Source organism: Sciscionella sediminilitoris, assembly GCF_000737195.2.
In the GTDB taxonomy this organism is placed as follows: domain Bacteria; phylum Actinomycetota; class Actinomycetes; order Mycobacteriales; family Pseudonocardiaceae; genus Sciscionella; species Sciscionella sediminilitoris.
This window is the reverse complement of sequence record NZ_JALM01000036.1, coordinates 184824-242494: the sequence shown is the minus strand read 5'-3', so window position 1 is coordinate 242494 and position 57671 is coordinate 184824. Positions and strand designations below refer to the sequence as shown.

Here is a 57671-nt window from a genome sequence, read left to right as displayed (position 1 = left end):
GTGCATGCCGAGTTCCAGCTCCTCGAAACACCAGGAGTAACCGTCCCGCACGATCGAGTCGAGCTCGGTGCTCAGTTCCGCGCTGTCGGTGATCGTCTTCGGCGTGAACTCCTCGAGCCTGCGCCGCAACAGGGCACGTCTGCGCGCCAACGGAAGATGGGCCAGCAGTACCTTTCCGCTCGACGTCGCGTGCAGCGCGGTCCGCTGACCGATCCAGTTCTGCGTGGCGATCGCGGATGTGGAACGCGACTGCGCGATGTTCACCGCGACCCCGTCGTCGTTCAGGATCGCCACGTTCACCGTTTCACCGAGCTCCTCGGCGAGCTGCTCGCAGACCGGTTGACTCAACGAGGCGATATCCGTCCGGTTGCTCGCAGCTCCCGCGAGCCGGACGATCCCGATACCAATGGCGTACTTCCCACGCGAGCCGAGCTGTTCGACCAGCCCGCGCGCCTGCAATACCGAAACCAGCCGGGATGCCGTGGACTTGTGCACATCGAGCTCACCCGCGATCTCGGTGATACCCGCTTCTCCTTGTTTCGCAAGGAACTCAAGCACAGTGATGGCACGGTCAACCGACTGCACCGCTGTCGAGCTTCCCCGCCTGTCCGTTGGGTTGCTCATAACGCAACGGTATCGCATCCCGCACGTCGCGCAGTCGGCCTGGGGGTATCAACTAGGCATCGGTGCGCTAAAAACGCGTCAGGGGACCCGGCGTGCCACGCACGCGGGTCCCCTGACATACCTGCTTAGAGCGCTTTCAGCTCCTCGATTACCTCGTTGACCGAGGATTTCGCGTCGCCGAAAAGCATCGCCGTCTTCGGATTGTGGTAGAGCTCATTCTCGATGCCCGCAAATCCCGCGCTCATCGAGCGTTTCAACACGATCACCGACCTGGACTCGTCCACGTTCAGGATGGGCATGCCGTGGATCGGTGACCCGGGGTCAGTACGTGCTGCCGGATTGGTGACATCGTTCGCCCCGATCACCAGCGTGACATCGGTGCGCGAGAACTCACCGTTGATGTCGTCCATTTCCTTGAGCTGGTCATAAGGTACGTCCGCCTCGGCGAGCAGCACGTTCATGTGCCCCGGCATCCGGCCGGCCACCGGGTGAATGGCGTAGTTGACGCTGACTCCCTTGTCTTCCAACAGTTTCGCCATGTCCTTGACCGCGTGCTGGGCCTGCGCGACCGCCATACCGTAGCCGGGGACCACGATGACCTGACCGGCGTAGGCGAGCTGGATGGCCGCATCCGAAGCACTCGTGGAGCGCACCGTCTTCTCCCCGGCGTCCGTGCTCGAGGCACTGGCGACGGCCGCGCCACCACCGAAACCGCCCGCCACGATCGCGGGAATCGAACGGTTCATGGCCTTGGCCATCTGATCGGTGAGGATCGAACCGGAGGCGCCGACGATCATGCCTGCCACGATCATCGCCGTGTTCTCCAGCGCGAGCCCCATGGCCGCCGCGGACAATCCGGTGAACGCGTTCAGCAGTGAGATCACCACGGGCATGTCCGCGCCGCCGATCGGGAACACCACGAGCAGGCCGAGCACCGCGGCGAACACGAGCACGCCGACGATCAGCCATTCGGTGCGCGAAGCCCCGATCGCGACGATCACCGCACAGGCGAGGGTGAGCAGGATGACGAGAATGTTCAGCGGCTGCTGGAGTTTGCCCGCGCTCACCGGCTTACCGGGCAGGATCTCCTGCAGTTTGCCGAAGGCGACCAGCGATCCCCAGAACGAGATCGAACCGACGACCGCGGCGAACAGCGAGGCGATCACGAAATACAACGGGCGATCGAGATACCCGGCGGAATCCCGGAATTCCACCCAGGCGATCAGCGCGACGGCCCCGCCACCGAGACCGTTGAACAGCGCCACCATCTGTGGCATCGCGGTCATCTTCACCTGACGCGCGGACGGAATGCCGAGCAGCACACCGATCACCACCGCGCCCGCGATGAGCCACCAATTGCTGATTCCGGGTTGCAGCAGCGTGGCGATGACCGCGATCGCCATACCGACGGCCGCGATCTTGTTGCCGCGCACCGCGGTTCGCGGACCGGTCAGGCCCATCAGGCCGTAGATGAACAGCGCGAACGCGATGATGTAGAGAACGGTGATCAAGGTGTGCATCAGGAATCACCGTCCTTGGCCGCAGCCTTCTTGTCCGTCGCGGGCTTCTGCTTGAACATGCCCAGCATCCGGTCCGTGACCAGGAATCCACCGACGACGTTGATGGTGCCGAACACGATCGCGACCACGGCGAGCAGTTTGGACCAGAATCCGTCCGCCCCGCTGCCGAGCACGATGAGTCCGCCGAGCAATACGATTCCGTGAATCGCGTTGGTGCCGGACATCAGGGGTGTGTGCAAGGTATTCGGCACCTTGGAGATGACCGAGAAGCCGACGAAACCGGCGAGCACGAGTATGGCGATATTCGCGAGCAACATGTCAGGAATTCCCCTCGTCTTTCGCCTCGCTCGTCACGCAGGACTTCGCGAGGATCTCGTCCGAGAAATCCGGAGCGAACGCGCCTTCCGAATCGAGCATGAGCTCGAGCAGGGCCTGCACATTGCGCGCATACAGTTCGCTGGAATGCTCGGGCATGGTCGCGGGAAGGTTGAGCGGCGAGGCAATCGTGACATCGTGTTTGACCACGGTCTCGCCGGGCTCGGTCAGCTCGCAGTTCCCTCCGGTCTCCCCGGCCATGTCCACGATCACGCTGCCCGCGCGCATTCCGCGCACCGCATCGGCACTGACCAGTTTCGGCGCGGGCCGACCGGGAACGAGTGCGGTGGTGATCACCACGTCGAAACCGGAAATGGCTTCGCTGAGCCGTTTCTGCTGCTCGGCCTTCTCGTCCTCGGAGAGTTCACGGGCGTAGCCGCCCTCACCGGCCGCCTCGATGCCGAGGTCGAGCCACTGCGCACCGAGCGAGCGGACCTGTTCGGCGACCTCGGGCCGCACGTCGTATCCGGTGGTGCGGGCGCCGAGCCGTTTCGCGGTGGCGAGCGCCTGCAGTCCGGCGACCCCGACACCGAGCACGAGCGCGGTGGCCGGTTTCACCGTTCCGGCCGCCGTGGTCAGCATCGGGAAGAACCGGGTCGCCGCGGTGGCCGCGAGCAATACCGCTTTGTAACCGCCGACGTTCGCCTGCGAGGAAAGCGCGTCCATCGATTGGGCACGCGAAATTCGCGGGATGGATTCCATCGCGAATCCGGTGACCCCCGCGCTGCGCAGTCCGGAAATCGTTTCGGCGTTCGTCAGCGGGGAAAGAAACCCGATGAGCGTCGATCCGCTGGAGAGTTTGCCGATCTCCTCGGAGCTCGGCGGATTGACCTTGACGACGACATCGGCGCTCCACGGATCACCGATCGTGGCGCCCGATTCGGTATAGGCCTCATCGGGAATCAGCGCCTCGATACCGGCGCCCTGCTCGACGATGACCTCGAATCCGCGTGAGCGCAGCCGTTCGATCACCTTCGGCACCAGCGCGACGCGTCGTTCGCCGTCCGCGGTCTCCTTCGGCACACCGACGCGCGCCGCCGGTGTGCTCGCCTGATTCGGCTCGCTCATTTGCGTCCTTCGACGAAGCCGTCCTTGTGGAAGCTGTTAGACATGGCGGAAACATAGCTTGTTTGCCGCCTTTCGCACACCTACCCGGTAAACGGGGCGTCCCACGCTGCGGACGCCCCGTCAACGCTGTTCCGATTCAGAACGGGTTCGGTATTGCCCGCCATACGCGGATGACCAGCAATTGTTCCTTAGCAAACCGAACGTCTGTACTTTTATTTTCCCCCTGTGGTTATCCCCACGTCTAAGCGGATTTGCCCGCTGCCGCCTCTTCGGCCTCGCGTTCGGCCCGTTTCGCCGCCTGGTGCCCGTCCTCGTTCATTCCGGTACGCCAATAACCGGAGATGGAAAGACGGTCCGCGGGAATACCCCACTCATCGCGGAACAGACCGCGAAGCTGTTTCACCGCACCGGCCTCGCCGTGCACGAAGGCGTGCACGGGTTCGGTGCCCGCCTCGAGCCCGCGCAGGGTCTCCACCAGCTTCTCCCCGTAGTGCGCGCCATCCCGGTGCACCCAGGTCACGGTCAGCTCGGCCTTGGTGGTCAACGGCTGGCGTTCCTGCTCACCGGCGACCTCGATCACCGCGTGCGCCCGCGCGCCGTCCGGAAGGGCCTCCACCGCAGCACCGATCGCGGGCAGCGCGCTCTCGTCGCCGACGAGCAGATGCCTGGCGACATCCTCGCGCGGGGAGTACGCGCCACCCGGCCCGAGCATCGCGAGCTTGTCCCCGGGACCGGCCGTCTGCGCCCACGGCCCCGCGAGCCCCTCCGCGCCGTGGGTGACGAAATCGATGGCGAGCTCCCCGGCTTCCCGGTCCAGCCAGCGCACCGTGTACGTGCGCATGTCCGGCCACTGCTCGCGCGGCAGCTCCTCGCGGATCTGGTTGATGTCGAACGGTTCCGGATAGGCCACGCCCGGCTTCGGGAACAACAGCTTCACGTAGCTGTCGGTGAATCCGTTGTACCCGAACTCCGCGAGCTCCTCGCCACCGAAGACCACCCTGATCATCGTCGGGGTCAGCCGCTCGGTGCGTACCACCCGCAGCGTCGTGTTCCGCCGCTTCTTCTCCGCCACAGTGCCTCCTTGACTACTCTCAAGTAAGGCTACCCTAACCAGGCTGACTTGCGAAGAAGGGAGCGGGCACCTGGCCCGCTCCCTTCTCGGTCGTCCGGAACTCAGGGCATCAGGTGGTCGCCCGCTGCGTGTTGACATCCTCGCCGTTGACGGTGCCCTGCTGGTCGGCGTCGTCGGCGTAGCTTCCGGAGTTGCCGGTGATCTGCTGGTCGATCTTGTCCCCGTCCTGCTCCTTGCCACGCTCGTAGGCATCGTCGGCGTCCTGATAGCTCTCGTACCCGGACTTGATGCCTTCCTTGGCGTCCTCGCGCACGCTCTTCCACGGCGATTCGGGGCCCTGTTCCTGTTCCCCTTCGCGGCCGAACCGGGCGTTGTCGTAGGACCGGCTCACGCTGTGCTCGGCCTCGCTGCGGGCCTCACCACTGAGCCCGCTGCGCCCGACGCGCTGGGCGATGTTCTCGCCGCGCCGCCCGAGGGTGCGGGCCGCGCGGTTGAGCTTGAGGCCGCCCTTGGTGGCGAATTTCCCGATCTTCTCGAGGATCCGGCCGATCCGGCCGAGCACCCGGGCGGCCGATTCCAGTACCCGCCCGATCTTCATGATGATCTTGCCGACCTTGGAAACGAACTTCACCGCTTTGCCGACGCATTCGGCGATCTTCACGCCGAGCCGGGTGACCAGTGCGGCCTGTCCGGCGACCGGAACCCAGCCGTAGGCGGCGGCGTTGGTGATCGCGGTTTCCACGAAGTCCGCGATGATCGAGATGATGGTGTCCTTGGCGGCCTTCATCATCTCGCCGCTGGACTTCAGCAGATCGGAGATCGCGGCGGCGAGCTCGCCGGTCCCCTTGACGCCCTCGACGAGCCCTTCCATCTCTTTCTTCGCGGCCTCGGAGGCTTTGCCCTCCCAGCCCTGGGATCCCGATTTGAACTGCTGCTCGAGATCCTTGCCGATCGCGTTGATCTCCTGCTGCAGGTTCAGATAGTTCTGCGCCCCGGTGTTGAGCGCGTCCGGCGACCCGGTCACCATCTCCAGCGCTTCCTTCAACGGCTGGATGTGGTCGATCAGGAAGCCGAGTCCCTTGTTGATCAGCGTGTTCAACGGGTCCCAGCTGGACTCGCCCGAGCTCTCGTTCGCGACCGAGTCGGCCTCGCCCCGTGCCTGCTGCGCCTGGCTGGTCGTCTGCCGGACGTCGTTGGTGATCTGCGTCGGTGCTGACATGTTCTAGCCCCTCCTAGGTCTGTGTCTCGAAGCTCCGGCCGCGGTCAGTTGCCGGTGAGCCGGTCCGCCGCTGCCTGCTTCGGGTCCTCGGCATCGAAGTCGACTTCCGGCCAGGCGTAGGAATTGCGGTGCTGCTGTCCACCGGACTGGCCACCCGCGCCACCACCGCCCCCCATGGCGCCCATGGGCATGCCCCCGGCACCGTGCTGACCACCTTGACCGGACTGCTGGCCCGCGCCCGCTTCCGCGCCACCGGGCTGACCGCCCTGGCCACCTTGACCGCCCTGACCACTCGGCTGCTCCACCGCCGCCGTTTCCGCGCCGCCGCCGAGCTGACCGCCCTGTGCGCCACCGGCCGCATTGGTCTCGGTCTGGCTTCCGTCGTTCGGGGCCGCCCCACCGGAACCGTCCGCTCCGGCACCACCGCCGGAACCCGCGCCGAGGCCGCCGCCCGCATCGGCGCCGGAACCGCCCGCGGCCGCCGCACCACCGCCGCCATCGGCGCCGGCGGCGTGTGCGGACCCGCCACCGTCGAGGCCGCCGCCGGAACCGGAATCGCCGCCCGCGCCGGAATCCCCGCCCGCGTGCGCGCCCGCCCCGGAGGCGCCGGTACCCGGATCACCGGGAGTCCCGTCGTGCCCGCCCGCGGCGGAATCGGCGCCCTGGCCGCTCACCGTGTGGATATCGGAATCCGGGCCACCGGGTTTGTCGCCGGGACCATCGGAGCCGTCCGCCCCGGTCGGGTCCACATCCACCTTGGCGTGCCCGCTCTGGTCGATGGTGGTGTGCGTATCGAAGTGCTCGGGTTTGCCGTCCGCCCCCGTGACGGTGCCCTCCACCTCGACGTTCTCCCCTGCCTTGCCTTCGACCTCGACCTCGGCCTTGCTCCCGCCTTCGACGGTGACCTTGATGCCACCCTCGCCGGAGCCGTCCTTGCCCTGGCCGGGTTTGTTCGGATCGGAGCCGTCCGGCTGCTTGCCGTCCTTGCCGCCGTCCTTGTCCCCGTCCTTGAGGAAGTCCTTGGAGTGATCGGTGCCGCCGGGATTCTGCTTCGGATCGTTGATGTCCCCGCCGTCCTGCGGCGCGTTCTGGCCCGTCTTGGGCGGCTGCGAGACCTGGCCGGTGTTCCCCCCGTTGTCGTTCCCGCCGTTGTTGCCGCCGCCATTGTCGTTCCCACCGGTCTTGGGCGGTTTCCCGTTGTCGTCCGTGCCCTTGCGGTGGTCGTCGAACTGCTTCTTGGCGTCCTTTTCCTGCTGGTCGTAGTCGTCCGCGGTGTCGACGAGGTTCTGACCGTGCGAATCGATCCCGCCCTGGAGCCGTGCGGCGTGGCTGATCAGTTCGTTCTGCAGTTCCTGGTACTTGCCGTGCGTGGTCATCAGCCCGAGCAGGCCCCAGGACTTGTCCGGGAGCTGGGCGTTCTGGGCGTGGGTGGAGGCCTGGGCACCGCGCTCGGCCATCCCCTTGACCTGCTTACCCGCACCGCGCAGGTTCTCGGTGTTTACCTTGTAGTTCACCACTTACCCCGATCCAACTTGAACTCGAACGAGTCATCGTCATCGACCTCGTCCCGGCGGTGCTGCCCGCGTGCGGCAGGCCCCGGTTGCGCACTGGGACGCGGCGCCGGGCGCGGCGGTTCCGGGGCGAAAGCAGGTTTTTGCGGTTCGGGTTCCGGCTCGGGATCCTCGGCCGGTCCGAAGGAGAGCTCGGCCGGGCGGCCACGCTCCTGCTCCTGCTCTTCCTCCGGCGGATGCGCGAGCTCCTCGTGCAGATCGTCGATGCTCTTCTGCAGGGCGGGGTTGTGCGTGGTGCCCTCGCGGATCATCTCCAGCTGACGCTGGGTGGCCTTCGAGACGGCCTGGTGCAGCGTGTTCAGCACGGTCGAGGAAAGACCGGCCGCCCCCTTGCTCAGCCCGGCCTCGGTGATGTTGATGGCCTTGATGGTCCCGGTCGCCCCAGCGGTCACACTGACCGAACGATCCGCGCTCGTCTCGGTGACCTCGAGATTCTGCAGCTCCTGCTGGATCTGCTGCAGCTTCTCGAAATCGCGCTCCGCCGCTTCACCGGTGGCAACGAGGCTGTCGTAACGCTGCTGTGCTTCTTCACTCGATGTCATGAATACTCCCGTTCGCCCCTCGGTCTGATCAGGCGGGCAGCATCATATGCGAAGTTGTCCTGCTTATTGCCGCATATGACGATATACCTATCCACCCTGCGGCAACAGACCTTCGCTACGGACAGCGACGGGATTTCAGAGCACGTCCGAGGGCCTGCTCAGCGGCCGGTGAACCTCGGCTCGCGCTTCTCCATGAAGGCGGCGACGGCCTCGCCGAGATCCTCACTCGGCAGAAAAGCGGCATTCCAGGCACCGACGTAGCGCAGTCCCTCGGCGATCCGCGCTTCCCGGTTGACGTCGAGCATCTGCTTGACGCCCTGCACGACGAGCGGCGGGTTGGCGGCGATCTCCTCGGCGAGCGCGCGGGCCCCGGCGAGCACCGCGTCCTGATCGGGGTAGACCTCGTTCACGAGGCCGAGTTCCTTGGCCTTGGCGGCGTCCACATCCTTGCCGGTGTAGGCGAGCTCGCGCAGCGCGCCCTCCCCGATGATCCCGGAAAGCCGTTGCAGTGAACCGAGATCCGCGACGATGGCGACCTTGACCTCGCGCACCGAGAACTTCGCCTCGGCGCTGGCGAGCCGGATATCGGTCGCCGCGGTCACGTCGATACCGCCGCCGATGCACCAGCCCGAGATCGCGGAGATCACCGGTTTGGCGCAGGCGGCGACCGAGTTGACGCTGGCCTGCATGCTACGCAGCTGCGCGAGAAAGTCGTTGCGCTGCTTGGCAAGGCCGCGTTCGGCGAGCAGTGGTGCCCAGTCGGGCATCATGGCGGGAAGGTCGAGCCCGTAGGAGAAGTGCTTGCCGCTCCCGGTGAGCACGATCGCGCGCACCCGATCGTCGGCATGCAGCGCGTTGAACACCAGGGGCAGTTCCCGCCAGAAATCCGGCCCCATGGCGTTGCCCTTGCCGGGGCCGAGCAGGGTCACGGTCGCGATGTGCCCGTCGAGCTGCACGCTCAGGGCCTTGAATTCCGTCGTATCGAGACCTTCGACCTGCTCGGCCACGGCAATTGCTCCTTCGGTTGAATCAGAGAGTGATTCCGACTATTCGAAAATTTCGCCCTTTTCGGCCTTTTCGACCAAGGACGCGGGCGGGTTGAACCGGTCACCGTAACGCTTGGCGAGTTCCCGCGTGCGCGTCACGAATCCGGCCGGTCCGCCCGGGTAGTTGTTGATGTACTGCACCACGCCACCGGTCCACGGCGGGAACCCGATGCCCATGATGGCGCCGATGTTCGCGTCCTGCACGGTGCGCAGCACACCCTCGTCGAGGCACTTCACCGTCTCCAGCGCCTCGGCGAACAGCATCCGCTCCTTGAGGTCCTCGAACGGGATGTCGGTGTCCGCCTTGGTGAAGGCGTCCGCGAGCCCTTCCCAGAGACCGCCGCGCTTGCCGTCCTCGCCGTAGTCGTAGAACCCGGAACCGGTGGACCGGCCCTTGCGGTCGAACTCCTCGACCATCCGGTCGATCACCGTGTCGGAGGGGTGGGCCTCCCAGGTGCCGCCCGCGGCCTCGACCGCGGCCTTGCTCTCCTTGCGGATCTTCTGCGGCAGGGTCAGCGTGAGCTCGTCCATCAGCTGCAGCGGCGGGGCCGGGTAGCCCGCCTGCGAACCGGCCTGCTCGATCGAGGGCGCCGGGACACCCTCGCCGACCATGGCCACCGCCTCGTTGATGAAGGTGCCGATGACCCGGGAGGTGAAGAACCCGCGCGAGTCGTTGACCACGATCGGGGTCTTCTTGATCTGCTGGGCCACATCGAAGGCCTTGGCCAGCGTGGCGTCCGAGGTGTTCTCCCCGCAGATGATCTCCAGCAGCGGCATCTTGTCCACCGGGGAGAAGAAGTGCAGGCCGATGAAGTTCTCCTGCTTCTTCACGCCCTCGGCGAGACCGGTGATCGGCAGCGTGGAAGTGTTCGAGCCGAGCACGCAGTCCGGGTCGACGACGTCCTCGATCTCCTGGAACACCTTGTGTTTGAGGTCCTGGGACTCGAAGACGGCCTCGATGATCAGGTCCGCGCCCTTGAGGTCGGCCGCGTCCGCGGTCGGCTTGATGCGGGCCAGCGTCTCGTCGGCCTGCTCCTGGGTGGACTTACCACGGGAGACGGCCTTGTCGAACAGCTTCTGCGAGTAGCCCTTGCCCTTTTCCGCGTTCTCCTGGGAGACGTCCTTGAGCACGACCTCCATGCCACCGCGCGCGCACACGTAGGCGATGGCCGCGCCCATCATGCCCGCGCCGAGCACGCCGACCTTGGTGGCGGTGAACTTCTCGTACCCGTCCGGGCGGGACTTGCCGGAGTTGATGTCCTGCAGGTCGAAGAAGAACGCCTTGATCATGTTCTTCGAGATCGGGCCGACGACCAGATCGGTGAAGTACCGGCCCTCGATGGTGAAGGCGTTGTCGATGTCGACCTGGCTGCCCTCGACCGCCGCGCTCATGATGTTCAGCGGGGCGGGCATGTTCGCACCCTTGAGCTGCTTGCGCAGGTTCGCGGGGAACGCGGGCAGGTTCGCGGCGAACGAGGGGTTCGACGGGGTGCCGCCGGGGATCTTGTAGCCCTTCTGATCCCAGGGCTGCACGGCCTCCGGGTTGGCCTTGATCCACTCCTTGGCCTTGGCGATGCCCTCTTCGGTGCTGGCCACGACCTCGTCGACAAGGCCGATCTCCTTGGCCTTGGCCGGCTTGTTGCGCTGACCCTGCAACAGCACGCCCATCAGCGCGGTCTGGATACCGAGCAGCCGCACGGTCCTGGTGACCCCGCCGCCGCCGGGCAGCAGGCCGAGGGTCACCTCGGGCAGCCCGATCTGCGAACCCTTCGCGTCCACCGCGATCCGGCGGTGCGTGGCGAGCGCGATCTCCAGCCCGCCACCGAGCGCGGCGCCGTTGAGCACCGTGACCACCGGCTTGCCGAGGGTCTCCAGCCTGCGCAGCTGGGCCTTGATCTCGGTGACCTGTTCGAACACCCGCGGGGCGTCCTCGGGCTGCGCCTTGATCAGGTCGTTGAGGTCACCACCGGCGAAGAAGGTCTTCTTGGCGGAGGTGATCACCGCACCGGCGATCGAGTCCTTCTCGTCCTCGAGGCGCTTGACGGTCTCCGCCATCGAGCGCTTGTAGAGGTCGTTCATCGTGTTGGCCGACTGGTTCGGGTCGTCGAGCGTGAGCGTGACGATGCCGTCGGAGTCGGATTCCCAGCGGATCATGTTGTCAGTCAATGGTTTGTCCTTCGCCTCTGAGTTTTCAGACCCGCTCGATCAGGGTTGCCACGCCCATGCCGCCACCGATGCACAGGGTCACGACCGCACGGCGGGCGTCCCGGCGCTCCAGCTCGTCGACCATGGTGCCGAGGATCATCGCCCCGGTCGCGCCGAGCGGGTGGCCCATGGCGATCGCGCCACCGTTCACGTTCAGCTTCTCGTCCGGGATGTCGAGGTCCTTCTGGTACTTCAGCACCACGGAGGCGAAGGCCTCGTTGAGCTCGAACAGATCGATGTCGTCCACGGTGAGCCCGGTGGTCTCGAGCAGCTTCTTGGTCGCCGGGGTCGGACCGGTGAGCATGATCGTCGGCTCGGCACCGGTGGTCGCGGTACCCACGATGCGGGCGCGCGGGGTGAGACCGGCGGCCTTGCCCGCTTCCTCGCTGCCCACGAGCACGAGCGCGGCACCGTCCACGATGCCCGAGGAGTTACCCGCGTGGTGCACGTGGTTGATGCGCTCCACGTTGTGGTACTTCTGCAGGGCGACCGCGTCGAAACCGCCCATGTCGCCGATCATCGCGAAGGACGGGTCCAGCTTGGACAGGTCGGCGGTGCTGGTGCCCGGGCGCATGTGCTCATCGTGGTCCAGCACGGTGATCCCGTTGCGGTCCTTGACCGGGACCACGGACTTGGCGAAGTAGCCGCCGCTCCACGCGGCCGCGGCGCGCTCCTGGGAACGGATCGCGAAGGCATCCACGTCATCGCGGGAGAATCCCTCGATCGTGGCGATCAGGTCGGCCCCGATGCCCTGCGGAACGAAGTAGGTCTCGTACGCGGTCTCCGGGTCCATCGCCCATGCGCCGCCGTCCGAGCCCATCGGCACCCGCGACATGGACTCGACGCCGCCGCCGAGCACGAGGCGGTCCCATCCGGAGCGCACCTTCTGCGCCGCGGTGTTCACGGCCTCGAGGCCGGAGGCGCAGAACCGGTTCAGCTGCACACCGGCGACCGTGTCCGGCAGACCGGCGGCGAGCGCGGCGGTCCGCGGCAGCACCGCGCCCTGGTCACCGACCGGGGAGACGATGCCGAGCACGATGTCGTCGATGAGCGCGGGATCCAGTTCCGGATTGCGGCTCCGCAGTTCGTCGATCAGGCCGACCACGAGGGAGATCGGCTTGATCGTGTGAAGCGAACCGTTCTTCTTGCCCTTACCACGCGGTGTCCTGATCGCGTCGTAGATATAGGCCTCAGTACTCACGATTCCGAGTTCCCTTCGCCTGATGGTGTTGCTAGCAAGTTTCGAGATGTATGCGAATCCTTATTAACATGATGCCCCGAACCAGGCTATTGTCAATGGTCAGGTACCCCCACAAAGGTGGCACGGGACACAGCGGGAGGTCGGATGACGCGCAGCACGAACGGTGACCGTCCATCCAGGCCCAAGGACCGCACCGCCCGCCTGCTCGCGATCGCCGAGGAGCTGTTCGGCCGCTACGGATACCACGCGGTCAGCGTGGCCGATATCGCCGCGGCGGCCGACATCAGCGGACCGGCGCTCTATCGGCACTTCTCCTCGAAACAGGAACTGTTCGCGCGAGTGCTCACCGAGGCGCTCGACGTGACGAGGACCGCGACCGAGGCCGCACTCGCCGAATACCCCGAGGCGGGAAGGCAACGGCTGCGTGCGATCACCGAAGCGCTCGGCGAGCTCGCGGTCAGCCGCCGCACCACACTCGCCCTGTGGCGGTGGAACGCGAGCGAACTGGATCGCACCACCCGCGTGCAGATCGCACGGGAGAGCCGCACGCTGCTCGCCTCCCTCGGCGAGGCGCTGCGCACCGACCGCGGGGACATCAGCGAGGATCAGGCCGGGCTGCTCTGCCTCGCCGGTCTCGGGGTACTCGGCAGCGTCGCGGTGCACCGCACCCGGCTGGCCAAGGGCCGGTTCACCGAACTGCTCGCGGATATCGCGGGGCGGGTGCTCATGGCCCGGCTCCCCGATCCGGCCGCGGAGATCCAGCCGCCCCCGGTCCCGGTGCCGCACGGCCGCCGCGAGCAGATCCTGGCCGCGGCGACCGAACTGTTCGCCGAGCGCGGCTACTCGCACGTCAGCATGGCCGAGATCGGCAAGGCCGTCGGGCTCGCCGCGGCCAGCGTGTACCGGCATTTCCCGAGCAAGGAACAGATCCTGCTCACCGTAGGGCAGCGGATGGCCGAGCGGCTGACCATGGAGGCCTCCCGCGCACTGGGCACCGCGAACACCCCGGAGCAGGCGCTCGGCGCGGTACTCGAGTCCTATGTGGACACCATCTGGCAGTACTCGGATCTGGCCACCGTGTACAACACCGAGATGCGCTCGCTCTCCGAGACCCAGCGGGCCGAACTGCTCACCGTGCAGCGCGACTACGTCTCCCAGTGGGTGAGCCTGCTGCGCAAGATCGACCCGGACCGCACCGAGGCCGAGGCCAGGGTGATCGCGCATGCCGGGCTCACCGTGGTGAACGACCTCGCCAGGGCGAACATCGCCCGCAACCGGCCCGCGCACCGGGCAGAATCGGTCACCCTGGCCAGGGCGGCGCTGCGCCTCGACGTGCCCGCGATCGCCGCGGGGCCGGTCAGCGGCTGAACCACTCGCCGGGCTGTGCGAGGTTTGGCACGATCCCGAGCTCGCGGGCCCTGCGCTGGAAACGCGGCACGGCATCCGGGGTTTCCTCGTAGGCTCCCGGGCGGTGCAGCCCATAGTGCATCGGCACCGCCGTGGCCGCCCCGAGGATGTGTGCCGCCTCCGCGGCCTGTTCCGGCAGCATGACGGCGTTGAACGGGCTGGGCGGTTGCAGGTGATCGAGTTCGACGACCGGACCGTTGATCGGCACGAAAGCGGTGTCGATCGGCCCGAACCGCCGGGCGATCAACCACCAGTAGCCGTGGAAGATCGTGTCGCCGCCGTGGAAGATCCGCACCCCGGCGCAGTCCACGACCCAGGACAGCTGGGGATCACCGAGACCGTCCACGGCAGGTACGGCCATGACCCGGAACGGGCCGACGCTTCGCTGCTGCCAGGGCCGCAGCACCTCCGCCTCGGGAAGCTGCTCGCGGAACGCACGCTCGACCCCGTCGGTCCAGCGATTGTCCTCCGCCGAGCCGGGGAAGGGCTCCGGACGGAAGACCGGTGCCCCCTCGGCCAGCGCGACCCGGGCAGCAACGGGGTCCGCGTGGTCGGAATGCAGGTGCGTCACGAGCGCCGCCGCGGTCGCGCCCGGCCGGGACAGCGGAATCTCCCGCGTGGAGAACATCGGGTCACCGTTGCCGATCAGATCGATGACCAGGGTGTGCCCCTCGTGCTCGAGCTCGGCACCCGCCCACGCCAACCGTCGCAGCCGCATTCTCGTTCCCTTCCACTCGGTTAGATAGTACCGAACGGTACCATCTGTGCGATCAGGTGCCGCGACACGCATATGTGGGCCTGCTCGACTTCGAAAAACACAAGATGTAGTCTTCCCCCGTCGATGGTTCACCGGCCCACACCGGGGTCGGGTGACGATCAAGAGGGAACCCGGTGCGAATCCGGGACTGCCCCGCAGCGGTGAGTGGGAACGAAAGCCGTCAAGGCACTGGGCGAACGCCTGGGAAGCGACGGCCGGTAGGTGTCCTTTGTGGACAAAGCCCACGAGTCCGAAGACCTGCCATCGATGCGTGTGCACAGGCATGCGCAAGTCCCGGGCCTCGCGGGTGGGCCTGCGGGACGTGTCGAGCGCGTACGGACTTCACCGCTGCGCGCGCTCACGCGGCCGCATGCCCTCCCCGAGCAGGTGAATGCAACGTGGGAGGCATTTGTGACCGATACTCTTGTCGAGGTGAGCGACCCGATCGCGGGATTCGCGGACACCGTTTTCGAAGCCGTGGCCGGACTGTCCGATGTGGACGCCGAGCCGATCCTCGCCGAAGCGCGGGCGAGCAGCTATCCGGGGATCACCGAGGACGAGGTCCGGCTCGCGCTGATCATGGCGGCGCGAACGCTCATCGAGACCGAACCCGACTACACCTATGTGGCGGCCCGGCTACTGCTCGACAAGCTGCGCGGGGAGGCGCTCGGCTTTCTGCACGGTGTCCCTGCCGGGCACACCCAGGCCGGACTGGACTACGGCGGCTATTTCCGCGCCTATCTCGAACGGGGTATCCGGGCCGAACTCCTGGACCCCGCGCTCGCCGGGTTCGATCTGGACCGGATCACCGACGCCCTTGTGCCGCAACGGGATCTGCAGTTCGGCTACCTCGGCCTGCAGATCCTCTACGACCGCTACTTCCAGCACATCGGGGGCACCAGGATCGAGCTCCCGCAGGCCTTTTTCATGCGGGTGGCCATGGGACTCGCGCTGCGCGAGGACGAGCCGACCGAACGCGCGATCCAGTTCTACGAGGCGCTTTCCACCTTCACCTTCATGTGCTCGACGCCGACCCTGTTCAACTCCGGCACCACCCGGGCGCAGCTCTCCTCCTGCTTCCTGACCACGGTGGACGACGACCTGGACTCGATTTTCCAGTCGTACCAGAACAATGCGCTACTGGCGAAGTACTCCGGCGGACTGGGTAACGACTGGACCCCGGTGCGCGGGCTCGGCGCACACATCAAGGGCACCAACGGAACCTCCCAGGGCGTTGTGCCGTTCCTGAAGATCGCCAATGACACGACGGTCGCGGTCAACCAGGGCGGCAAGCGCAAGGGCGCGGCCTGCGCGTACCTGGAGACCTGGCACATCGACGTGGAGGAATTCCTCGAGCTGCGCCGCAACACCGGGGACGACCGGCGGCGCACGCACGATATGAACACCGCGAACTGGGTGCCCGACGAATTCCTCCGCCGGGTCGAGGCCGACACCGAATGGACGTTGTTCTCCCCGGACGAGACGCCCGATCTGCACGAGCTCTACGGGGACGAATTCGCCGCGCGCTACCGGGAATACGAGGCCGCGGCCGCGCGCGGGGAAATCCGGGTACACCGCACGGTGCGCGCGGTCGAGCTGTGGCGGCGGATGCTCACGATGCTCTACGAGACCGGGCATCCGTGGATCACCTTCAAGGATCCGTGCAATCTGCGCAGCCCGCAGCGGCACACCGGGGTGGTGCACTCCTCCAATCTGTGCACCGAGATCACCCTGAACACCAGCACCGAGGAGGTCGCGGTGTGCAACCTCGGCTCGGTGAACCTCGCGGCACACGTCACCGAGGACGGTCTCGATCCGGTGCGGTTGAGCCAGACCGTGCACACCGCGATGCGCATGCTGGACAACGTCATCGACATCAACTTTTACACGATCCCCGAGGCACGGGCGGCGAATCTGCGGCACCGACCGGTCGGGCTCGGCCTGATGGGCTTCACCGATGCCCTCGCCGTGCTGCGCATTCCGCTCGCCTCCGAGCAGGCGGTGGAGTTCGCGGACCAGAGCATGGAGGAGATCTCCTATGCGGCGATCTCCGCGTCCGCCGAGCTGGCCGAGGAGCGCGGCAGCTACGCCAGCTTCACGGATTCCCTGTGGAACAAGGGAATCCTGCCCATCGACTCGATCGGGCTGCTCGCCGAGACCCGGCCCGAGCTGGAGATGGACCGCGCCGCGCGGCTGGACTGGGCCGGGCTGCGCGAGCGGGTGCGCGGTGGCATGCGCAATTCCAACACCATGGCGATCGCACCGACCGCGACCATCGCGAACATCTGCGGGGTCGGGCAGTCGATCGAGCCGCTCTACCGCAATCTGTACGTGAAATCGAACATGTCCGGGGAATTCACCGTCGTCAATCCCTATCTCGCCGCCGACCTGAAACAGCGCGGCCTCTGGGACGAAGCCATGGTCGGCGAGCTCAAGCTGCACGACGGCTCGCTCGGCCCGATCGAGCGGATTCCCGAAGAGCTCAAAGCGCTCTACCCGACCGCATTCGAACTCGACTGCCGCTGGCTCGTGGAAGCCGCATCCCGGCGGCAGAAATGGATCGATCAGGCGCAGTCGCTCAACCTCTATCTCACCGCGCCGACCGGGCGGATGATCGACGAGCTGTACCGGTTCGCCTGGCGCAAGGGCCTGAAGACCACTTACTACCTGCGCACCACGAGCGCCACCCACGTCGAGAAGTCGACACTCACCGGGACCGACGGGGCCCTGAACGCCGTCTCCTGCTCCATCACCCAACCCGATTGCGAGGCCTGCCAGTGAACGACACCGGACTCGGTTCCATCGAGCGCGATGCGGCGCGGGTGAGCGTGGACGACAAGGCGATGATGAACGCCCGCGCGGATGTGAACCAGCTGCTGCCGCTGAAATACGACTGGGCCTGGCGCAAATACCTCGCCGGCTGCGCCAACCACTGGATGCCGACCGAGGTCGGGATGTCCGCCGATATCGCGCTGTGGAAATCCGCGGACGGGCTCACCGAGGATGAGCGACGGATGATCAAGCGCAACCTCGGCTTCTTCGCGACCTCGGAATCCTTGGTGGCCAACAACATCGTGCTCGCGGTGTACCGGCACCTGACCAATCCGGAGTGCCGCCAGTACCTGCTGCGCCAGGCCTTCGAGGAGGCCGTGCACACCCACACCTTCGAGTACATCTGCGAATCGCTCGGCCTCGACGAGGGCGAACTGTTCAACGCCTACCGGGAGATCCCGTCCATCACCGACAAGGCCGCGTGGGCGCTGCAGTACACCAAACACCTGGAGGACCCCGAATTCCGCACCGGAACCCCGGAGGCGGACCAGAACTTCCTGCGCGATCTCATCGCGTTCTACGTGGTGTTCGAGGGAATGTGGTTCTACACCGGGTTCGCGCAGATCCTCTCGCTCGGCAGGCGGAACAAGATGGTCGGGATCGCCGAGCAGTACCAGTACATCCTGCGCGACGAGTCCATTCACCTCAATTTCGGCATCGATGCGATCAACCAGATCAAGCTGGAGAACCCGCACCTGTGGAGCGCGGAATTCCAGGCCGAGGTGCGGGACATGCTCGTGCAGGGCTGTGAACTCGAAGTCGCCTATGCCCGGGACACCATGCCACGCGGGATGCTCGGGCTGAACGCGGAACTGTGCGAGCAGTACATGCACTTCATCACCAACCGCCGCTGCATCCAGCTCGGCCTGGAACCGGTCTTCGCCGAGGTGAGCAACCCGTTCTCCTGGATGAGCGAGGCGGTGGACCTGCACAAGGAGAAGAACTTCTTCGAAACCCGGGTGACCGAGTACTCGCACGGCGGAACACTCGACTGGGACTGAGTTTCCCGGGTTCCCGCCGGTTTCCCGACATGCGGGGCACGGCGTGGGGCGCTAATCTCCGAGAAGACAGTGGGACACCTGCGATCGGAGACTCCCGTGCCCCGTGTACGCCCCCTCGTCGTCACCCTCACCACCGCCGCCGCACTGTGCTTCACTCCCGTTGCCAGTGCGGCGGCCGTGGTTTCCCCATCGGATGCCGCACCGCAACGAGCCGACTGGTGCGGCGGACTCGCGGTCACCGCGCCCGCCAAGGGCCTCAGCGTTCCCCCGGGAGTCACCGTTTCGGTGACCGTCACCGGCAAACCTGGTGATCCCTACGAGAAAGTGCTCGGCCGCGTCGACCTCTACCGGGTCCTCGGCGGCGCACCCCAGCGCGTCGGGCCGGTCTGGCAGGGCAAGCGCCCACTCGGTGTCACCGCGGAAATGCGCGCCCGGATCCCGGACAAGCTCGAGGCCGGGCAGCACCTCTTCCGGGTGTGGCTGACCAATTTCGTGGACGGCAAACCCGGACCCGCCTGTGCCCCGTTCGGTGCGCGGTTCACGGTCGTGGCCCCGGGACAGCTCCCCGGTTGAACCCCGGCGGCGTTGACAAGGCGCACACCCGAGCCCTATAGTTCACCAATCAGTTAATTAACCATCTAGTTAAGCAAGGGCTTTCGGGTGAGTGACCAGCTCAGCAGCACGTTCGCCGCGCTCGCGGATCCGACGAGGCGGGCGATCCTCGCGCGGCTCGCGGAGGGCGAGGCGACGGTGAACGAGCTGGCCGAGCCGTTCGAGATGAGCCTGCCCGCGATCTCCAAGCACCTGAAGGTTCTCGAACGGGCGGGGCTGATCTCCCGCGGCCGCAATGCGCAGTGGCGGCCGTGCCAGCTCGAGGCCGCACCACTGGCCGAGGCCGCCGACTGGGTCGAGAAATACCGGCGGTTCTGGGACGCGAGCTTCGACCGGCTCGACACACATCTGCGTTCCCTTCAGGGCAAGAACATCCGAGGAAAGGACTGAGAAATGCCCGCCGAGACCAAGGAATTCACCATCGTCCGCACCTTCGACGCCCCGCGCGAGCTGGTGTTCGACGCGTGGACCGATCCCGAGCAGATGACGCACTGGTGGGGCCCGAAGGAACTGACCACGCCGCGCGAAACGATCTCCGTGGACCTGCGCGAGGGCGGTCGCTGGTCGGCGCGCATGGTGCACCCGCCGAGCGGTTACGTCTGCCCGCAGGGCGGGGTCTACCGCGAGATCAGCCGCCCGGAACGGCTCGTGTTCACCTGGGGCATCGAGGAGGACGAGTTCACCGATCGCTCGGTGGTCACGATCGAGTTCGCCGAGGTCGACGGCAAAACCCGGATGACCTTTCACCAGATCGGCCTCGCCTCCGAGCAGGAGCGGGAGAACGTCACCGGCGGCTGGTCGGAATGCCTCGACAAGTTCGCCGAATACATCGAGCGGGCGGCGGTGTGACCGCTGCTCAGCCTTCGGGGAGCGTCTCGCCGGTCTCGAGCAGCGTCTTGAGGCTGGCGAGAATCGCGGGCCAGCCTTCGTTGATGCTGGCGAGCACGGTGCTTCCCGGCTCGAATCCGTGGTGCCGCACGGTGAGTTTGACCGTCTCGCCCTGCGGTTCGAGTTCGAACCGGACCGTGGAACGCTTCTCCTGCTTGGCTTTCGCCAGCCATTCCCGGTCGATCCCCGCGGCGTCACCGAATTCCTCGGTCATGGTGTGCCAGGTGTAGGAAAGCACCCGGTAGGGATCCGATTCCACGATCACCTGCTCGGGGTCCTCGATCAGCACCCCGAACTGCTCGAAGCTCAGCGGGGCACCGGTCTGCCAGGTGCTCTTCAGCGCGACACCCCAGTACCGGGTGGTGAACGCCGGATCGGTGAGCGCGGTCCACAACCGCTCGCTCGTGGTCCGGATGTAGGTCACGTAGAGAAATTCGTTGTCCGCCATGGGTTCCGACTCCAATACCGTTTTCAGATCGGCGAGCGCGTTCGCCCGCTCGCGGTCGTACTGATTCATCCAGCGTTCGGCGATGGCGTTGATGGGCTCGGCGTTGAGGTAGTGCAGTTTCTCCCGCCCGCGCCAGCTGGTCGCGATGAGACCCGCCGCCTCGAGCACCCCGAGGTGCTTGCTCACCGACTGCCGCGCCATGTCCAGCCCGGCACACAGTTCGCGAAGGCTCTGCCCGTTGCAGGCGTTGAGCCGGTCGAGCAAGCTGCGCCGATTGGCATCGGCCAGCGCCCGGAACACTTCGTCCATATCCGCCATCCAAACATGCAGCCGTTCGGCTGCACTTTCGACTATAGGCAGCCGGACGGCTGCATGTCAACCGCCCGACTCAGTTCGACGTCTCAGCTCAGTTCGACGGCTCAGTTCAGTTCAATGGCCCAGCCCAGGTGGACGGCTCAGCTCAGTTCGACCTCGGGCCAGGAGAGGCAGTGCCATCCGTTCGCGGTGGCCTCCAGCACGACCTGGCCGGTGTTCGGCAGCAGCGCGAGCCCGCTGCGCTCGCTGTCCACGTTGTCCGCGAGATGCCCAGCGGCGAGCCGGATCGCGGCACCGTGGCTGACCACGACCACGAGCTCTCCCGCGTGCCGGTCACGCAGTTCGTCGAGGGTGCCCTGGTACCGGCCGATGAACTCGTGCCCGGTCTCCGCGCCCGGCATGGCCACGTCCAGTTCGCCGCGCGACCAGGCGAGGCAGACCTCCTGATAACGCACGAGCGCATCGCGATCGCTGCGGTCCTCGAGCTCACCAGCGGCGACCTCGTGCACCCCGTCGAGCACGCCGATCTCGTGCCCGAGCTTGCCGGCGAGCGGTTCCCCGGTCTGCTGCGCCCGGATGGCCCGGCTCGCGTACACCGCGGCGATGGGGTCCCCGGCGAGCCGTTCGGCGAGCTCGAGGGCCTGGCGCTGCCCTTCCCCGGTGAGCGGGGCACCCGGTGGACGGGTGTCCAGGCGCAGCTCGATGTTCGACTGCGTCTGACCGTGCCGTGTGAGCATGACCCTCATGCGCGCTCCCCTGCTCTGATCGCCGCCAGCCACTCGGCGGCGGCACCGAATACCGCTTCCGTTGTACCAGTCGGGCGGTCATCGGCTTTCGGATACGAGCCGAGGAAGGTCAGCGAACGGGTGCGCCGGTAGAGCGCGGCAACCGCCTCGCCGATGTGCCGCTGCGCGATGTGCCCGTCGAAATCCAGGTAGAACCGGTACTCGCCGAGTGCCACCCTGGTCGGCCGCGCGTCCAACCTGGTCAGGTTGACGTCCCGCACCGCGAGCTCCACGAGCAGTTCGGACAGCGAGCCAGGGCGGTTCTCGGTCACCGCGACCACGGAGGTGCGATCACAGCCGCTCGGTTCGGGAAGCGTGCCGGGTTTGCGCACCAGCAGGAAGCGGGTGAGCGCGTCCCGTACATCGGCCACGTCCTCGGCGTACACGTGCAGCGGCTGATGCTGGGTGACCACGGGGGCACAGACCGCGGCGTCGTAGCGGCCCTCGGCGACGGCGACCGCTGCGGCGGCGGTCGAGCTCTCCACGATGCGCCGCGCGCCGGGAAGGTGCTCGTCCAGCCAGGCGGACACCTGCGCGAGCGCGTGCGGATGACTGGCCACGGTCTCGATGGGGCCGTTGTCGTCGCGGGTGAGCACGGTGAACCGGATGGGAAGCACGTGCTCGGCGACGGCGACCACCGGCTGCTCGGCGGCGAGCGCGTCCATGGTCGCGGGCACCGCGCCCTCGACCGAGTTCTCCACCGGGACACAGGCGTATTCGGCCGCACCCGCGCGCACCTGGTCCAGCGCCGCGGGGATCGTCTCGGCCGGGCGCAGCGTCACCCCGTCCGGGGCGAGCGCGCGAGCGGCCTGCTCGGTGAAGGTGCCCTGGGGGCCGAAATACACGAGGTCCATCAGTTCACCGTAATGACCACTGTGCGGCCGCTCACGCTCGCACCGGGACACAGTGCGCGAGGATGGAGACATGACCTTCGCGAAACGCACCGACTTCGATCCGGCAACGCTCGAACGCAGGGACTTCTACCGGCTGCTCACCGCGGTGGTCGTGCCCCGCCCCATCGCGTGGGTATCCACGGTTTCGGCCGAGGGCGTGGACAATCTGGCGCCGCACTCGTTTTTCACCGTGTCCTGCACCGAACCGCCGATCGTGCAGTTCACCACCGTGGGCCGCAAGGACAGCCTGGTCAACGTGGAGCAGACCCGCGAGTTCGTGGTCAACCTCGCGGGGGAACAGCACTTCGAGCAGATCAACGCGACCGGGACCGAATTCCCCGCCGAGCACAGCGAATTCGAGCGGGTCGGCATCACGGGCGAACCGAGCACGCTCGTGCGGCCCAAGCGGGTCGCGGAATCCCCGGTCGCCCTGGAATGCGTGCTGCACTCGGCCACCCGGTTCGGCGATTCCACCGTGGTGTTCGGCCGGGTGGTGCACGCGGCGGTGCACGCCGAGGCCCTCGAGGACGGGCATCCACGGATCGAGCGCTTGCGCCCGCTCGCCCGGCTCGGTAAAGACGAGTGGGCCACGATCGGCGAAGTGCGCTCCATCCCCCGGATCCGCTACGCCGAATGGCCGGGACACTACGGCGAACGGGAGTAGGCGGATGCGGTTCACCCCGATCACGGCGGGCAGCGAGGGCAGCACGGGAACGGGGCCGTTCGGGAGGCTGGTGCTGCGCGGGGTGACCGTCGTGGACGGTACCGGTGGACCGCCGTACGGCCCCGCCGATGTGGTGATCGAGCGGGACCGGATCAGCGCGATCGTCTCCGCGGGCCGCAACACCGATATGAGCCAGCTGGGCCTGCGCACCGGAACCGCGGACGAGGTGCTCGACCTTCCCGGGTACTACGTGCTGCCCGGGCTGGTCGACGCGCACGCGCACATCGGCTGGGCGGAGCAGGGCCCGGACGCGGACTACATCTACCGGCTCTGGCTCGGGCACGGCATCACCAGCGTCCGCGAGCCGGGATCACTCGGCAACGGGCTCGGGTTCACCGTGCGCGAGGCCGAGCGCGCGGCACGCGGAGAGATCACCGCTCCGCGCATCGTGGGCTATGTGGCCTTCGGATCCGGGACGAGCGAACCGATCCGTACCGAACGCGAGGCCCGCGCCTGGGTCGCCGAACAGGCCGAGAACGGGGCGAAGGGCATCAAGTTCTTCGGCGCCGCACCGGAACTGTTCGCCGCCGCGCTCGAGGAGGCGAACACCCTCGGCCTCGGCAGCGCCTGCCATCACGCACAGTCCGATGTGGCGCGCGCCAACGCACTGCACACCGCGCGCTGGGGACTGGGCAGCATCGAGCACGGCTACGGACTGCCCGAGGCGATGTTCACCGACCGGCGCATCCAGCGGTTCCCCGGGGACTACAACTACAACGACGAACACGACCGGTTCGCCTATCTCGGCAGGCTCTGGCGCGAGGCCGCGGAACCCGGCAGCCGGATGTGGGAGGAGACGATCGAGGAGCTCGTCTCGCTCGGCACCGCGATCGACCCCACCCTGGTCGTCTACGTCGCCGCCCGGGACGCCGCGCGGGCCAGGGGCCGGGAATACCACCGCGACTACTCCGCCCCGCAGTCCTGGAAATTCTTCCAGCCCGATCCGGAATCGCACGGCTCCTTCTTCTTCGACTGGGGCACCGAGGAAGAGGTCGCCTGGCGGGAGAACTACCGGCTCTGGATGGCCTTCGTGCGCGATTTCCACCTGCGCGGCGGCTTGCTCACCACCGGATCCGATGCCGGATTCATCTACAACCTCTACGGATTCGGGCTCATCGAGGAACTGGAACTGCTGCGCGAGGCAGGACTGCACCCGCTGGAGATCATCCGCTGCGCCACCGCGAACGGCGCCCGCCTGCTCGGCCTGCCCGAGACCGGAACCATCGAACCCGGCAAGACCGCCGATCTGCTCGTCTGCGCGGAAAACCCGCTCACCAACCTCAAACTGCTCTACGGCCACGGCCACCTGCGGGCAGGCGCGAACGGTGCCGAGCGTGTCGGCGGGGTCACCCACACCATCGCGGGCGGGGTGCTGCACGACGCCGTCGCACTGCGCGCCCGCGTGCGCGAACAGGTCGCCGCCGAACGCGAACGGCTCGGAACCGGCGTTCCGCGCACCCCGTGACTATTCTGGGGTCGTGGGTACGAGTACGTCTGAGGGCTCTCGTCCGTCGCGAGCGGGAGTCAGATCGGCGGTGTCCCTGCTGGACACCCGCACCCGAGATCGGCAAGACGGAGGAATGAGCCGTAGCGGGGTTCTACGGCGATCGACGACAACGCAGCGAGGCTCCGATTGGCACGCGAAGGTACTTCGCCAACGTCGCCGCGCCGCAGGACATGGAGTCCTCAGATGTGCTCGACGATACGAGTGCTGCTGGTCGACGACCACGAGCTCGTCCGCCGTGGACTGCGCGACCTGCTCGACTCCGAGCCCGGCATCACCGTGATCGGCGAGGCCGCCAGCGTCACCGAGGCCCGGACAAGGGCAGCGGCCGATCCGCCGGATGTCGCCGTGCTCGACATGCGGCTGCCCGACGGAACCGGTGCGCAGTTGTGCGCCGAACTGCGCGCGCTGCCGAGCCCACCCGCCTGCATCGTGCTCACCGCCTTCGACGACGAGCCCGCCCTGTTCGCCGCGATCGAGGCCGGGGCGGCCGGTTACCTGCTCAAACAGGTACGCGGGCAGGACATGGTGACCGGGGTGCGCGAGGTCGCGGCCGGGCGCTCCCTGCTCGATCCGGCCACCACCGCCCACGTGCTGCACCACCTGCGCGAACCCGATGCGCTGGCCGAACTCACCGAGCGCGAGCGCGCGGTGCTCGAACTGCTCGGCGAAGGGCTCACCAACCGGGAGATCGCCGAACGCCTCGTGCTCGCCGAGAAGACCGTGAAGAACCACGTCACCTCGGTACTCGGGAAACTCGGGCTCACCAGGCGCACCCAGGCGATCGCCTGGATGTCACGACGCCCGCCGCGTTGATCTCTTTTCCCGGCGGCGAAGCCGCCTCTCCACCCACTCAACCTGCACCGCGGCGGGTTCTCCGGTGTTTCCTCGCGAGGACAGCGCCGACGTGGTGCTGTGCTGGTTTTCTTGGGGGCAATACATGAGGAGACGATCCCGGAGCGAGGGGGCGCCGGAGGTCCCGCCACCTGCACCGCCACGGCGATCCCAGCAAACAGCCGTTAATGCGTTTCGGCGGGCTCCGGGGCACCGACTACCCTCTACCACCGTGATCGATCTGAAAACCCTGCGTGAGAACCCGGACGTCGTGCGCGCCTCGCAGCGCACGCGGGGCGAGGACGAGTCGCTCGTCGATGCCCTGCTCGCCGCCGATGAGCGCCGCCGATCCGCGGTCGCCGAGGCGGACACGCTGCGCGGCGAGCAGAAACAGCTCGGGAAACAGGTCGGCAAGGCATCCGGCGAGGAGCGCGAGCAGCTGCTGGTCACCGCGAAGGAACTGGCCGCGCGGGTCAAGGCCGCCGAGGCCGAGCAGTCCAGCGCGGACGAGGCACTGCGCGCGGCACAGCTGGCCATCCCGAACATCGTCGAGGACGGCGCACCGGCAGGCGGCGAGGACGACTACGTCGTGCTCAAGCACATCGGCGAGCCCCGGGAATTCGACTTCCCGGTTCGGGATCACCTGGAACTCGGCGAATCCCTCGGTGCCATCGACATGGAGCGCGGCGCCAAGGTCTCCGGTGCCCGGTTCTACTTCCTCACCGGGATCGGCGCCCGGTTGCAGCTCGCCATGCTCAACCTCGCCGCGGCACAGGCGACCGAGTACGGGTTCGACCTGATGATCACCCCGTCCCTGGTGCGCCCGGAGATCATGGGCGGCACCGGTTTCCTCGGCGCGCACGCCAGCGAGGTGTACCAGCTGCGCGAGGACGACCTGTACCTCGTCGGCACCTCCGAGGTGGCACTGGCCGGATACCACTCCGAGGAGATCATCGACCTCTCCGCCGGGCCGAAACGGTACGCGGGCTGGTCGTCGTGCTACCGGCGCGAAGCGGGCTCCTACGGTAAGGACACCCGGGGCATCATCCGGGTACACCAGTTCGACAAGCTCGAGATGTTCTCCTACTGCAAACCCGAGGAAGCGCACGAGGAACACCTGCGCCTGCTCGGCTGGGAAGAGGAGATGCTCGCCAAGATGGAGCTGCCGTACCGCATCATCGACACCGCGGGCGGAGATCTCGGTACCTCGGCGGCGCGCAAGTACGACTGCGAGGCCTGGGTGCCCTCCCAGGGCGCGTACCGCGAGCTCACCTCCACCTCGAACTGCACCACCTTCCAGGCGCGCAGGCTGGCCATCCGGTACCGGGACGCGGACGGGAAACCGCAGACCGCGGCCACCCTGAACGGGACACTGGCCACCACCCGGTGGATCGTCGCCATCCTGGAGAACCACCAGCAGGCCGACGGTTCGGTACGGGTTCCCGCCGCGCTGCAACCCTTCCTCGGCACCGACACACTGCAGCCGAAGAACTGACACCGGAACGCCGAGCCGCCGGGCTGGATTTCGACCTTCTGGCCCAAGCAACCGGTCTTCGGCGCGCGGACACCGAGCCGAAGACACACTCTCGGTAACCGTGCTGACTTCGGAACGTGCTGTCGCCACCCAGATGCAGCAGTGCCCGGGTGGCGGCAGCACGCTGCGCGACCGCAACGGACCGTGACGGCGTTGACAAGCCGGGCCGAACCTCGCAGTTTGTTAGGAAAATTTCCTAATGAATACGCAGGAGGTTCCCATGGCGAAGAAACCGGGTACTCGTCTCGCGGCGGTCGTCCTCGGCGCCGCCCTTGCCGCGGGCCTGCCCCTCGGCACGGCGAGCGCCACACCGGAGATCGTGCACAGCGCCACGCAGCGGGCCGGGGCGGATCTCACCGAACCGCACAAGAAAGAGATCGCGATGGAACTCGTGTCCAGTGCGGAGAATTCCTCACTGGACTGGAAAGCGCAGTACCGCTATATCGAGGACATCGGCGACGGTCGCGGTTACACCGGCGGCATCATCGGTTTCACCTCGGGAACCGGGGACATGCTCGAACTCGTCGAGCACTACACGAAAGCCAAGCCGGACAACGTTCTCGCGAAATACCTGGACGCGCTGCACAAGGTGAACGGGAGCGATTCACACGACGGGCTCGATCCCCATTTCACCGATGACTGGCACAAAGCCGCGAAAGACCCGGCCTTCCAGAAAGCGCAGAACGATCTCCGCGATTCGATGTACTTCGATCCCGCGGTGGACCAGGCGAAAAAGGACGGGCTGCGCGCGCTCGGCCAGTTCATCTACTACGACGCGATGGTGATGCACGGTCCCGGAGACAGCGACACCAGTTTCGGCGGTATCCGGCGCACCGCGCTCGAACACGCCAAACCGCCCGCACAGGGCGGAGACGAGCGCGAATACCTGGACGCGTTCCTCGACGCCCGCAAGGCGGCCATGCTCAAGGAGGAGGCGCACTCGGACACCGGCAGGGTGGACACCGAGCAGCGGGTGTTCCTCGACAAGGGCAATTTCGACCTGAATCCGCCGCTGCAGTGGAAAACCTACGGCGATAGTTACACCATTCCAGAGTGAGCCCGGAACCAACTCCGGGTGCCCGGCACGGTACTGGGAGGTAGCAATGCCACGCATAGGTACCCGACCTGCGTCACGAACACTCGGAGTGGTTCTGACCTGCACGGCTGCCCTGGTAGCGGTTGGCACGGTCACCGGCCCGGCCAGTGCGGCGACGAGGGCGCAGGCGTTCCAGGTCAAGGCGATGACGTGGAACGCCTGCGCGAACACTGCACCGAAGAAGGGCGACGACCGGTGCCGGAACGGGCGCCAGACGGCCAAGGTCGCCGCCACGATCCGCGACCGGATCGTCAGGAACCAGCCGCAGACACGAGTGCTCTTCCTGCAGGAGGTGTGCTCCGTGGACGTGAGCCGGTTGCAGGGGATGGCCGATCTCTCCGGCTGGAAGTGGAAGTTCACCCCGATCCGGTTTCAGGGCACCGGAAACAAGCCGTCCGCAAGGGTGACCGATCGCAACTGCGCGCCGGACAAGAGCACGCACGCCGGGCGCGGGAAGTTCGGCATCGCCGTCGGCGTGCGCGGGGCCGCCCAGTTCAAGGCCAGGTACTACCCGGACGCGCATCAGCCCATCGACAACCGGCACAAGGACAACTACGGACACTGGAATGTGCGCCAGGCAGTGGTCTGCGCCTCGGTCGCCGACTGGCGTACCACCGTGTGCGGCACACACCTGACCCCGCTGAACGACAAGGGGGCCGATCCCGGCCTGTACCGCTCCGCGCAAGCCGCGCAGGTGCGCGACCTGATGAGCTACGCGAAGCAGGGTGTGGGCGCAACCGCATACGGCCGCGTACTGTTCGGCGGCGACCTGAACCAGTCCGCTCCGGACGGCGCAGGCGGATCAGGAGACAAGAGCACCCTCGCCCCGGCCTACGCACAGTACTCCGAATGCGATCAGAGCGCACACGGCGGAAAGCGCGATGGCCGGAACACCTACGAGAACGCGAAGGGCACCGCATCCCGGAAGCTGGACTACCTGTTCACCACCAAGGGGGCAAGCTCGAAGTGCTATGTCACGAACCGGCATGTGTCGACCTCCGATCACAAACCGGTCGTCGACGACGTGACCTACTCGTCCTGAGCACATGGCCGCCGGTGGCACACTGGACAACCGAGAACAGTGTTCACAACGGTGACAACTGATCCGCGATGTGGACACCGATCTGGAAAGCACAGGTCGCCGCGGGCGAGGGCGCATTGAGCACGTGCACCTGCCCGGGTGCGGTGTCGATCAGGAAGTCCTGCACCAGGGTGCCGTCGGCGCGCATGGCCTGGGCGCGCACCCCGGCCCCGCCCGCGACGAGGTCCTCCGCCCGGATCCCGGGTACGAGTCGCGCCGCCGAGGCCGCGAACCGTTTCCTGGACAGCGAGCGCGCGACCTCCTCGGCCCCGGTGCGCCAATAGCGCCTACCGAGCCGCCACAGTCCCGGGTACCGGGCCAGGGAAGCGAGTTCGGCCGGTGAGACATCGGTCCACCGGTACCCCTCGCGGCGCAGCGCGAGCACCGCATTGGGCCCAGCGTGCACGGATCCGTCGAGCATCCTGGTCAGGTGCACGCCCAGAAACGGCAGCGAGGCATCGGGTACCGGATAGATCAGCCCTCGCACCAGATCCCGCGCCGCGCCGCGCAGGTGCAGATACTCCCCGCGGAACGGAACGATGCGCGCGGCCGGGCGGATTCCGGCGAGCTCCGCGACCCGGTCGGCGTGCAGGCCCGCACAGTTGACCAGTCCATCGGCGCGCAGCACCTCGTAGCCGGTCGCGAGCTCGATCCGGCCACCACGGGAACGGATACCGCGCACCACGGTCGCGGGCCGCAAATCCGCCCCGGAAAGGGAATCCACGAGCGCGGCGCACACCGCGCGGTAGTCGAGGATCGCGGTCGATTCCACGCGCAGCGCGGCGACACAGGCGACGTTCGGCTCGTAGTCACGCGCTTCGGCGGGTGAGACCAACCGCGCGGGCAACCCGTTGGCCTCGGCGCGGCGGGCGAGTTCGTGCAGCGCGGGCAGTTCGTCCTCGGTGACCGCGACGACGAGTTTCCCGCACACCTCGACCGGAACACCGTGCTCGCGTGCGAAGCCGACCATGGCGGTGTTTCCCTCGACCGACATCCGCGCCTTCGCCGAACCGGGCGCGTAATACAGCCCGGCGTGCACGACATTGGAATTGTTGCCGGTCTGGTGCGCGGCCCAGTCGGATTCTTTTTCCAGGACCGTGACGCCGTAGCCACGACGGCGCAGTTCCGCGGCGGTGGCCAGGCCGAGAATTCCGCCACCGATAACGGCGATCGTGCGCGCGCTCACGACTCTACGGTCGGCAGCACATCGGCGGCGACCTGTTCGAGCACCGATTCCCGTGCCGCGTACACCCCCTCATCGCGCGGCCAGGGTGCGAGCATGTCGGTGAACCCCGCCTCCTTCGCGCGCCCGAGTTGTTCGGCGAAGAAATCCACCGACTCGAACGCGGTGACCGGGCAGGCATCGGTCTGCAGATAACGCGGCACCGAACGGGGATCCCGGCCCTGCTCGGCAAGTGCCTCCTCGAAGCGCGCCACGGTGTCCCGGACCAGCCGCCACCACTGCTCCACATCCTCCGCGTGCCCGCCGGTGGTCACCCAGCCCTCGCCCTGGCGCGCGGCGAACCGCAACGACTTCGGGCCATTGGCCGCGAGCACGAACGGCATCCTCGGCTGCTGCACGCATCCCGGCGCGCCATAGGCATCGACCGCGGTGAAGTACTCGCCGGAATAGCTGCTCTGCTTTTCACTGAGCAACCGGCCGAGACTTTCGGTGAATTCGGTGAACCGCGTGAACCGCTGCGCCCCGGAGATCGGTGCCTCACCGAGAACCTGTGTGTCATAGCCGAGCCCGCCTGCTCCGATACCGAGGGTGAACCGGCCGTCCGAAATATCGTCCAGGGCGAGCAGTTCCCGCGCGAATGGCACGGGATGGCGGAAATTCGGGGAAGTGACCATCATGCCCAGCCGGATGCGGGAGGTGATCATCGCCGCCGCGGTCAGGGTCGGCACCGCGCCGAACCACGGCCCTTCGACGAGCGAGCGCCAGCCGATGTGGTCGTAGGTCCACACATGGTGAAAGCCGAATTCCTCGGCCGCCCGCCACTTCGGCTCGGCGACCCACCAGCGGTGCTCGGGCAGGATCACAACCCCTATACGCATATGGACGACCGTAACGGGTCACACTGGAAGAGTGGAACAACCCTTGTTGATCGCGTCCGATGTGGACGGCACCCTGCTCGACGACCAGGACAAGGTCGGCGCACGAACCCGCGCGGCCATCACAAGGGTGGTGGCGTCCGGGACCCCGTTCGTACTGGCCACCGGCAGGCCACCGCGCTGGATCCCGTGGATCGCCGAGGAAGCCGGGATCGACGGGCACGCCGTGTGCTGCAACGGTTCCGTGCACTACGACATCGGCAAGGACCGGATCCTCGGCACCCACACCATCGCACCGGGAGTCCTCGAACAGGTCACCGAACGGTTGCGTGCCGCCATTCCCTCGGTGAACTTCGCGGTCGAGCGCATCGGTGAGCGCGCCGAGGACCCCGGGATCGTCGCCTTCCTCACCGAGCCCGGTTACACGCACCCATGGGACGGCGAACGGCCGCGGCAGAACGCGCCGACCCCCGAACTCACCGCGCAGCCGTGTGTGAAACTGCTCGCCCGCTCCGCCGAACTCAGCAGCTCCGAGATGGCCGGGATCGTGCGCGGCCTCGAGGAGATCGACCTGAACGTCACCTACTCGGCGAACTACGGGCTGATCGAGTTCAGCGCGTCCGGGGTGACCAAGGCGACCGGGCTCGCGCACCTCGCCGCAGAGCACGGTGTGGCGCCCGAGCGGGTGCTCGCCTTCGGGGACATGCCCAACGACATCGAGATGCTGCGCTGGGCGGGCAACGGGATCGCGATGGGCAATGCGCACGACGCGGTGCTCGAGGTCGCCGACGAGGTCACGGCGAGCAACAACGAGGACGGGATCGCCGAAATACTCGAACGCTGGTTCTGAGCGTTCCGGGTACGGCGGAATTCGGCAGCGGAAAACGTACCGAAGAACACATCCGTGAATGCAACATTCGGAAAGCGTTTTGCAGTACGGGTGGTAATGGCTTCATCACTCGAGGCGGGCTGGTCAGCGCGGTGCGAAGATCCGGACCGGCTCGCCTCCCGTACCGGTAGCGTGCCGAAACCACTCGGAACGCATCCGCTAACGTGACGGCGTCTCCAGCCCTTTACGGATAGTTTGAGATGCCCGCTACTGATGATCTTCCGCTGGTCGTACTGACCGCCCTGCTGTATATCGTCGCGCTCTGGCTCCCCGGCCTGGCCGCCGGATTCGCCGCGGGACTGCGCGGATGGCTACTGGCCGCAACCGCCCCGCTGATCTCCTACGCCATCGCCGGGCTGTTCGGCCCGCTCACCACCGCGATCGGTATCCCCTGGTCGGTATGGACCTACCTGGGCTCGACGGTCGTGGTCACGGCCGTCCTGCGCGGGCTGTATCTCCTGTCCAGCAGGCGCCTTCCGGCTCCGCGGAGCACCGCGGGATGGACCCGGAACGAAACACTGTTCGCAATCGGGGCGGTCGCCGTGGCCGCCGTGGCCGGTGCGGCGATCGTCGCGGGAGCGACCGGCAACCTCACCCACATCCCGCAGGACTGGGATGCCGTGTTCCACGCGAACAGCATCCGCTACCTCGCCGAGACCGGCGACGGAAGCCTCACCGGGATGAGCAAGATCAACTACTACGAGCAGGGCGGTGCGTTCTATCCGAACGCGTACCACCTGGTCGCCGCGGTGGTCTTCAAACTGACCGGGATCCCGGCGGGCGTGGTGCTCAACACCCAGACCGTGCTGCTGCCCGGCATGCTGGCACTCGTCCTGGTGGCGCTGCTGCGCTGGTTCGGCGTCCGGGTGCTCACCGCGGGATTCACCGCCCTGGTCGCGGTCAGCTCGCTTTCCGCCCTCTACGACATGCTCTGGCGCGGGCCGCTGCTCCCCTTCGAGACGGCGAGCATCCTCAGCCTCGCCTTCCTGCTGCTCACCACGTATTTCCTGGACAACCGCAGGCTCGAGGCCGGGGTACTGTTCGCGATCGGTGCCGCCGCGCTGCTCGCGATCCAGCCGTCCGGGCTGTTCACCGCCATCCTCTACGCGATTCCGCTGCTGCTGACCAGATGGTGGGGAGATCTGCGCCGGTTCGGCCGCGAACTACGCGCCCTGGTGCTCGCGGGCATCGTCGCGATCGCGGTGAGCATCCCGTTCCTGCTCGGCTCCGCCTCGAGCGCGGCGGACAGCACGCAGATCATCTGGAAGAGCGACTTCTCCGCGAGCCGGGCGATCGGTTCACTGCTGAGTTTCCAGTTCCTGCAGGACTTCCCGCAGATCTGGCTGGCCATCCCGCTGTGGATCGGGCTCGCGTTCCTGCGCAAGCTGCGCGGGGCACGCTGGCTGCTGTTCTCCGCCGCGATCTTCGGGGCCCTGTTCGTCGCCGCGACCGCGTACAACAACCACCTGGCGATCACCCTGACCCGGCCGTGGTGGAACGACCAGTGGCGGCTCATCGCGCTCGCCACGATCCCGCTCACCGTCATCGCGGGGCACGGCCTCGCGCAGGTGTGCACCGGTCTCATCACGCTCGGCAACCGGATCCTGCCGCGGCTGCGGGGCACGCAGATCATCGCCACCGGGCTCGTCGCCGTGGTGTTCGCCCTGCTCACCAGCGGTTTCTACTACGGGCTGAACACCTCGATCATGGCCAAGCAGTACGGCGACGGTCCCGCGGTGGACACCGGTGAGTACGAGGCCCTGGAAAAGCTCGGCGAGCTCGCCGAACCCGGCGAGTGGGTGATGAACGACCGCAACGACGGCTCCGCGTGGATGTACGCGGTCTCCGGGGTGCGCCCGGTCGCGGGGCACTACGACAAGCACCACGTCGGGAAGGACCCGGCACTGCTCATGGCGAAGTTCGACGAGTACGACACCGATCCGGCCGTGCGCGCGGCGGCCAAGCGGCTGCGGATCAAGTACGTGATCGTCGGGGACGGGCACATCCGGGAGAACCTGCACCGGGCCCGTGGCCTCGACGAGCTGTCGAAGGTCAAGGAGCTGAAGCTGGTCTTCCGCAACGCGGACGCGAAGATCTACCGCCTTGGCTGACCCCCTACGCTATTTCTCCATGACCGAGGAATCCCCCAAGAGCACGCGCGCGCTGCTGCTGAACTGGGGACGCAGGCTGCTGGTCGTCGCCGTGCTCCTCGGCGCGGCCTGGGCGATCTACCGCGACTGGGACCGGGTGTGGGCCACCATAAGCACGATCCCGTGGGAGGCGACGGTGGCCTCCGAGCTGGCCGCGCTCGCGGCCGTGTTCGTAGCCGTGTTCGCCTGGCGGGTACTGGTCAACGGCCTGGGCAAACCGCTGTCGGTACTGCGTGCCGCGCAGGTGAACCTGGTCGGGATCCTCGGCAAGTACATCCCCGGGTCGGTGTGGGCGTATCTGCTGCAGATCGAGCTCGGGCGCAAGGCGGGCCTGTCCCGTTCCCGGGTGTTCGTGGCCACGATCATCGGAGTGGGCACCGGGATGCTGGCCGCGGTGCTCTACGCGGCGAGCACCTTCGGCCCGCTCTCGGCGAAGATCGGCTGGATCTGGTATCTGACCCCGCTGCTGCCCATCGGCCTGATCGCGGCCTGCCCTCCGGTGCTGACCAGGCTGGTGAACCTGCTGCTCAAGCTGCTGCGCAGGCCGCCGCTCGAGCAGTCGCTGCGCTGGTCGATGGTGGGCAAGAGCATCGGGCTGCAGCTGCTCGCCTTCGCCTGTTACGGACTGCACCTGTGGATCCTGGCCCAGTCGGTCGGCGCCACCCCGGGCTTCATCGGTTTCCTGCTGTGCACGGCGGCGATCAGCATCGGCTTCAACGCGGGAATCCTCGCCTTCGTCGTGCCCTCGGGCATCGGCATCCGCGAGGCAGTGATCGTGGCGATCCTGATCGCTTCGATGCCCTACTCCCAGGCGTTCGCGTTCGCGATCGTGTCCCGGGTCATGCTGGTGGTCGCCGACCTGCTCGGCGCCGGAATCGCGGCAATTACGGCAAAACGGTGGGCACCGATCGATAGCACCGAAAACCCGGCGGCTACCCTTGACGCCCATGAATCCGGATAGTGCCAATTCGGGCACCGAAGGAACCGAGTACACCGACCGGTTGCGCACCTATGAGGCCCGCCGCTGGAAGAAACTGCTCGACGTGCAGGCGCCGTACCGCAGAAACGTGCGGCGGCTCTTCGGGGGCCGCGAGGTGCTCGACGTCGGCTGCGGGATCGGGCGCAATCTCGGGCACCTGTACCCGCACGCGGTCGGCGTCGACCACAACCCGACCTCGATCGAGGAATGCCGCAGGCGCGGGCTGACCGCGTTCACCTCCGCGGAGTTCCACGAGTCGGAGTACGCCCAGCAGGGCCGCTTCGGCGGGCTGCTCGCGGCGCACCTGATCGAACACATGTCCCGGGAGCAGGCGCTCGAGGTGCTCGGCGAGTACACCGGCTATCTCGCCCCCGGTGCCACCGTGGTGTTCATCTGCCCGCAGGAGAAGGGCTACGCGACGGACGCGACCCACGTGGCCTTCACGGACTTCGACGGGCTCGCCGATGTGGCCCGCCGGCTCGGGTTCACCCCGCGTAAGCAGATCTCGTTCCCGCTCCCCCGGGCGGCGGGCAAGGTGTTCCCCTACAACGAATTCGTGCTGGTCGCATCCGCCTGACGCAGTAATTATCGCGGCCAAATCCAGGCCGAGCTCGGGTACGGTGAACGGCGTGAACCGCACCGTATCGAGGGTGTGCACGGCGGCCGCTCTCGCCGTGCTCGCCGCAACGACCGCTGCACCCGTATCGGCCAGCGAGCCCACGCAGCGTGACGGAATCACCACCGAACTGCACGAGGGTGCGGCCGCGCCCTCGATCGCGGCCGTCGCGGGATATCCGAAGGGGAAATACGTCTCCTACGCGCCGTTCCGGTTCATCGACACGCGCGCGAACAACAAGCCACTCGGCCCGCGTGGCACATCCACCATGCAGTTCACCGGCGGGGTGCCCAAGGGCGCCACGGCCGTGGTGTTCAACCTGACCGCCACCGACGTCACCGCTGACACCTTCATCTCGGTGTTCCCCGCGGGACAGCCACGGTCCTCGGCATCGGCGATCAACCTCACCAAGGGCATGACGCGCAGCAACCAGGTCGTCGTCCCGCTCGGCAGCGATGCGGGCAAACCGGCGATCAGCTTCTACAACAACGCCGGAAGCGCGCACGTCATCGGCGACCTCTCCGGTTTCTACTCGAGCTCGCAGGAGGGCGCGACCGGATACGGCGCGACCGCCCCGAAACGGGTACTCGACACCCGCTCCGGCGATCCGGTCGGCCCGGGCAAGGAAACCGTGCTCGATCTGAGCAAGCAGGTCCCGGACGGGGTCAACGCGGTCACCCTCAACATCACCGGGATCGCGCACAGCGGCAACACCTACCTCACCGCGTATCCGGACGGGACCTCGCGGCCGACCGGTTCCTCGGTGAACATCGACGCGGGTGACACCACGCCGAACTTCGTCACGGTCGGGCTCTCCCAATCGAAGAAGCTGCGCATCTACAACAACAACGGCAGCACCGACGTGCTCGCGGACCTCTCCGGCTACTACGGCGGGGACGGGACCGCCTCCTATCAGCCGGTCGCACCGACCCGGATCGCGGACACCCGCTCCAGCGGAGGACCGCTCGGCCCGCACGGGGTGCGCACGGTCACCGCGACCGGGGCGCCCTCGGACTCACCCGCCGCCACGGTGAACCTCACCGGGATCACCCCGACCGTGGACACCCACCTGGACGCGTACGCGGCGAACGCGCAGCGTCCGGACACCTCGAACCTGAACCTGAAAAAGGGCCAGATCCTCTCGAACATGGCGAATATCCCGCTCGGTGACGGAAAGTTCGCGGTGTACAACGCAAACGGTTCAACCCACCTCGTCGCCGACCTCAGCGGATATTTCGTTCCCTGAATCATTCGGCTCCGGCTGAATGGTCGCCGGAACCGACAACCGTCCCGAATCCACCTGCGTCGTCAAGGTATCCGTCCCTTCCTTGACGAATCAGGAGGAAAGAAATGTCGGTCAAACTCAGATATCGCGGATTCGGGGTGCTCGCGGCGACCGCCGTCGTCCTCGCATTACCGGCGACGGTTTCCGCGGCCGGAGCGCCGAATACGACCCCGCTGCAGGTGCAGAATGCGAAATTCACCCCGGCCGGACCGGCCCGGGTGCTCGACACCAGAACGGGCGCGAAACTCGGCCAGGGCGCGCATCTGCGCCTCGACCTCAGCAAGGCGGTACCCGCCGATGCCACCGCTGTCACGCTCAACCTCACCGGTACCGAAGGCACCGCGGACACGCACGTTGACGCGCAACCCGGTTCCGGGGTGCCGAAGTACTCGCACCTGAACCTCACCAAGGGTGAGACGCGGGCGCTGCAGGTCACCGTCCCGTTGGCCACCGATCACTCGATCGATCTGTACAACAAGAACGGCTCGGTGCATGTGCTCGCCGATCTGCAGGGTTACTACGGCACGCAGCGCGAATCCGGTTACGCCCCACAGAATCCCGCCCGCGTGCTGGACACCAGGGACACCGTGCCCATCAACGGCGGGCAGACGCGCACCGTCGATTTCTCCGGGCTGGTGCCCGATTCGGCGACCGCGGTGACCTTCAACCTGACCGGAACCGATGCCACCACGGCGACCTACCTCACGGCGTGGCGCACCGAGGATCCCCGGCCTTCGGCCTCCTCGCTGAATCTCGTGCAGAACGGGACGACACCCAATCTGGTCACCGTGAAACTCGGGCCGAGCAAGAAGGTGAACCTGTACAACAATGCGGGCGGCGCCGATGCGATCGTGGATTTCGCCGGGTACTACACATCCGATGGCGGCGCGCTGTTCAACACCGTTTCCGCGAAATACCCGGAAATGCCGGTACGGATTTACGATTCCCGGGAAACCACCCAGGGACCGATTCGTGCCGACCAGACCCGCACCATCGATCCGGGTCTGACCGAGAGCGGAATCGCCGGTTATCTGTTCAACATCACCGGGGTGAACCAGTCCGGCCCGACCTTCGTCACCGCATGGGACGGCGGACCGCGCCCGGCCACCTCGAACCTCAACCTCGCCGCGAACCAGACCGCGAGTAACGCGGTGAGCATGAAGGGCAGTGGTGTGGTCAACCTCTACAACGCGCTCGGCTCGGTACACGCCATCGCCGACCTGCAGGGTTACTTCACCCAACCGGAGTAAGAACCATTGCCGTCACGCGGGATGGGGGATTTCCTCACCCCTCGTGACGGCAATACCCTACGTCAAGGGGAATTCGGCAGAAGCCGTTGCGGGGGATTCACCTGGGCGGGAAGATCACGCCCGGCAACAGCTATCAGGAGTGGGAGAAACCATGCAGAAGCGACAGGTGCTGACGGCGCTCGCCGTCGCGGCCACGGTTACCGCCGGTAGTGCCGCCACCGCGTCCGCGGCGGGGGCCGGCGAGCAGGCGAAGGCGTCCGGTGGCGCGCAGGCCGGCGCGGCCTCGGCGAACGACTCGCTGATCCACGGCGCGCCGACGGTCCGCACCGCGCACCCGAGGCTGGCGAGCCAGGACGAGGCCGCGGAACCGGAGAAGCCGCTCACCGGGACGCACTACGTCTCGATGCAGCCGACGCGCAGCCTCGACACCCGGACCACCAAGGAAGGCCCGCTCAAGGCAGGCCAATCACGGATCCTGAAGTGGGACAAGGGCACCATCGATCCACGGGCGACCGCGATCACCTTCAACCTCACCGTCACGAACGCCACCCAGGACACCCACGTCACCCTGTGGTCGGGCACCGGTGCGGTACCGAAGGTCTCCAGCATCAACGTGCGCGCCGGTGAGACCCGCTCGAACCAGGTCACCGTGCCGATCGGGCACCTGCAGGACGGCACCGCGACGATGGGCATCTACAACAACGCGGGCACCGCCGACGTCATCACCGATATCGCGGGCGTCTACGGCACCGGCCAGCCCAACACCGGGGAGCACTTCACCGGGTACACGCCGCTGAAGCCCTCGCGCGTGCTGGACACCCGTGAACGCAAGGCCACCATGGGGCCGAACTCGACCGCGAAGCTCGACCTCTCCGGTCTGGTGCCCGCGGACGCCGACTCGGTGACGCTCAACATGACCGCGATCAACCAGTCCAAGGCGGCCGGGTTCCTCTCCGTGTACCCGTACGGGCAGCAGCGCGGCGGGATCTCCAGCGTGAACTACATGCCCGGCGCGACCACGCCCAACCAGATCACCGTGCAGCTCGGCAAGGACAAGTCGCTCGAGGTGTACAACTCCGCGGGCACCGTGGACGTGCTCGCCGACCTGGTCGGCACCTACACCCCGGGCGGAAAGGGCCTCTACTACCCGGCCGATCCGGTGCGTGTCGCCGACACCAGGGACGGCAGCGGCACCAGCGGGGTCAAGGGCGCGCTCAAGCCCGGCGAGACGATCAACGTGCCCTTCCCGGGTGAGGCCCGCAAGGTGCTGGCCGCGAACACCAACCTGACCGGGGTCGCCGGTCCCGAGGCCACCCACCTGACCACCTGGGACGGCAACGGCAAGGCCCCGGAGACCTCCAACCTCAACCTGAACGCGAACCAGATCGCCAGCAACAGCGCGGCGGTCAAGGTCAACCACGACGGAACGGTCGCCTACTTCAACAAGAACGGCAACACCAACGTCGTCGTGGACGTCTCGGGATACTTCGCGAGCGAACAGGTCGGCCAGGACCAGTAGCAAAACCCCACCGCACGCGCCCGGGCCGTTTTCCGGCCCGGGCGCACTCGCATACGCGGCCGCTGTACCCTGTGCGGCGTGACTGAGTTTGACCTGGTAGTAGTCGGTTCCGGTTTCTTCGGCCTCACCATCGCCGAGCGCGCGGCGACCCAGTTGGGCAAGCGCGTGCTCGTGCTCGAGCGCCGTTCGCACATCGGCGGCAACGCCTACTCCGAAGAGGAGCCGGAGACCGGGATCGAGGTGCACCGCTACGGCGCGCACCTGTTCCACACCTCGAACAAGCGGGTCTGGGACTACGTCAACCAGTTCACCGAGTTCACGAACTACCAGCACCGGGTGTTCGCCAAGGCGGGTGACCAGGTCTACTCCTTCCCGATGAACCTGGCGCTGATCAACCAGGTCTTCGGCAAGTCGTACTCGCCGGACGAGGCCCGTGAGCTGATCGCCAAGGAAGCCAGCGAGTTCGACACCGGCTCCGCGCAGAACCTCGAGGAGAAGGCGATCTCACTGATCGGGCGCCGGCTCTACGAGATGTTCATCAAGGGCTACAACGCCAAGCAGTGGCAGACCGACCCGAAGAACCTGGACGCCAGCATCATCACCCGGCTCCCGGTGCGGTACACCTTCGACAACCGGTACTTCAACGACACCTACGAGGGTCTTCCGGTCGACGGGTACACCGCCTGGCTGAACAAGATGGCCGAGCACCCGAACATCGAGGTGCGGCTGAACACCGACTACTTCGAGGTCCGCGGGCAGCTCCCGGAAGGCATCCCGACCGTCTACACCGGCCCGCTCGACCACTACTTCGACTACTCCGCGGGCCGCCTCGGCTGGCGCACCCTGGACTTCGAGCAGGAGGTCGTCCCTACCGGCGACTACCAGGGCACCTCGGTGATGAACTACAACGACGCCGAGGTTCCGTTCACCCGCATCCACGAGTTCCGGCACTTCCACCCGGAGCGGGACTACTACCCGAAGGACAAGACGGTCATCGTCCGCGAGTACTCCCGGTTCGCGGACGAGAACGACGAGCCGTACTACCCGATCAACACCCCGGAGAACCGCAGCAAGCTCGAGGCGTACCGGGAACTGGCCAAGGGCGAGGCGCGGAAGAACAACGTCATCTTCGGCGGGCGCCTCGGCACCTACAAGTACCTCGACATGCACATGGCGATCGGTTCGGCGCTCTCGGTCTTCGACAACAAGATCACGCCGTACTTCACTCAGGGCACCGCGCTGGACGGTTCGCTCGACGACTGAGCAATTCGGCTACGGCTCTTCGACGGAATGGGCCTGCCGATAGGACCGGGCGGCCGCGGGTTTCTCCGCGGCCGCCCGTTTCTATGTCAGCCGGTCGAACACGACCCCGGCCACCTTGCGGGTCGCCTGACACGGATCCCCGCCCGCCTTGCCGTACAGATCCACGTTCACCGTCATGACCTGCTTCGTGTCCCCGTTGAGCGTGATGTCCAGGGCACAAGCCGATTGCCGCACTCCGCCGCCGGTGCGCACCGAGGCGGCGTTGCCGTGGAAACTCGCCGGTTTCCCGCCGGGCATCGCCTTGGGTGGCCACTGCACCGAGACCAGTCCACCGCCCTCGGGCATCAGGCTGCACGAGGGGAACCGGCTCATTCCCTGCGGAAGCTGTTCCTGCCGTACCGGCTTCCCGAGCGCCGTGCCGATCTGCTCGGCGGGTGCGAGCTTCGCGCAGTCGACCTTGTCCCCCGGTGGCTGCTTCGACTGCGGGGCCGCGCTCTCCTGCGCCGCACCCCCAGCACACCCGGCGAGCAACACCAGCGTGATCACACCGGACAACCCGAGCACTACGTTGCGCATTCGCGGACAGTAGCAAACCGGACGCAACCGAAAGCGGGACACGACGTCCTATTCAATGCAGCTCAAGCCGGGTAACAAATGGGTCAGCGATCCCGCATCGGGCCCGGCAGCTATGGTAGGGCGTCCCCGGTCCGGTGTGCCCGGCCGATGGTTCACCACTGAAGACTTCCTGGAGGCCAGGACACAGATGCCGAGCAGCGCGCAAACGCCGAACAAGGCAGGCGCCGGGTCGACCAAACCCAGTGCCCGGTCGAGTAAGCCAACCACGCAGCCCAGGCACGCGGATGCGCAGGGAACGGTCGCGGCACGCGGACTGTTCTCCGGTCCCGCCCAGGTCCCCGCCGAGCTCTACGCGCGGGTCGACGAGGGCACCGTGCACCGCGAGCGTGAACGGCTGACCGTTCTCCCCGAAACCGTCGCGAGCACGAACACCTACTTCGGCCGCTTCCCCGCTTCGTACTGGCAGCGCTGGACCACGGTCAAGGTGGTCACCGCGCGCCTTGACGTGCGCGGCAAGGGCACGGTCCGGATGCAGGCCTCGGACCACGAGGGCTACCTGCGCACCGTGGCCGTGCGGGAGGTCGACGGCGCGGACACGATCACCCTCGAGGGCAAGCTGGACAAGTTCGTGGACGGCGGCTCGCTGTGGATCGAGCTGCGCACCGCCGAGTCCGAGCTGGTGGTGGAACAGCTGCGCTGGCTGGTCCCCGCCCCACAGCGGCTGCGCAAGACCTCGCTGATCATGCCGACGTGCAACCGCGTCGAGGACTGCATGACCACGCTGACCAATCTGGCCGCGGACCCGGTCGCGCTGGAGAGCCTGGACACCGTCTACGTCGCCGACCAGGGCTCCACCCCGGTGGAGGAGCAGCCGCGGTTCGCCGAGGTCACCGCCGTGCTCGGGGACCACCTGCGGTACTTCCGCCAGCCCAACCTGGGTGGGGCGGCCGGCTACACCCGTGGCCTCTACGAGGTGGCCGAGTCCGGAGAGGAGCACGCGAACGTCCTGTTCATGGACGACGACATCCTGCTCGACCCGGAGATCGTGATCCGGCTGACCGAGTTCGCCAACCACGCGAGCAAGCCGATCATCGTCGGCGGGCAGATGCTCAACCTGCTGCACCCGAACCAGCTGCTCGCCTCGGCCGAGTACGCCGATGTGCCGCGGATGATCCACGGTCTCCCCGCGCCCGGCACCAAGATGAACCAGGACCTGCTCGCGGTCGACGAGAAGACCGGCCTGCCGAAGCTGCAGGAGCGCCGGGTCGACGCCGGGTACAACGGCTGGTGGTCCTGCCTGATCCCGTCCGAGGTGATCGCGAAGATCGGGTACCCGCTCCCGGTGTTCTTCCAGGGCGACGACGTCGAGCTCGCCTACCGCGCGCACGAGCACGGATTCCCGACCGTCACCCTGCCCGGGGCCGGCGTCTGGCACGCCGACTTCCACTGGAAGGACTGGGACGAGTGGCACCGCTACTTCAACATGCGCAACTGGCTGATCGTCGCCGCGCTGCACAGTGAGTTCAAGGGTTCCACCATCGCCACCGAGCTGGGCACGAAACTCGTGCAGTACCTGCTCGGCATGCAGTACGGCCTGGCCGCCTCGCTGCTCAAGGCGGTCGAGGACTTCATGGTCGGCCCGGACATCCTCGAGGACGGCGGGGCCGCGGCCATGGCCGAGATCCGCAAGATCCGCGCGGACTACCCGGAGACCGTGAAGCGCGATCCGGCGACCGACGAGCTGGTGCCCAGCGACATCCCGCTGATCCCGTCCGCCCCGGAGCCGAAGCTGTGGGGCCCGGTCACCGTGAAGCGCATCGCCTACCAGCTGCTCGGCAAGGTGGTGCACCCGATCGGCGAGGTCCCGGCGAAGTCGAACGCCTGGTGGCACGTCGCCCTGTTCGACACCGCGATCGTCACCGACATGTCCCAGGAGGGTGTGCGGGTGCGTAAGCGCGATCGCCAGCTCGCGCTCGCCCAGGCGAAGCAGGGCGCGAAGCTGCTGCGCGAGCTCGCCAAGCGCGCCCCGGAGCTGAGCGCGCGCTACCGTGCGGCGATGCCAAGGCTGACCAGCAGGGAAAACTGGCGCCGTCTCTATAACCTCTGAGACCACGGAAGGTCACCATGGCTGCCGATACATCCACGACCCCCGAACAGACCCGCGCGATCACCGGCCAGCTGCTCGTGCAGCGCGGGCTGTTCCGCGGTCCCGCCGAGACCGTTCCGGACGAGCTCTACCTGCGTGTCGAACAGGGCGCGGCGAACCGTACCCGGAACAAGATCGGCATCGACACGCACTCGCACCTGACGGGGAACACCTACTTCGGCCGGTTCCCCGCCTCGTACTGGCAGCGCTGGACCTCGGCGACCGAGGTCTCGGTGAACGTCACCATGACCGGGGGCGGCCGCGTCGAACTGTGGCGCTCGGATGCCAACGGCGAGCGCAGCATGGTCGCCGCGACCGCCGCGCGCAGTGAGGTCACGCTCAGCTCCCCGCTGAAGACCTTCGTGGACGGCGGGGCGCTGTGGCTGGAGTTCCGTACCACCAACGAACCGCTCACCGTCACCGACCTGTACTGGACGGTGGCCGCCCCGGAGCGCCAGCGGCTCGCCTCGGTGGTCATCTGCACCTACAACCGGGTGGACGACTGCCTGACCACGCTCACCGCGCTGGGCAGCGATCCGGTCGCGCTGCAGCGGCTGGAGAACGTCTACGTCGCCGACCAGGGTGACGACAAGATCGACACCCGCGAGCGGTTCGCCGAGATCACCGAACCTCTCGGGGACAAGCTGCGCTACATCCAGCAGCCGAACCTCGGTGGTGCGGGCGGGTTCACCAGGGGCATGTACGAGACCCTCGGCGAAGAGGGCCGCACCGGCAGCGATGTACTGATCATGGACGACGACATCCTGCTGGACCCGGAGATCATCATCCGGCTCACCGCGTTCGCGAACTGCACCACCTCCCCGACCCTGGTCGGCGGCCAGATGCTGCGCCTGCTGCACCCGTCCTACCTGTTCGCGAGCGCCGAATGGGCCGATATGGACGAGTTCGTGCCCGGCAAGGTCAAGGAGGGCGGGCTGGACGACGCGAACCTGCTCGACCGCGGCCAGGATCTCGGCGACCGGCGTATCGACGCGGACTACAACGCCTGGTGGTCCTGCCTGATCCCGTCCGAGGTGATCGCCGAGATCGGCTACGCGATGCCGTTCTTCTTCCAGTGGGACGACATCGAGTACGGCTACCGCGCCAAGAAGGCCGGGTTCCCGACCGTCACCCTGCCCGGCGCCGGAGTGTGGCACGCCGACTTCGACTGGAACGACCTGGACGACTGGAAGCGGTACTTCTCCATCCGCAACGCCATGGTCTGCTCCGCCCTGCACGGCCGCCTCGACCCGATGCGCACCTGCCGGGTGCTGCTCGCCCAGATCGTGCGCAACCTGATGACCATGCAGTACGGGCTCACCGCGACCATCATCAAGGCCGCCGAGGACTTCCTGGCCGGCCCGGATGTGCTCTACGACGGCGGAGCCTCCGCTGCCGCCGAGATCCGCGCCCTGCGCTCCGAGTACCCGGACACCGTCAAGCACCCGGTCACCGACATCCCCCGGGTCATCGACCAGCACCGGCCGCGCGGCTACGAGGGCCGCCAGCTCGGCCAGCCGCCCAAGACCAAGCGCGGCATCACCGAACGGTTGCTGCTCATCCGGCGGCTGACCGACATGATCACCGGCCGCAAGGGCATCGTCGGCACCATCGCCGCCGATGAGAGCTTCTGGTGGCACATCTCCCAGTTCGAGACCGCCGTGGTCACCGACGCCTCGCAGACCGGGGTGCGCATCCGCACCCGGGACCGCGCCCAGTTCGCCGCGCTGTTGCGGTCCGGGATCCGCACCGTGCGCAGGCTGCACCGGGAGATCCCGCGCGCCAAGCAGGAATGGCAGGACGCCTTCCCCAAGCTCACCAGCAGGGAGAACTGGCAGCGCCTCTACAACCGTTAGGACGGTACGACCACCGAGGCTCACCGCCGAGCTCACCCTGCCGGGTGAGCTCGGCGGTTCTGGTACTCACGTCCCGAACCGGCTCGCTATTCTGTGACGGCGACCATCGGGAGGGGACGTATGGCGGGGAACGAGCCGGTCACGAGTGGCCCGGAAATCCAAGGGCCGGCAGATGGCGGGGAGGACAATCCCTACACCCAGACGCATCTGCACTACTCGCAGAACGCGCCGGCGATGATGCAGGTCTACGGCATGGTCATGGACACCGTGGACAAGGCCTACCACCAGCAGATCAGCGACTGGGCCAGAACCCAGGCCGATTCGCCGGGCGGGGGCGGCGGTGGCCAGCTCAAGTGCAGCCTCGGGGAGCTGAAGAAGTACCGCGAGCAGGTGGACATGATGGCCGATGCGGCAGGCAAAGATATCGAGCATGCTGGGCAGATCGCCAACGCGCAGCCGACCGCACAGGATGTGGACGGCAGCGTCATGTACGCGAACAAGCTTCGCCAGTGGGGCAAGGAACTCGTTAACGAGACCCAAGAGACCTACCACGAGCTGCAGCAGTACCGGAAGCACCTCGACTCGGTGATCAAGTCGTATGCGAACCAGGAGGACTCCGCGCAGGTGACGTTCAAGGACTTCCAGGGGCGGCTGTGAACACCCGCAAACTGCTCGGGCTGCTGCCCGTCCTCGCCCTCGCCGCAACCCTCGCCGCCTGCGGAGGCTCGCCCACCGAAGGCACGCCCAACCCGCAAGCGAACACGAGCGAGCAGCCCTCCGGCGGCGCCCCGGCCTCGGGCACGCAGCAGAAGCTGCTCGCACCCCCGGTGCCCAAACCGCTCAACGCGAAGCCGTTCCTCAGCAAGGACCAGATCTGCAAGATCGTCAACGGCAACCAAGCCAAGCAGCTCGGCATCGAAAGTCCTTACCTTGCTGGCCCGCCGGGCGCCGACAGCCTCAGCGTCGACTGCTCGTACGGCGACCGCGGCACTTCGGGAATCAGCATCGGTGTTGGTTTCCTTGTTGCCAACAAGGGCGGCTTAAGCGATATCTACAAGAAGCGGTCCGACCAGAAAGTCTGGGAACCACTCACTGTCCAGGAGTACCCGGCAGTGATCATCGATCGTGACGACAAGACGCATAGCGGCGGTTGCATGATGTACCTCGGCGTGACTGACCAACTTGCCGTTCAAGTCAGCTACCACGGCGGTAACCAGGATGATGCCAAGCAAGTCTGTGAGAAGGACAAGCAGCTCGCGGGCATGGTCATTTCGAATCTGAAACTGCAGGGCTGAGGGGGCGGCAGTCATGAGCATGGACGGGAAACAGATCTACACCCAGCTTTCCCCGACGGATGTGAGCAAGCTGGATCCGGCGCATCAGGGCGGCCAGAAGCTCACCGATATCTGGCCGGATCGTTCGGTGGAGATCGCCAGGCAGACGCAGAATCTGCAGGGGTGGTCCGGGGCGGCCGCCGATTCCGCGAAGTCGCTCGCGGCCCGGTTCGCGGTGCGCTATCAGCAGTCCGGCAGCAAGATGGCGGCCGCGCAGAAGATGTTGAGCAACCAGATGGAAGCGGCGGGCCGGGTCAAGAGTTCCGTCGTCGACATTCCGCCCGCGCCGACTCCCGCGGAGATCACCGGTGCGACCGCGGGACTGAACCCGTTCGCCGCCGTCGATGTGGTGCAAAAGCAGGCGGCGCACGAGGAAGCGAACCGGAAGAACGTCGAGGCGTACACGAACTACGTCAACGCTTCCCGGGCGAACGTGAACATGCCGCCGATCGCGGAACAGCAGCCGGGTGGCTCCGGTGGCTCCGGTGGCAGCGGGGACGGTGGCGGCGGAGGCGCGCGCACCCCGGCAGGCGGCGGGGGCGGCGGGTACCGGTACTCCGGCCCGAGCGGTGGCGGCGGGGGCGGTAGCTACGGCGGCGGCAGCGGTGGTTCCGGTGGCGGCGGGGGCCACAACGACACCCCGCCGAACCTGGGCGGTGGCGGTGGTTCCGCACCGGGGCCGGGACACGGTGGCGGTCCCGGCCCGAGTCAGGAGAACACCGGTCCCGGGCACTACCCGAACGGGTCGGGCGGGCAGCCGGGGCGGCTGGATCCGAGCTCGATCGGTGGCGGCGAGGTGCCGTATTCGCCGGGCAACTACGGCGGCGGCTTCCCCAGCGGGAGCGGTGGTCATGCCGGAAGCGGCGGCTACAGCGCAGGCGCAGGTGTGCCGCTCGGCGGACTCGGGGGCTTCGGCGGCGGGCTCGGCGGCGGGGACTCGGGCGGCTCCGGGCGTGGCTTCGGTGGTTCCGCGCGCGGTTTCGGCGGCACGGGCTCCGGTCCGGGTGGCTCGGGCGGTTCGGGCGGTGGCCCCGGTGCGGGCCCGAAGTCCGGTGCGAGTGCCGGTGCGGCCGCGGAACAGGCCGCCGCGCGCTCCGCGTCCGCGAGCACCGGCGGGCGCGGCACCGGCAGCGGGATGCCGATGGGCGGCGGCGCGGGCGGGAAGAAGGACGACGAGGAGCACCAGACGCCCTCGTACCTGATCACCGAGGAACACGGGGACCAGATCGTCGGCGAGCTCCCGCCGACCGTTCCCCCGGTCCTCGGCGAGTGACGCCCCGGGGCGGGCACCCAACGGCATATCCACAGGGGGACGACCATGGCGTTGCCGGGTGACCTCTCGATGTCGGAGAAGGCCCTCGAACGCGTACTGCGCGGATCCGGGCTCGGCGAGCTGCCGTTCGGGCTCGCACCGAGCGCGCTCTGGCTCACCGACGCCGAACGGGCCGAGGAGAACCGGCTGCTCGAACCGGAGATCGCCGCGCTGCCCATTTACGAGCGAGCGGGCGTGCTCGACCGCGAGTTCGAGGACAGTCTCCGCTGCCTGGCGCACCCGGAAACCAGCTATGTGGCGATGATCCACGTGCACGAGGAGATCCGCTACGTCCTCGCCTGCGCGCGGGCCAGGGAGGCGATCGTGGCGGTCCGCGAGAACGGGACCGTCACGCTGCGCCAGACCCACGTCTCCCGGCTACCGGAGGCACTGATCGCCGCACTGCCCGCGCATCCGCCCGCCCGCTTCACACCGTTCTCCGTGCCGTTCCACGATGAGCAGCTGCGACCGTCGGGCTATCTGCGCAGCGCGCACTCGAAGAAGGACTGGTCACACCAGCTCTGGGACGAGCTCATGGCACGCGAGCAGGTCGGCGGCGGGCAGATCGTGCTCGAACTGCGTGATGCCCTCGGACGTGCCAGACGCACCGAGGAACCGCTCGTCTATGTGGACGCCGACCTCGGCCGCTGGTCGCGCAGCACCGAGCACCGGGGCGCCAGCCGCTACGTGTTCTGCGCTCCGCTGCCCCGGGAGGACTTCGCCGGCCGGCTGCACGCGATGCGCGAACAGCTCACGAGCTAACGCCGCGACGGCGAGCCGTAGATCTGCCCGAGCGGGGGCGCGATGTCCACGTGCGCGGCGACGACATGCGAGAAATTGACCACGATCCGCGCATCGTTCGCGGCCGTGATGGTCTCGATCTCACCCGCGAGTAATTTCGCGGCCAATTTATCGGGCAGTTCCCCGGACAATTCCTCACCCAGCTCGATCAGCATAGGCTCGGCGACACCGGAGAAGTGCAGTACGAGTGCGTGTCGGTTTTCCGCCATGCGCCTAGGCCACCACCCGAACCGCTTGACCGGCAAGGGTTTTCGCGCAGAGCTGAATCATTCCTGGTTCAGGGGAAACGGATCCTATTTACGGAAAAACTGCTCGCGCTGCCCCTTGCGCACGAGCTTGAGCCATTCCGCGAATCCGCGAACGTCTTTCTTGACGGCGATGAAATAGAGCCCGAAACGCAGCACCTCGAGCATCCCGATCTTCCGCATTCCCGGCTGGGAAAGCAGATATCCACGGTTGCGGTAGGTGTAATAACGCTTGCCCGCGTCCTCGGGGTCCTGCGCATGGAATCGGCCACCGAGCATCGGCCGGAATTCCGCGGAACCGTTCGGATGCGCGTAGGCGACCCGCAGCGAGGTCCCGAACGGCAGCCCGGAACGCACCAGCCTGCGGTGCACCTCGACCTCGTCGCCGCGGAAGAACAGCCGGTAGTCCGGAACCCCGATCACGTCGAGGGTGGACGCGGCGAACAGCGCCCCGTTGAACAGCGAGGCGATCCCCGGCAGGTAGTCGACGGCCGCACCGCCGGGTTCCTCCGGAGCGGTCAGTTCCTCGACGGTGCGCTTCCAGGTCAGTCCGCGGCGCATCGGGAAGGCCAGGTTGCCCGGCTCGTCGATGTCCACCACGACCGGGGAGACCTCGGCGAGCCCGCGGTTGGTGGCCTCCTCGAGCAGGGTGGCGAGCACGTGTTCATCGGCGGGGCGGCCGTCGTCATCGGCCAGCCACACCCATTCCGCGCCGAGCGCGAGGGCGTGCAGCATGCCGAGCGCGAAACCGCCCGCACCGCCGAGGTTGCGCCGGGAAAGCAGATAGGTCGATGGCACCGGGCAGGACTCCACGACGCCGCGCGCGGGCTCGTCCGGTCCGTTGTCCACGACGATGAGGTGATCGGGCACCCTGGTCTGGGTCGCGAGCATCTTCAGCGATTCGGCCAGCAGCTGGGTCCGATGGCGCGTGACGACGACGGCGACAACCGCACCGGGTGGCAGCTTCGCTTCGGTCATCGCGGGCACCTCCATTTACCTGGCCCCATCGGGCGCGACACTACCGGAGCCGGTGGCCAGTTCCTCGGAAGCGAGGCTGTTCTCGTTCCGTACCTCGGCCGGGTCCACGCCGATGCGCTCGAGGCCTTCGGCGCTCATGTTCTGGTACGGGTCGTAGCCCTTGTACTGCCAGATTACGTCGCGCAGGGAGCCGTGTGCCTTGATGTGCCCCTCGTCCATCCAGATCGCCGAGGTGCACAGTTCGAAGAGCAGCTCGTCCGAGTGCGAGGCGAACACGAGCATCCCGGAGCGCCGGACCAGATCGGCGAGCCGGTTGCGTGCCTTCTTCAGGAACGCGTCGTCGACCGCGCCGATCCCCTCGTCCAGGAGCAGGATCTCCGGATCGATCGAGGTCACGACACCGAGAGCGAGCCGCACCCGCATACCGGTGGAGTAGGTGCGCAGCGGCATCTGCAGGTAGTCGCCGAGCTCGGTGAACTCCGCGATGTCGTCCACCCGCTTTTCCATCTCCTTGCGGGACTTCCCCAGGTAGAGCCCGCGGATCAGGATGTTCTCGTAGCCGGAGATCTCCTGGTCCATACCGACACCCATGTCGAAGATGGGCGCGATCTTGCCGCTGATCCGGCAGCTTCCCGAGGTCGGCTCGTAGATTCCGGAGAGCAGGCGCAGCAGGGTGGACTTGCCCGCGCCGTTGTGCCCGACGAGGGCGACCCGCTCGCCTTCGTCGAGGCTCAGGTTGATGTCGTGCAGCGCCTCGATCACCGGGACCTTCGCCTCGGTACCGATCTTGCCGCCGACCTTGCCGAGCACCTTCTTCTTCAGCGAGCGCGATTTCGCGTCGAAGATCGGGAAGGCGACCGAAGCGTTGTGGACGTCGATGGAGACCATTACCTCACCTCACACCCAGTAAGAGATTCGGGCGCGGTAGTTACGCATCATGAACACGGTGACAAACCAGCCTACGATGGCCATTCCGCCGCAGACCACATAACTCCATGGGCTGACCACCTGGCCGATGAACGGCGCCCGCACCACCTGGATCAGGTGGTAGATCGGGTTCAGCTTGATGATCGGCAGCACGACCCCGGCCAGCTCGTGCCGCGGCCCCGCTGGCGAGGTCAGCTGGTCCAACGGCCAGACGATCGGGGTCAGGTAGAACATCAGCTGCACGATCGCGTTGATCAGCTGCGGGAAGTCCCGGAACCGGGTGGAGATGATCCCGAAGAACATCGTTATCCAGGCCATGTTGACGATGACCAGCAGGAAGCCCGGGATACCGAGGAACCAGTGCCAGTCCAGCCCTGGGTGACAGGTCAGGCCCGGTTTGCAGATGCCGTCCTGATCGCTGGTCGCGTACGGCTGGCTCAGGTTGACGAAGAAGACCCCGACCACGACCACGTAGACGATCGCGTTGTGCGCGAACATCAGGAACTGCCGCCACACCGTGCGCAGCGTGTAGATGGAGATCGGCGCGGGCAGGTGCTTGATCAGCCCCTCGTTCGCGATGAACGTCTCCATGCCCTCGGTCAGGCAGTTCTGGATGAACGTCCAGGTGATCAGCCCGGTGAGCACGTAGGGCAGGAACGTCTGGAAGTTCTGCCCGAACAGCACGCCGTAGAGCAGACCGAGGCCGAGCGCGATGACCGCCTGGCTGATGGTGATCCAGAACGGCCCGAGCACCGAGCGGCGATATCGCTGCTTGATGTCCTGCCAGCCGAGATGGCTCCACAGCTCGCGCGCGGCGAACCCGTCACGCAGGTCCGCGAGCGCGCGGGTGAGACTACGCGGGGACGATTCGGCGAACGCGGTGGCCCGCTTCTCCTCGACGGTGGCTTGCACGATCGCCGAGGGTACCGGCGTGTACTTCAGGGGTGTGTGCCTGGGCCGGTATGCATTTCCTCGCTCACTCGCACGCAACCTTAGCCAGGCGTGTGATCGGTGTGAGGACCTGCCCCGGGCCAGCGTGTGCGGTGGCGGCGGGCACCCGTTGTCTGAGTAGCATGTCGGCGTGGCGACCACCCCACTATTGCGTGAACTTCTCGATGCCTACGCCGACCGGCCGAATCCGTCGACGGTCGCCGTCGTCGGTAACCAGCCGCTCGGCGCCGATCCGGCGCGCGCGGCCGCGGTGGACGCCTGTGAGCTGGTCATCCGGGTCAACGGGTTCAAGCTGGACGAGCCCGGCGAACCGAGCACCGGAACGCGGGTGCACGCCGTGGTGTTCAACCGGGCCCTGCGCGCGACCCCGTGGGTGTTCGCCGATTACCCGAGGCGGTGTTATCTGCTCGTGGAACCGGGCAGGCTGCACTGGGAACCGGAGACCCTGCCCGGCTGGTGGCCTGCCGACCTCGGCCAGGTGCACGTCTCCAACTACGAGGTGACCCTCCCGCTCTCCGATGCGCTCGGGCTCCCCTCGCGTACCGAGTCGACCTGGGCCACGACCGGCACCATGGCGGCCTGGATCGCCCGCACCACCTACCCTGAAGCCAAGCTGCTGCTCACCGGGTTCTCGTTCATCGACGATCCGACGCAGACCAGCTGGGCGCACGCGTCCGGGGATTCCTGCATCGTCGGGCCCGAGCACCAGATCGCCGCCGAGGGCAGGCTGCTCGAATCGTGGACGCGTACCTCGACAACCGAACTACTGCGGTAACGCCAATGGAGGCGCCCATGAACGATCAGACCCTGCTGCGCAGAGTGCGCCGGCTGCTCACCTCGCGTATCGAGCACGTCATCGACTGGCGCATCGACAACCGCATCCCGCCGCAGCGCCTCGCCGAATACGACCGGCTGCTCGCCGAGGCCGCGGAACGCCTCGCCGAGGACCGCAAACAGCTCGACGAACAGGCCGGGCTCATCGACGAACTGCGCGGGCGGCTGGACGAGGCTCACGGGCGGATCGACGAGCTCTGGGCCAAGGCCGACTGGAGCGCCAACGAGCTCGAGCGGATCATCCCGCACATCGCCGCCCAGGAATCCCAGCTGGACGCGCTGCACCAGAAGCTGACGGCCACCGCCAAACCCGAGGACGGCGAGGTCGAGCAGGCCCGCTCGCTCATCGAGGAAGTGCGCCGCGAGCACGCCCAGATCCGCACCAGGCTGACCGGTTTGTCCCGCTACGAGGAGCGCCTTTCCCGGCTGGAGCGCACCGACTGAGTCAGCGCAGGTGGGGAATCACCTTCGCGAAATCGGCCATACAGTGCTCGAAAACGGTGATATAGGTGATTCCGTATTTCTCCCGGTATTCCAGGAACGTGTCCGCGAGCTGTCGGGCGGTCCCAGCCTGCATGACCGGCGCGTCCGCGAGTAGTTCCGCTTCGACCACCCCGCCGACCTCCGCGGCCACCTGGGCATAAGCCGCGGCGCTGTCCTCGGTGACCACGAGCCGCTGCACGAGCAGGTTCCGCTCCACCTCACGCCCGTTCAGCGCGGTCTCGAGGTAGTGCACCCGCTCGGCGAAGCTCGCCGTATCGCGCACATCCAGTTGACCGCCCGCCAGCGAACCACCGGTGAACGCCACGATGTCCGCGCGCTCGGCGGCCAGGCGCAGCACGCGGTCCCCGTCCCCGCCGATGAGCACCGGCGGACCCGGCCGTTGCACCGGATCCGGCTCGGTCTCGTCGGCGTAGAACCGCGCCACCTCGTCCAGGGTGCGCTCCAGATGGTCGATACGCAGCCCGGCCCGCTCGAACGGAATGCCCGCCTTCTCGAACTCCTGTCGCGCATAGCCCACACCGAGCCCGAGTTCGAACCGTCCGTCGGTGTACAGATCCGCGCCCACCACATCCCGGGCGAGCAGGGTCGGATTGTGGAACGCCGTGTTCACTGTCAACGTTGTCAACCGCACCCGCTCGGTCGATTCCGCGGCCAGCACCACCGCAGGAAACGGCGCGGGCATCCCCAGATGGTCGGGCACCGCGAGCACATCGAAACCGAGATCCTCCACCGCCCGGCAGCGGTCGATCCACTCCCTGCGCGGGCCCGGCTTCAGCATGTTCACCCCGAACCGGAAATTCCCAGTAGTCATGGCGGTCAACCTAGCCGGAAACGCCGGGCGTTGCTGCCGTCGAAAGAACCAACATCAGCGCAGGTAGGGAATCACCTTCGCGAGATCCGCCATCCCGCGCTCGATCACGGTGATGTAGGTGATTCCGTACTCCTCCCGGTATTCGAGCAGTTTCTCGGCGATCTCCCGCGCGGTCCCCACGAGCAGGATCGGGGTCTCGGCGAGCAACTCCGCGCTGACCACATTGCCGAACTGCACGGCGAGCCCGGCATAGGCGCTCGCGCTGTCCTCGGTGACCAGCACCTGCTGCACGAGCAGATTCCGCTCGATGTCCCGCCCGTTCAGCGCCGCATCCACATGGCGCACCCGCTCGGCGAATCCCGCGGCATCGCGCGGTCGCAGCCCACCGTCCAGGTAGGCACCCGAGAAGGCCACGATGTCCGCACGCTCGGCGGCCAGGCGCAGCACGCGATTCCCGTCCCCGCCGATAAGCACCGGTGGACCCGGCTGCTGCACCGGATCCGGCTCGGTCTCATCGGCGTAGTAGCGCGCCAGCTCGTCCAGGGTGCGCTCCAGGTGGTCGATACGCAGCCCGGCCCGCTCGAAGGGGATCCCGGCCTTGTCGAACTCCGCCCGCACGTACCCCGCGCCGAGACCCAGTTCGAACCGTCCGTCGGTGTACTGGTCCGTGCCCACCACATCCCGGGCGAGCAGGGTCGGGTTGTAGAACGCCGTGTTCAACGTCAACGTTGTCAACCGCACCCGCTCGGTCGATTCCGCAGCGAGCACCACCGCGGGAAACGGCGCGGGCATCCCCAGATGGTCGGGCACCGCGAGCACATCGAAACCGAGATCCTCGACCTCCCGGCACCGTTGTACCCATTCCGCGCGCGGGCCCGGCTTCAGCATGTTCACCCCGAACCGGAAATCGTGCACCGCCATGGCGCTCAACCTACCGGGGAACCACCGGTCAGCGCGGCCACCGCGAGCACCAACATCAGCACCGCCGAGACGATCGCGATCACCAGCCTGCCACGTGCACCGGTGAGCGCCCTGCCGAGCAACCCGCCCCCGCAGACGAGCAACAACTGCCAGCTCGCCGAGGCCAGCAGGGCACCGAGCACGAACAGCGCGCCACCGCCCTCAGCCCCGCGCCCGAGTATGAGCGCGAGGAAGTACACCAGGGTCGCCGGGTTGATCGCGGTCAGCGCGAGCAGGCCGAGGAACGCGCGCACCGGGCTCGAGGCGGACACCGTCAGCGGGCCGCGATACCGGCGCACCGCGCGCAACAGCGTGAGCCCGGCGAGCAGCACCAGCGCTCCGGCACTCAGATAGCCGAGCGGGACCGCGATCGGGCGAAGCGGCTCCGCCAGGCCCGCGCCACCGAGCACCGCGAGCAGGGCATAGGCACCGTCCACGACGGCCACCCCGAACGCAGCCGAGGCCGCCACCGCGAACCGTTCCCGCGCGGCCAGCCCGACCAGGTACGCCCCGACCGCTCCGACCGGGATCGCGATGCCGTAGCCCGCGAGGATCCCGGTGAGCAGCGCGCCCATCAGCAGATGCCCGGACACCACCGCACCCGGTCCGCGCGCTGCTGCCGGTCCGCGCGGGTACTCGCGGCGGCTCGGAACAGTGCGGCACTCGCAACGGTCATATCGCGCACGGTGCCGGAACCGGTCGGCGCGGGCAACCGAATTGCGGGTTCAGCGCGACCAGTCGAGCGCTTCGAAACTGGCCCGCAGCCGGGCACCGCGCACGGGATCGTGGTTCGCGATCCAGGCGATGCGCCCGCTGAGATGTGCCGCGAAATCGGGGTGACCGGACCGATTCTGTGTGCTCGGGCCATACCGGGCGCAATTGTGCAGAATGGCGCGCAACCGGTCCGATTCCGCACGCGGAACCCGCACCCGTTCGTTCACGACGAGCCCGCCGAGCGATTGGCGCGCCGAACTGCCCTGTACGGCGGTTTTGCGCGCATTGAGCCGAAAACCCTCCTCGCCCGCGATGCGCTCCACCATCCGCAGCAGCGCCGCCGCACCGGAACGCCGCCCGTCCGCACAGGAGAACGCGAGATCATCGGCATAGCGGGTGTAGTTCCATCCCCGCGCTTCGGCGAGCCCCGCACAGCGCGCGTCCAGCCGGTGCGCCACCAGATTGGCCAGCACCGGCGAGGTGGGCGCGCCCTGGGGCAGATGCGCCTCGGCGAGCCTGCGGCCGAGCCGCCAGTGCGCGTCGAGCAGACCGGGATCCGCCGGACGCGGAACCGTCCGCCATACGGATGCGGGCAGCACGGTCGTGGTCAGTCCGGAAAGCGCGTGCGCGACCGGTTCCGGGTACCCCGCGGTGCGGAACAGGCCGTAGACCCGGCCCACGGTGACCGAGGCGAAGAACCCCTCGAGGTCACAGCGCAGCACGAGGGCCTTTCCGGTGTGCGGCGCGGCGAACGTGGCCACCGACCGCCCCGCGCGGAAACCGTGCGCGGCCGCGTGCGGTGGGATCGCGCCGAGCAGGTCCGCGAGCAGTCCCCGCTGCAGCGCTTTGAGCTGGTATTTGGGCGCCTCCAGCACGCGGATCGCACCGCTCGGCGCGCGCCGCGTCGTCACCCGATAATGCCGCAATCGCGGATCGGCCGCCGTACGCGCCAGCCGCTTCGGATCCGCGAACCAGGCGAGTTCGGCCGCGGTGAGCCCGAGCAGCCCGGCGAGGTCTTCGAGCGAATGCAGCACGGGAAGATGCCACGGGTTGCGCAGCATCCGCGTCGGCGAGACAGGCCGTCCACAGGGCATGGCGTGCTCCGCGTCCCGGTTCTGCGCCGCTTCCTGCATGGCGATCACCGCGGCGAGTTCCCGCGGACGATCGTGCGGCGCGCGCGGATAGATCCCGAGAACATCCCTGGCGAGGGCGGGTAACCATGCGGCATCCCGCCCGAGTACCCGTCTGCCACTGCCCCAGAGGCCGGATTCGGTCCACTCGCCGGAAAGAAAGGCCCCCGCGAACGCCGAAGCGAGCTCGGACCGCATTCCCGCACCTCCTCCCAGAACGGGGTGCGGTAGCGCGACTCGACCGAACACGTCGTGCGCGCGAAAGTCTGCGGCGGTCCGCTGTGGCTCGCGCGCGGTGTGCTGCCCGGGCCTGCCGGTGATCCCAGGGGTACCCCCTGAGTGGTCATACAAGGCGAAGCGCCTGCCGACCGTCTCGAGATCGCGCTACCGCACCCCGAACAGACTAAGACCCTCGTGAGTGGTTGTGTT

The 57671-nt window shown here is 67.3% G+C and carries 54 protein-coding genes and 1 riboswitch (1 of these 55 only partly in view); of the genes, 28 read left to right on the top strand and 26 right to left on the bottom strand.

Features of this window, described 5'->3' with window-relative positions:
* The 11 genes from AD72_RS17590 to AD72_RS17540 form a co-directional block, all read right to left on the bottom strand.
* Nucleotides 1-624, bottom strand: the 5' portion of a protein-coding gene (locus AD72_RS17590) for an IclR family transcriptional regulator (RefSeq protein WP_031467614.1). The gene continues 162 nt to the left of window position 1, outside the view; 624 of the gene's 786 nt are visible here — the first part of the coding sequence; it begins with the start codon at nucleotides 622-624; the stop codon falls past the left edge of the window.
* A gap of 125 nt (nucleotides 625-749) precedes the next feature.
* The gene (locus tag AD72_RS17585; protein WP_031467613.1) at nucleotides 750-2144 is read right to left on the bottom strand and encodes an NAD(P)(+) transhydrogenase (Re/Si-specific) subunit beta; all 1395 of its coding nucleotides are present in this window, start codon (nucleotides 2142-2144) and stop codon (nucleotides 750-752) included.
* Entirely contained in the window at nucleotides 2144-2461 is a 318-nt protein-coding gene (locus AD72_RS17580; RefSeq protein WP_031467612.1) for an NAD(P) transhydrogenase subunit alpha part 2, read from the bottom strand. Before AD72_RS17580 ends, AD72_RS17585 begins: the two co-directional genes overlap by 1 nt.
* Nucleotide 2462: 1 nt before the next feature.
* Nucleotides 2463-3587 (bottom strand): Re/Si-specific NAD(P)(+) transhydrogenase subunit alpha, encoded by a 1125-nt coding sequence (locus AD72_RS17575; RefSeq protein WP_051898721.1) that lies wholly within the window; start codon nucleotides 3585-3587, stop codon nucleotides 2463-2465.
* Nucleotides 3588-3828: 241 nt separating this feature from the next.
* Nucleotides 3829-4659: a siderophore-interacting protein gene (locus AD72_RS17570; RefSeq protein ID WP_031467610.1), complete on the bottom strand. Its 831-nt coding sequence runs from the start codon at nucleotides 4657-4659 to the stop codon at nucleotides 3829-3831.
* 109 nt (nucleotides 4660-4768) lie between these two features.
* Nucleotides 4769-5878, bottom strand: coding sequence for a WXG100 family type VII secretion target (locus AD72_RS17565; RefSeq protein ID WP_031467609.1), 1110 nt, complete (start codon nucleotides 5876-5878; stop codon nucleotides 4769-4771).
* 44 nt (nucleotides 5879-5922) lie between these two features.
* Complete coding sequence (locus AD72_RS17560; RefSeq protein WP_156365241.1) at nucleotides 5923-7392, bottom strand: WXG100 family type VII secretion target; 1470 nt, start codon at nucleotides 7390-7392, stop codon at nucleotides 5923-5925.
* Entirely contained in the window at nucleotides 7389-7991 is a 603-nt protein-coding gene (locus tag AD72_RS17555) for a YbaB/EbfC family nucleoid-associated protein (protein WP_051898720.1), read from the bottom strand. Before AD72_RS17555 ends, AD72_RS17560 begins: the two co-directional genes overlap by 4 nt.
* Nucleotides 7992-8149: 158 nt before the next feature.
* Complete coding sequence (locus AD72_RS17550; RefSeq protein WP_051898719.1) at nucleotides 8150-8998, bottom strand: crotonase/enoyl-CoA hydratase family protein; 849 nt, start codon at nucleotides 8996-8998, stop codon at nucleotides 8150-8152.
* Nucleotides 8999-9037: 39 nt separating this feature from the next.
* Nucleotides 9038-11191: a 3-hydroxyacyl-CoA dehydrogenase NAD-binding domain-containing protein gene (locus AD72_RS17545; RefSeq protein WP_156365245.1), complete on the bottom strand. Its 2154-nt coding sequence runs from the start codon at nucleotides 11189-11191 to the stop codon at nucleotides 9038-9040.
* Nucleotides 11192-11228: 37 nt separating this feature from the next.
* On the bottom strand, nucleotides 11229-12443 hold the full coding sequence (locus tag AD72_RS17540; protein ID WP_031467604.1) for an acetyl-CoA C-acetyltransferase: 1215 nt from the start codon (nucleotides 12441-12443) through the stop codon (nucleotides 11229-11231).
* Between the two features lie 144 nt (nucleotides 12444-12587).
* Between AD72_RS17540 and AD72_RS17535 the strand changes: the two genes are divergently transcribed.
* The gene (locus AD72_RS17535; RefSeq protein WP_037346189.1) at nucleotides 12588-13811 is read left to right on the top strand and encodes a TetR/AcrR family transcriptional regulator; all 1224 of its coding nucleotides are present in this window, start codon (nucleotides 12588-12590) and stop codon (nucleotides 13809-13811) included.
* Here the strand turns inward: AD72_RS17535 and AD72_RS17530 are convergent.
* On the bottom strand, nucleotides 13801-14568 hold the full coding sequence (locus AD72_RS17530; protein WP_051898718.1) for an MBL fold metallo-hydrolase: 768 nt from the start codon (nucleotides 14566-14568) through the stop codon (nucleotides 13801-13803). The two genes, AD72_RS17535 and AD72_RS17530, sit on opposite strands and share 11 nt — an antisense overlap.
* A gap of 107 nt (nucleotides 14569-14675) precedes the next feature.
* Nucleotides 14676-14887: riboswitch (cobalamin riboswitch) on the top strand.
* A gap of 152 nt (nucleotides 14888-15039) precedes the next feature.
* Here AD72_RS17530 and AD72_RS17525 point away from each other — a divergent pair.
* From AD72_RS17525 to AD72_RS17505, 5 genes are all read left to right on the top strand, one after another.
* Nucleotides 15040-17388 carry a ribonucleoside-diphosphate reductase subunit alpha gene (locus tag AD72_RS17525; RefSeq protein WP_051898717.1) on the top strand — a complete coding sequence of 783 codons (2349 nt, stop codon included), beginning with the start codon at nucleotides 15040-15042 and terminating at the stop codon, nucleotides 17386-17388.
* Complete coding sequence (locus AD72_RS17520) at nucleotides 17379-18440, top strand: ribonucleotide-diphosphate reductase subunit beta (RefSeq protein WP_425480773.1); 1062 nt, start codon at nucleotides 17379-17381, stop codon at nucleotides 18438-18440. Before AD72_RS17525 ends, AD72_RS17520 begins: the two co-directional genes overlap by 10 nt.
* A 96-nt stretch (nucleotides 18441-18536) precedes the next feature.
* Nucleotides 18537-19013 carry a hypothetical protein gene (locus AD72_RS17515; protein WP_031467600.1) on the top strand — a complete coding sequence of 159 codons (477 nt, stop codon included), beginning with the start codon at nucleotides 18537-18539 and terminating at the stop codon, nucleotides 19011-19013.
* A gap of 87 nt (nucleotides 19014-19100) precedes the next feature.
* Nucleotides 19101-19442 (top strand): ArsR/SmtB family transcription factor, encoded by a 342-nt coding sequence (locus AD72_RS17510; protein WP_031467599.1) that lies wholly within the window; start codon nucleotides 19101-19103, stop codon nucleotides 19440-19442.
* Between the two features lie 3 nt (nucleotides 19443-19445).
* Entirely contained in the window at nucleotides 19446-19901 is a 456-nt protein-coding gene (locus tag AD72_RS17505; protein WP_031467598.1) for an SRPBCC family protein, read from the top strand.
* Between the two features lie 7 nt (nucleotides 19902-19908).
* Here AD72_RS17505 and AD72_RS17500 read toward each other — a convergent pair whose 3' ends face one another.
* From AD72_RS17500 to pheA, 3 genes are all read right to left on the bottom strand, one after another.
* Nucleotides 19909-20697: an ArsR/SmtB family transcription factor gene (locus AD72_RS17500; RefSeq protein WP_031467597.1), complete on the bottom strand. Its 789-nt coding sequence runs from the start codon at nucleotides 20695-20697 to the stop codon at nucleotides 19909-19911.
* 146 nt (nucleotides 20698-20843) lie between these two features.
* Nucleotides 20844-21449 carry a histidine phosphatase family protein gene (locus tag AD72_RS17495; RefSeq protein WP_031467596.1) on the bottom strand — a complete coding sequence of 202 codons (606 nt, stop codon included), beginning with the start codon at nucleotides 21447-21449 and terminating at the stop codon, nucleotides 20844-20846.
* A complete protein-coding gene (pheA, locus tag AD72_RS17490) occupies nucleotides 21446-22345 on the bottom strand; it encodes a prephenate dehydratase (protein WP_197285004.1) in 900 nt (299 codons plus the stop codon). Before pheA ends, AD72_RS17495 begins: the two co-directional genes overlap by 4 nt.
* A 67-nt stretch (nucleotides 22346-22412) precedes the next feature.
* Here pheA and AD72_RS17485 point away from each other — a divergent pair, with 67 nt between their 5' ends.
* The 6 genes from AD72_RS17485 (at nucleotide 22413) to AD72_RS17460 (ending at nucleotide 29115) form a co-directional block, all read left to right on the top strand.
* Nucleotides 22413-23045, top strand: a complete 633-nt coding sequence (locus AD72_RS17485; protein WP_031467594.1) for a flavin reductase family protein — start codon at nucleotides 22413-22415, stop codon at nucleotides 23043-23045.
* Between the two features lie 4 nt (nucleotides 23046-23049).
* On the top strand, nucleotides 23050-24570 hold the full coding sequence (locus AD72_RS17480; protein WP_031467593.1) for an amidohydrolase family protein: 1521 nt from the start codon (nucleotides 23050-23052) through the stop codon (nucleotides 24568-24570).
* A 225-nt stretch (nucleotides 24571-24795) separates the two neighbouring features.
* Nucleotides 24796-25425, top strand: coding sequence for a response regulator (locus AD72_RS17475; protein ID WP_031467592.1), 630 nt, complete (start codon nucleotides 24796-24798; stop codon nucleotides 25423-25425).
* Nucleotides 25426-25675: 250 nt separating this feature from the next.
* On the top strand, nucleotides 25676-26938 hold the full coding sequence (gene serS / locus AD72_RS17470; RefSeq protein ID WP_031467591.1) for a serine--tRNA ligase: 1263 nt from the start codon (nucleotides 25676-25678) through the stop codon (nucleotides 26936-26938).
* Between the two features lie 259 nt (nucleotides 26939-27197).
* Nucleotides 27198-28034 (top strand): chitosanase, encoded by an 837-nt coding sequence (locus AD72_RS17465; protein WP_031467590.1) that lies wholly within the window; start codon nucleotides 27198-27200, stop codon nucleotides 28032-28034.
* A gap of 88 nt (nucleotides 28035-28122) precedes the next feature.
* Nucleotides 28123-29115, top strand: coding sequence for an endonuclease/exonuclease/phosphatase family protein (locus tag AD72_RS17460; RefSeq protein ID WP_031467589.1), 993 nt, complete (start codon nucleotides 28123-28125; stop codon nucleotides 29113-29115).
* Nucleotides 29116-29158: 43 nt separating this feature from the next.
* Here the strand turns inward: AD72_RS17460 and lhgO are convergent, their stop codons facing one another.
* Both lhgO and AD72_RS17450 read right to left on the bottom strand, forming a co-directional pair.
* Nucleotides 29159-30340, bottom strand: coding sequence for an L-2-hydroxyglutarate oxidase (gene lhgO, locus AD72_RS17455; protein WP_031467588.1), 1182 nt, complete (start codon nucleotides 30338-30340; stop codon nucleotides 29159-29161).
* On the bottom strand, nucleotides 30337-31215 hold the full coding sequence (locus tag AD72_RS17450; protein ID WP_051898715.1) for an LLM class flavin-dependent oxidoreductase: 879 nt from the start codon (nucleotides 31213-31215) through the stop codon (nucleotides 30337-30339). The genes lhgO and AD72_RS17450 overlap by 4 nt, the downstream gene beginning before the upstream one ends.
* Before the next feature lie 31 nt (nucleotides 31216-31246).
* On the opposite strand from AD72_RS17450, the gene AD72_RS17445 reads away from it, so the two are divergent.
* The 8 genes from AD72_RS17445 (at nucleotide 31247) to glf (ending at nucleotide 41163) form a co-directional block, all read left to right on the top strand.
* Nucleotides 31247-32062 carry an HAD family hydrolase gene (locus tag AD72_RS17445; protein WP_031467586.1) on the top strand — a complete coding sequence of 272 codons (816 nt, stop codon included), beginning with the start codon at nucleotides 31247-31249 and terminating at the stop codon, nucleotides 32060-32062.
* A gap of 239 nt (nucleotides 32063-32301) precedes the next feature.
* Entirely contained in the window at nucleotides 32302-34212 is a 1911-nt protein-coding gene (locus tag AD72_RS17440) for a DUF6541 family protein (protein WP_031467585.1), read from the top strand.
* Between the two features lie 19 nt (nucleotides 34213-34231).
* A complete protein-coding gene (locus AD72_RS17435; protein WP_051898714.1) occupies nucleotides 34232-35212 on the top strand; it encodes a lysylphosphatidylglycerol synthase domain-containing protein in 981 nt (326 codons plus the stop codon).
* Nucleotides 35199-35807, top strand: a complete 609-nt coding sequence (locus AD72_RS17430) for a class I SAM-dependent methyltransferase (RefSeq protein ID WP_031467583.1) — start codon at nucleotides 35199-35201, stop codon at nucleotides 35805-35807. The genes AD72_RS17435 and AD72_RS17430 overlap by 14 nt, the downstream gene beginning before the upstream one ends.
* 52 nt (nucleotides 35808-35859) lie before the next feature.
* Nucleotides 35860-37092 carry a hypothetical protein gene (locus tag AD72_RS17425; protein WP_156365239.1) on the top strand — a complete coding sequence of 411 codons (1233 nt, stop codon included), beginning with the start codon at nucleotides 35860-35862 and terminating at the stop codon, nucleotides 37090-37092.
* Between the two features lie 104 nt (nucleotides 37093-37196).
* Nucleotides 37197-38381 carry a hypothetical protein gene (locus AD72_RS17420; protein WP_031467581.1) on the top strand — a complete coding sequence of 395 codons (1185 nt, stop codon included), beginning with the start codon at nucleotides 37197-37199 and terminating at the stop codon, nucleotides 38379-38381.
* A gap of 151 nt (nucleotides 38382-38532) precedes the next feature.
* The gene (locus AD72_RS17415; protein ID WP_031467580.1) at nucleotides 38533-39900 is read left to right on the top strand and encodes a hypothetical protein; all 1368 of its coding nucleotides are present in this window, start codon (nucleotides 38533-38535) and stop codon (nucleotides 39898-39900) included.
* 78 nt (nucleotides 39901-39978) lie between these two features.
* Nucleotides 39979-41163 (top strand): UDP-galactopyranose mutase, encoded by a 1185-nt coding sequence (gene glf, locus AD72_RS17410; protein WP_197284997.1) that lies wholly within the window; start codon nucleotides 39979-39981, stop codon nucleotides 41161-41163.
* 81 nt (nucleotides 41164-41244) lie between these two features.
* Here the strand turns inward: glf and AD72_RS17405 are convergent, their stop codons facing one another.
* Nucleotides 41245-41739, bottom strand: coding sequence for a DUF3558 domain-containing protein (locus tag AD72_RS17405; RefSeq protein ID WP_031467578.1), 495 nt, complete (start codon nucleotides 41737-41739; stop codon nucleotides 41245-41247).
* A 187-nt stretch (nucleotides 41740-41926) separates the two neighbouring features.
* On the opposite strand from AD72_RS17405, the gene AD72_RS17400 reads away from it, so the two are divergent.
* From AD72_RS17400 to AD72_RS17375, 6 genes are all read left to right on the top strand, one after another.
* Nucleotides 41927-43846 (top strand): glycosyltransferase, encoded by a 1920-nt coding sequence (locus tag AD72_RS17400; RefSeq protein ID WP_031467577.1) that lies wholly within the window; start codon nucleotides 41927-41929, stop codon nucleotides 43844-43846.
* Between the two features lie 17 nt (nucleotides 43847-43863).
* On the top strand, nucleotides 43864-45741 hold the full coding sequence (locus tag AD72_RS17395; RefSeq protein WP_051898712.1) for a glycosyltransferase: 1878 nt from the start codon (nucleotides 43864-43866) through the stop codon (nucleotides 45739-45741).
* Nucleotides 45742-45861: 120 nt separating this feature from the next.
* A complete protein-coding gene (locus AD72_RS17390; protein ID WP_031467575.1) occupies nucleotides 45862-46398 on the top strand; it encodes a hypothetical protein in 537 nt (178 codons plus the stop codon).
* Nucleotides 46395-47036 carry a DUF3558 family protein gene (locus tag AD72_RS17385; protein WP_031467574.1) on the top strand — a complete coding sequence of 214 codons (642 nt, stop codon included), beginning with the start codon at nucleotides 46395-46397 and terminating at the stop codon, nucleotides 47034-47036. Before AD72_RS17390 ends, AD72_RS17385 begins: the two co-directional genes overlap by 4 nt.
* Nucleotides 47037-47049: 13 nt before the next feature.
* Nucleotides 47050-48348: a hypothetical protein gene (locus AD72_RS37945; RefSeq protein ID WP_051898711.1), complete on the top strand. Its 1299-nt coding sequence runs from the start codon at nucleotides 47050-47052 to the stop codon at nucleotides 48346-48348.
* A 69-nt stretch (nucleotides 48349-48417) separates the two neighbouring features.
* Nucleotides 48418-49149 (top strand): ESX secretion-associated protein EspG, encoded by a 732-nt coding sequence (locus AD72_RS17375; protein ID WP_055731205.1) that lies wholly within the window; start codon nucleotides 48418-48420, stop codon nucleotides 49147-49149.
* On the opposite strand, the gene AD72_RS17370 is transcribed toward AD72_RS17375, so the two are convergent.
* From AD72_RS17370 to wzm, 4 genes are all read right to left on the bottom strand, one after another.
* Entirely contained in the window at nucleotides 49146-49397 is a 252-nt protein-coding gene (locus AD72_RS17370) for a hypothetical protein (protein ID WP_031467571.1), read from the bottom strand. The genes AD72_RS17375 and AD72_RS17370 overlap by 4 nt on opposite strands.
* Before the next feature lie 84 nt (nucleotides 49398-49481).
* Nucleotides 49482-50411 carry a galactofuranosyltransferase GlfT1 gene (gene glfT1, locus AD72_RS17365; RefSeq protein WP_031467570.1) on the bottom strand — a complete coding sequence of 310 codons (930 nt, stop codon included), beginning with the start codon at nucleotides 50409-50411 and terminating at the stop codon, nucleotides 49482-49484.
* Between the two features lie 15 nt (nucleotides 50412-50426).
* On the bottom strand, nucleotides 50427-51299 hold the full coding sequence (wzt, locus tag AD72_RS17360; RefSeq protein WP_037346182.1) for a galactan export ABC transporter ATP-binding subunit Wzt/RfbE: 873 nt from the start codon (nucleotides 51297-51299) through the stop codon (nucleotides 50427-50429).
* 9 nt (nucleotides 51300-51308) lie between these two features.
* Nucleotides 51309-52250 (bottom strand): galactan export ABC transporter permease subunit Wzm/RfbD, encoded by a 942-nt coding sequence (wzm, locus tag AD72_RS17355; RefSeq protein ID WP_031467568.1) that lies wholly within the window; start codon nucleotides 52248-52250, stop codon nucleotides 51309-51311.
* 187 nt (nucleotides 52251-52437) lie between these two features.
* On the opposite strand from wzm, the gene AD72_RS17350 reads away from it, so the two are divergent.
* The gene (locus tag AD72_RS17350) at nucleotides 52438-53064 is read left to right on the top strand and encodes a hypothetical protein (protein ID WP_031467567.1); all 627 of its coding nucleotides are present in this window, start codon (nucleotides 52438-52440) and stop codon (nucleotides 53062-53064) included.
* A 17-nt stretch (nucleotides 53065-53081) separates the two neighbouring features.
* Nucleotides 53082-53567: a hypothetical protein gene (locus tag AD72_RS17345; RefSeq protein ID WP_037346179.1), complete on the top strand. Its 486-nt coding sequence runs from the start codon at nucleotides 53082-53084 to the stop codon at nucleotides 53565-53567.
* A 1-nt stretch (nucleotide 53568) separates the two neighbouring features.
* On the opposite strand, the gene AD72_RS17340 is transcribed toward AD72_RS17345, so the two are convergent.
* The 4 genes from AD72_RS17340 to AD72_RS17325 all read right to left on the bottom strand — a co-directional run bounded on the left by AD72_RS17340 (nucleotide 53569) and on the right by AD72_RS17325 (nucleotide 57440).
* Nucleotides 53569-54438: a TIGR03621 family F420-dependent LLM class oxidoreductase gene (locus AD72_RS17340; protein WP_031467565.1), complete on the bottom strand. Its 870-nt coding sequence runs from the start codon at nucleotides 54436-54438 to the stop codon at nucleotides 53569-53571.
* Nucleotides 54439-54492: 54 nt separating this feature from the next.
* Nucleotides 54493-55359: a TIGR03621 family F420-dependent LLM class oxidoreductase gene (locus AD72_RS17335; RefSeq protein WP_031467564.1), complete on the bottom strand. Its 867-nt coding sequence runs from the start codon at nucleotides 55357-55359 to the stop codon at nucleotides 54493-54495.
* 5 nt (nucleotides 55360-55364) lie between these two features.
* Nucleotides 55365-55991, bottom strand: a complete 627-nt coding sequence (locus AD72_RS17330; RefSeq protein WP_425480772.1) for a LysE family transporter — start codon at nucleotides 55989-55991, stop codon at nucleotides 55365-55367.
* A 132-nt stretch (nucleotides 55992-56123) separates the two neighbouring features.
* Nucleotides 56124-57440 (bottom strand): reverse transcriptase family protein, encoded by a 1317-nt coding sequence (locus tag AD72_RS17325; protein ID WP_031467562.1) that lies wholly within the window; start codon nucleotides 57438-57440, stop codon nucleotides 56124-56126.
* Nucleotides 57441-57671 lie beyond the last annotated feature (231 nt).

Excerpts from the sequence above, each read along its gene's own strand:
- AD72_RS17345 (WP_037346179.1), top strand. The coding sequence starts at position 53,082 with ATGAACGATCAGACCCTGCTGCGCAGAGTGCGCCGGCTGCTCACCTCG.
- AD72_RS17480 (WP_031467593.1), top strand. The coding sequence starts at position 23,050 with ATGCGGTTCACCCCGATCACGGCGGGCAGCGAGGGCAGCACGGGAACG.
- AD72_RS17485 (WP_031467594.1), top strand. The coding sequence starts at position 22,413 with ATGACCTTCGCGAAACGCACCGACTTCGATCCGGCAACGCTCGAACGC.
- AD72_RS17400 (WP_031467577.1), top strand. The coding sequence starts at position 41,927 with ATGCCGAGCAGCGCGCAAACGCCGAACAAGGCAGGCGCCGGGTCGACC.
- AD72_RS17545 (WP_156365245.1), bottom strand. The coding sequence starts at position 11,191 with ATGATCCGCTGGGAATCCGACTCCGACGGCATCGTCACGCTCACGCTC.
- AD72_RS17585 (WP_031467613.1), bottom strand. The coding sequence starts at position 2,144 with ATGCACACCTTGATCACCGTTCTCTACATCATCGCGTTCGCGCTGTTC.
- AD72_RS17390 (WP_031467575.1), top strand. The coding sequence starts at position 45,862 with ATGGCGGGGAACGAGCCGGTCACGAGTGGCCCGGAAATCCAAGGGCCG.
- AD72_RS17370 (WP_031467571.1), bottom strand. The coding sequence starts at position 49,397 with ATGGCGGAAAACCGACACGCACTCGTACTGCACTTCTCCGGTGTCGCC.
- AD72_RS17420 (WP_031467581.1), top strand. The coding sequence starts at position 37,197 with ATGTCGGTCAAACTCAGATATCGCGGATTCGGGGTGCTCGCGGCGACC.
- AD72_RS17530 (WP_051898718.1), bottom strand. The coding sequence starts at position 14,568 with ATGCGGCTGCGACGGTTGGCGTGGGCGGGTGCCGAGCTCGAGCACGAG.
- AD72_RS37945 (WP_051898711.1), top strand. The coding sequence starts at position 47,050 with ATGAGCATGGACGGGAAACAGATCTACACCCAGCTTTCCCCGACGGAT.
- AD72_RS17335 (WP_031467564.1), bottom strand. The coding sequence starts at position 55,359 with ATGGCGGTGCACGATTTCCGGTTCGGGGTGAACATGCTGAAGCCGGGC.
- AD72_RS17435 (WP_051898714.1), top strand. The coding sequence starts at position 34,232 with ATGACCGAGGAATCCCCCAAGAGCACGCGCGCGCTGCTGCTGAACTGG.
- wzt (WP_037346182.1), bottom strand. The coding sequence starts at position 51,299 with ATGGTCTCCATCGACGTCCACAACGCTTCGGTCGCCTTCCCGATCTTC.
- AD72_RS17565 (WP_031467609.1), bottom strand. The coding sequence starts at position 5,878 with ATGTCAGCACCGACGCAGATCACCAACGACGTCCGGCAGACGACCAGC.
- AD72_RS17580 (WP_031467612.1), bottom strand. The coding sequence starts at position 2,461 with ATGTTGCTCGCGAATATCGCCATACTCGTGCTCGCCGGTTTCGTCGGC.
- AD72_RS17440 (WP_031467585.1), top strand. The coding sequence starts at position 32,302 with ATGCCCGCTACTGATGATCTTCCGCTGGTCGTACTGACCGCCCTGCTG.
- AD72_RS17555 (WP_051898720.1), bottom strand. The coding sequence starts at position 7,991 with ATGACATCGAGTGAAGAAGCACAGCAGCGTTACGACAGCCTCGTTGCC.
- AD72_RS17495 (WP_031467596.1), bottom strand. The coding sequence starts at position 21,449 with ATGAGGGTCATGCTCACACGGCACGGTCAGACGCAGTCGAACATCGAG.
- AD72_RS17430 (WP_031467583.1), top strand. The coding sequence starts at position 35,199 with ATGAATCCGGATAGTGCCAATTCGGGCACCGAAGGAACCGAGTACACC.
- AD72_RS17405 (WP_031467578.1), bottom strand. The coding sequence starts at position 41,739 with ATGCGCAACGTAGTGCTCGGGTTGTCCGGTGTGATCACGCTGGTGTTG.
- AD72_RS17395 (WP_051898712.1), top strand. The coding sequence starts at position 43,864 with ATGGCTGCCGATACATCCACGACCCCCGAACAGACCCGCGCGATCACC.
- AD72_RS17415 (WP_031467580.1), top strand. The coding sequence starts at position 38,533 with ATGCAGAAGCGACAGGTGCTGACGGCGCTCGCCGTCGCGGCCACGGTT.
- AD72_RS17465 (WP_031467590.1), top strand. The coding sequence starts at position 27,198 with ATGGCGAAGAAACCGGGTACTCGTCTCGCGGCGGTCGTCCTCGGCGCC.
- AD72_RS17500 (WP_031467597.1), bottom strand. The coding sequence starts at position 20,697 with ATGGACGAAGTGTTCCGGGCGCTGGCCGATGCCAATCGGCGCAGCTTG.
- AD72_RS17535 (WP_037346189.1), top strand. The coding sequence starts at position 12,588 with ATGACGCGCAGCACGAACGGTGACCGTCCATCCAGGCCCAAGGACCGC.
- AD72_RS17450 (WP_051898715.1), bottom strand. The coding sequence starts at position 31,215 with ATGCGTATAGGGGTTGTGATCCTGCCCGAGCACCGCTGGTGGGTCGCC.
- AD72_RS17505 (WP_031467598.1), top strand. The coding sequence starts at position 19,446 with ATGCCCGCCGAGACCAAGGAATTCACCATCGTCCGCACCTTCGACGCC.
- AD72_RS17475 (WP_031467592.1), top strand. The coding sequence starts at position 24,796 with ATGTGCTCGACGATACGAGTGCTGCTGGTCGACGACCACGAGCTCGTC.
- AD72_RS17375 (WP_055731205.1), top strand. The coding sequence starts at position 48,418 with ATGTCGGAGAAGGCCCTCGAACGCGTACTGCGCGGATCCGGGCTCGGC.
- AD72_RS17575 (WP_051898721.1), bottom strand. The coding sequence starts at position 3,587 with ATGAGCGAGCCGAATCAGGCGAGCACACCGGCGGCGCGCGTCGGTGTG.
- glfT1 (WP_031467570.1), bottom strand. The coding sequence starts at position 50,411 with ATGACCGAAGCGAAGCTGCCACCCGGTGCGGTTGTCGCCGTCGTCGTC.
- AD72_RS17340 (WP_031467565.1), bottom strand. The coding sequence starts at position 54,438 with ATGACTACTGGGAATTTCCGGTTCGGGGTGAACATGCTGAAGCCGGGC.
- AD72_RS17325 (WP_031467562.1), bottom strand. The coding sequence starts at position 57,440 with ATGCGGTCCGAGCTCGCTTCGGCGTTCGCGGGGGCCTTTCTTTCCGGC.